General features: G+C 69.4%; 45 protein-coding genes and 4 pseudogenes (1 of these 49 running past the window's edge). 24 read left to right on the forward strand and 25 right to left on the reverse strand.

Going from position 1 to position 57,671, the window contains the following annotated elements:
- Positions 1-255 precede the first annotated feature (255 nt).
- A complete protein-coding gene (locus ACWIGU_RS04340) occupies positions 256-459 on the reverse strand; it encodes a hypothetical protein (protein WP_454397307.1) in 204 nt (67 codons plus the stop codon).
- A gap of 2 nt (positions 460-461) precedes the next feature.
- A complete protein-coding gene (locus ACWIGU_RS04345; protein WP_454397309.1) occupies positions 462-689 on the reverse strand; it encodes an SRPBCC family protein in 228 nt (75 codons plus the stop codon).
- Between the two features lie 188 nt (positions 690-877).
- On the opposite strand from ACWIGU_RS04345, the gene ACWIGU_RS04350 reads away from it, so the two are divergent.
- Positions 878-1,540 (forward strand): response regulator transcription factor, encoded by a 663-nt coding sequence (locus ACWIGU_RS04350; RefSeq protein WP_454397311.1) that lies wholly within the window; start codon positions 878-880, stop codon positions 1,538-1,540.
- On the forward strand, positions 1,537-2,910 hold the full coding sequence (locus tag ACWIGU_RS04355) for a sensor histidine kinase (RefSeq protein ID WP_454397313.1): 1,374 nt from the start codon (positions 1,537-1,539) through the stop codon (positions 2,908-2,910). Before ACWIGU_RS04350 ends, ACWIGU_RS04355 begins: the two co-directional genes overlap by 4 nt.
- 6 nt (positions 2,911-2,916) lie before the next feature.
- Here ACWIGU_RS04355 and ACWIGU_RS04360 read toward each other — a convergent pair whose 3' ends face one another.
- Together ACWIGU_RS04360 and ACWIGU_RS04365 are read right to left on the reverse strand one after the other, a co-directional pair.
- Entirely contained in the window at positions 2,917-3,750 is an 834-nt protein-coding gene (locus ACWIGU_RS04360) for a COG4705 family protein (protein WP_454397315.1), read from the reverse strand.
- Positions 3,751-3,959: 209 nt separating this feature from the next.
- Positions 3,960-4,799 carry a COG4705 family protein gene (locus tag ACWIGU_RS04365; protein ID WP_454397317.1) on the reverse strand — a complete coding sequence of 280 codons (840 nt, stop codon included), beginning with the start codon at positions 4,797-4,799 and terminating at the stop codon, positions 3,960-3,962.
- Between the two features lie 406 nt (positions 4,800-5,205).
- On the opposite strand from ACWIGU_RS04365, the gene ACWIGU_RS04370 reads away from it, so the two are divergent.
- On the forward strand, positions 5,206-5,997 hold the full coding sequence (locus ACWIGU_RS04370; protein WP_454397318.1) for a COG4705 family protein: 792 nt from the start codon (positions 5,206-5,208) through the stop codon (positions 5,995-5,997).
- Between the two features lie 44 nt (positions 5,998-6,041).
- On the opposite strand, the gene ACWIGU_RS04375 is transcribed toward ACWIGU_RS04370, so the two are convergent.
- Positions 6,042-7,277: a PP2C family protein-serine/threonine phosphatase gene (locus ACWIGU_RS04375; protein ID WP_454397320.1), complete on the reverse strand. Its 1,236-nt coding sequence runs from the start codon at positions 7,275-7,277 to the stop codon at positions 6,042-6,044.
- Between the two features lie 58 nt (positions 7,278-7,335).
- Entirely contained in the window at positions 7,336-8,343 is a 1,008-nt protein-coding gene (locus tag ACWIGU_RS04380) for an Acg family FMN-binding oxidoreductase (RefSeq protein WP_454397322.1), read from the reverse strand.
- Positions 8,344-8,841: 498 nt separating this feature from the next.
- Here ACWIGU_RS04380 and ACWIGU_RS04385 point away from each other — a divergent pair, with 498 nt between their 5' ends.
- The 4 genes from ACWIGU_RS04385 to ACWIGU_RS04400 all read left to right on the forward strand — a co-directional run bounded on the left by ACWIGU_RS04385 (position 8,842) and on the right by ACWIGU_RS04400 (position 11,408).
- Positions 8,842-9,273: a DUF7144 family membrane protein gene (locus ACWIGU_RS04385; RefSeq protein ID WP_454397324.1), complete on the forward strand. Its 432-nt coding sequence runs from the start codon at positions 8,842-8,844 to the stop codon at positions 9,271-9,273.
- A gap of 250 nt (positions 9,274-9,523) precedes the next feature.
- Positions 9,524-10,462, forward strand: a complete 939-nt coding sequence (locus ACWIGU_RS04390) for a sigma-70 family RNA polymerase sigma factor (RefSeq protein WP_454397326.1) — start codon at positions 9,524-9,526, stop codon at positions 10,460-10,462.
- A gap of 56 nt (positions 10,463-10,518) precedes the next feature.
- A complete protein-coding gene (locus ACWIGU_RS04395; RefSeq protein WP_454397328.1) occupies positions 10,519-11,076 on the forward strand; it encodes a dihydrofolate reductase family protein in 558 nt (185 codons plus the stop codon).
- Complete coding sequence (locus ACWIGU_RS04400; protein WP_454397330.1) at positions 11,073-11,408, forward strand: EthD family reductase; 336 nt, start codon at positions 11,073-11,075, stop codon at positions 11,406-11,408. Before ACWIGU_RS04395 ends, ACWIGU_RS04400 begins: the two co-directional genes overlap by 4 nt.
- A 233-nt stretch (positions 11,409-11,641) precedes the next feature.
- On the opposite strand, the gene ACWIGU_RS04405 is transcribed toward ACWIGU_RS04400, so the two are convergent.
- Positions 11,642-12,157 carry a YceI family protein gene (locus ACWIGU_RS04405; RefSeq protein WP_454397332.1) on the reverse strand — a complete coding sequence of 172 codons (516 nt, stop codon included), beginning with the start codon at positions 12,155-12,157 and terminating at the stop codon, positions 11,642-11,644.
- Positions 12,158-12,285: 128 nt separating this feature from the next.
- Here ACWIGU_RS04405 and ACWIGU_RS04410 point away from each other — a divergent pair, with 128 nt between their 5' ends.
- A complete protein-coding gene (locus tag ACWIGU_RS04410; RefSeq protein ID WP_454397334.1) occupies positions 12,286-12,789 on the forward strand; it encodes a MarR family winged helix-turn-helix transcriptional regulator in 504 nt (167 codons plus the stop codon).
- 566 nt (positions 12,790-13,355) lie between these two features.
- On the opposite strand, the gene rox is transcribed toward ACWIGU_RS04410, so the two are convergent.
- Complete coding sequence (gene rox, locus ACWIGU_RS04415) at positions 13,356-14,900, reverse strand: rifampin monooxygenase (protein ID WP_454397336.1); 1,545 nt, start codon at positions 14,898-14,900, stop codon at positions 13,356-13,358.
- A gap of 306 nt (positions 14,901-15,206) precedes the next feature.
- On the opposite strand from rox, the gene ACWIGU_RS04420 reads away from it, so the two are divergent.
- Both ACWIGU_RS04420 and ACWIGU_RS04425 read left to right on the forward strand, forming a co-directional pair.
- Entirely contained in the window at positions 15,207-15,962 is a 756-nt protein-coding gene (locus ACWIGU_RS04420; protein WP_454397338.1) for an SDR family oxidoreductase, read from the forward strand.
- 29 nt (positions 15,963-15,991) lie between these two features.
- Complete coding sequence (locus tag ACWIGU_RS04425; protein ID WP_454397339.1) at positions 15,992-16,324, forward strand: hypothetical protein; 333 nt, start codon at positions 15,992-15,994, stop codon at positions 16,322-16,324.
- A gap of 88 nt (positions 16,325-16,412) precedes the next feature.
- Here ACWIGU_RS04425 and ACWIGU_RS04430 read toward each other — a convergent pair whose 3' ends face one another.
- Positions 16,413-17,144 carry a TetR/AcrR family transcriptional regulator gene (locus ACWIGU_RS04430; RefSeq protein ID WP_454397341.1) on the reverse strand — a complete coding sequence of 244 codons (732 nt, stop codon included), beginning with the start codon at positions 17,142-17,144 and terminating at the stop codon, positions 16,413-16,415.
- 407 nt (positions 17,145-17,551) lie between these two features.
- Between ACWIGU_RS04430 and ACWIGU_RS04435 the strand changes: the two genes are divergently transcribed.
- Entirely contained in the window at positions 17,552-17,962 is a 411-nt protein-coding gene (locus tag ACWIGU_RS04435) for an ATP-binding protein (RefSeq protein ID WP_454397343.1), read from the forward strand.
- A 75-nt stretch (positions 17,963-18,037) separates the two neighbouring features.
- Positions 18,038-18,694, forward strand: coding sequence for a response regulator (locus ACWIGU_RS04440; protein WP_454397345.1), 657 nt, complete (start codon positions 18,038-18,040; stop codon positions 18,692-18,694).
- A 37-nt stretch (positions 18,695-18,731) separates the two neighbouring features.
- Here ACWIGU_RS04440 and ACWIGU_RS04445 read toward each other — a convergent pair whose 3' ends face one another.
- On the reverse strand, positions 18,732-19,931 hold the full coding sequence (locus ACWIGU_RS04445) for a sensor histidine kinase (RefSeq protein WP_454397347.1): 1,200 nt from the start codon (positions 19,929-19,931) through the stop codon (positions 18,732-18,734).
- A gap of 177 nt (positions 19,932-20,108) precedes the next feature.
- On the opposite strand from ACWIGU_RS04445, the pseudogene ACWIGU_RS04450 reads away from it, so the two are divergent.
- Positions 20,109-21,062 (forward strand): annotated as a pseudogene (locus ACWIGU_RS04450) (alpha-L-fucosidase); the annotation flags it as partial.
- A 64-nt stretch (positions 21,063-21,126) separates the two neighbouring features.
- Here the strand turns inward: ACWIGU_RS04450 and ACWIGU_RS04455 are convergent.
- The gene (locus tag ACWIGU_RS04455) at positions 21,127-21,915 is read right to left on the reverse strand and encodes a helix-turn-helix domain-containing protein (protein ID WP_454397349.1); all 789 of its coding nucleotides are present in this window, start codon (positions 21,913-21,915) and stop codon (positions 21,127-21,129) included.
- 123 nt (positions 21,916-22,038) lie between these two features.
- On the opposite strand from ACWIGU_RS04455, the gene ACWIGU_RS04460 reads away from it, so the two are divergent.
- Together ACWIGU_RS04460 and ACWIGU_RS04465 are read left to right on the forward strand one after the other, a co-directional pair.
- Positions 22,039-22,695, forward strand: a complete 657-nt coding sequence (locus tag ACWIGU_RS04460; RefSeq protein ID WP_454397351.1) for an HD domain-containing protein — start codon at positions 22,039-22,041, stop codon at positions 22,693-22,695.
- An 88-nt stretch (positions 22,696-22,783) separates the two neighbouring features.
- Positions 22,784-23,116, forward strand: a pseudogene (locus ACWIGU_RS04465) (transposase); the annotation flags it as partial.
- Between the two features lie 92 nt (positions 23,117-23,208).
- On the opposite strand, the pseudogene ACWIGU_RS04470 reads toward ACWIGU_RS04465, so the two are convergent.
- The 3 genes and pseudogenes from ACWIGU_RS04470 to ACWIGU_RS04480 all read right to left on the reverse strand — a co-directional run bounded on the left by ACWIGU_RS04470 (position 23,209) and on the right by ACWIGU_RS04480 (position 26,564).
- Positions 23,209-23,792: pseudogene (locus ACWIGU_RS04470) on the reverse strand (dihydrofolate reductase family protein).
- 246 nt (positions 23,793-24,038) lie between these two features.
- On the reverse strand, positions 24,039-24,731 hold the full coding sequence (locus ACWIGU_RS04475; RefSeq protein WP_454397353.1) for an alpha/beta fold hydrolase: 693 nt from the start codon (positions 24,729-24,731) through the stop codon (positions 24,039-24,041).
- Positions 24,732-25,211: 480 nt separating this feature from the next.
- Complete coding sequence (locus ACWIGU_RS04480) at positions 25,212-26,564, reverse strand: Gfo/Idh/MocA family protein (RefSeq protein ID WP_454397355.1); 1,353 nt, start codon at positions 26,562-26,564, stop codon at positions 25,212-25,214.
- Between ACWIGU_RS04480 and ACWIGU_RS04485 the strand changes: the two genes are divergently transcribed.
- Positions 26,533-27,150 (forward strand): amidohydrolase family protein, encoded by a 618-nt coding sequence (locus tag ACWIGU_RS04485; RefSeq protein ID WP_454397357.1) that lies wholly within the window; start codon positions 26,533-26,535, stop codon positions 27,148-27,150. The genes ACWIGU_RS04480 and ACWIGU_RS04485 overlap by 32 nt on opposite strands.
- A 126-nt stretch (positions 27,151-27,276) precedes the next feature.
- On the opposite strand, the gene ACWIGU_RS04490 is transcribed toward ACWIGU_RS04485, so the two are convergent.
- From ACWIGU_RS04490 to ACWIGU_RS04500, 3 genes are all read right to left on the reverse strand, one after another.
- A complete protein-coding gene (locus ACWIGU_RS04490) occupies positions 27,277-30,531 on the reverse strand; it encodes a family 78 glycoside hydrolase catalytic domain (protein WP_454397359.1) in 3,255 nt (1,084 codons plus the stop codon).
- Positions 30,532-30,573: 42 nt separating this feature from the next.
- A complete protein-coding gene (locus ACWIGU_RS04495) occupies positions 30,574-33,936 on the reverse strand; it encodes a glycosylhydrolase-like jelly roll fold domain-containing protein (protein WP_454397361.1) in 3,363 nt (1,120 codons plus the stop codon).
- 117 nt (positions 33,937-34,053) lie between these two features.
- Positions 34,054-36,618, reverse strand: coding sequence for a beta-L-arabinofuranosidase domain-containing protein (locus ACWIGU_RS04500; RefSeq protein ID WP_454397363.1), 2,565 nt, complete (start codon positions 36,616-36,618; stop codon positions 34,054-34,056).
- A 228-nt stretch (positions 36,619-36,846) separates the two neighbouring features.
- Here ACWIGU_RS04500 and ACWIGU_RS04505 point away from each other — a divergent pair, with 228 nt between their 5' ends.
- Positions 36,847-39,843 carry a glycosyl hydrolase gene (locus tag ACWIGU_RS04505; protein ID WP_454397365.1) on the forward strand — a complete coding sequence of 999 codons (2,997 nt, stop codon included), beginning with the start codon at positions 36,847-36,849 and terminating at the stop codon, positions 39,841-39,843.
- Positions 39,844-39,887: 44 nt separating this feature from the next.
- On the opposite strand, the gene ACWIGU_RS04510 is transcribed toward ACWIGU_RS04505, so the two are convergent.
- Complete coding sequence (locus tag ACWIGU_RS04510; RefSeq protein ID WP_454397367.1) at positions 39,888-41,588, reverse strand: ATP-binding SpoIIE family protein phosphatase; 1,701 nt, start codon at positions 41,586-41,588, stop codon at positions 39,888-39,890.
- A gap of 85 nt (positions 41,589-41,673) precedes the next feature.
- Positions 41,674-42,351: pseudogene (locus ACWIGU_RS04515) on the reverse strand (PAS domain-containing protein); the annotation flags it as partial.
- Positions 42,352-42,474: 123 nt separating this feature from the next.
- Between ACWIGU_RS04515 and ACWIGU_RS04520 the strand changes: the two are divergent.
- Positions 42,475-43,470 (forward strand): aldo/keto reductase, encoded by a 996-nt coding sequence (locus ACWIGU_RS04520; protein WP_454397369.1) that lies wholly within the window; start codon positions 42,475-42,477, stop codon positions 43,468-43,470.
- A 231-nt stretch (positions 43,471-43,701) separates the two neighbouring features.
- Here the strand turns inward: ACWIGU_RS04520 and ACWIGU_RS04525 are convergent, their stop codons facing one another.
- The 6 genes from ACWIGU_RS04525 to ACWIGU_RS04550 form a co-directional block, all read right to left on the reverse strand.
- Positions 43,702-44,709 carry a LacI family DNA-binding transcriptional regulator gene (locus tag ACWIGU_RS04525; protein WP_454397371.1) on the reverse strand — a complete coding sequence of 336 codons (1,008 nt, stop codon included), beginning with the start codon at positions 44,707-44,709 and terminating at the stop codon, positions 43,702-43,704.
- A 61-nt stretch (positions 44,710-44,770) separates the two neighbouring features.
- Positions 44,771-45,091 carry an L-rhamnose mutarotase gene (locus ACWIGU_RS04530; RefSeq protein WP_454397372.1) on the reverse strand — a complete coding sequence of 107 codons (321 nt, stop codon included), beginning with the start codon at positions 45,089-45,091 and terminating at the stop codon, positions 44,771-44,773.
- 94 nt (positions 45,092-45,185) lie between these two features.
- Positions 45,186-46,277, reverse strand: a complete 1,092-nt coding sequence (gene rhaS / locus ACWIGU_RS04535; protein WP_454397374.1) for a rhamnose ABC transporter substrate-binding protein — start codon at positions 46,275-46,277, stop codon at positions 45,186-45,188.
- A 62-nt stretch (positions 46,278-46,339) separates the two neighbouring features.
- Complete coding sequence (locus ACWIGU_RS04540; protein ID WP_454397376.1) at positions 46,340-47,380, reverse strand: ABC transporter permease; 1,041 nt, start codon at positions 47,378-47,380, stop codon at positions 46,340-46,342.
- Positions 47,373-48,422, reverse strand: coding sequence for an ABC transporter permease (locus ACWIGU_RS04545; protein WP_454398577.1), 1,050 nt, complete (start codon positions 48,420-48,422; stop codon positions 47,373-47,375). Before ACWIGU_RS04545 ends, ACWIGU_RS04540 begins: the two co-directional genes overlap by 8 nt.
- 2 nt (positions 48,423-48,424) lie before the next feature.
- Positions 48,425-49,954 (reverse strand): sugar ABC transporter ATP-binding protein, encoded by a 1,530-nt coding sequence (locus ACWIGU_RS04550; RefSeq protein ID WP_356288825.1) that lies wholly within the window; start codon positions 49,952-49,954, stop codon positions 48,425-48,427.
- A gap of 457 nt (positions 49,955-50,411) precedes the next feature.
- On the opposite strand from ACWIGU_RS04550, the gene rhaI reads away from it, so the two are divergent.
- The 6 genes from rhaI to ACWIGU_RS04580 form a co-directional block, all read left to right on the forward strand.
- Complete coding sequence (rhaI, locus tag ACWIGU_RS04555) at positions 50,412-51,578, forward strand: L-rhamnose isomerase (protein ID WP_454397378.1); 1,167 nt, start codon at positions 50,412-50,414, stop codon at positions 51,576-51,578.
- 56 nt (positions 51,579-51,634) lie between these two features.
- Positions 51,635-53,680, forward strand: a complete 2,046-nt coding sequence (locus ACWIGU_RS04560; RefSeq protein ID WP_454397380.1) for a bifunctional aldolase/short-chain dehydrogenase — start codon at positions 51,635-51,637, stop codon at positions 53,678-53,680.
- Between the two features lie 144 nt (positions 53,681-53,824).
- Positions 53,825-55,291: a rhamnulokinase gene (locus tag ACWIGU_RS04565; protein WP_454397382.1), complete on the forward strand. Its 1,467-nt coding sequence runs from the start codon at positions 53,825-53,827 to the stop codon at positions 55,289-55,291.
- Positions 55,291-56,034 carry a (Fe-S)-binding protein gene (locus ACWIGU_RS04570; RefSeq protein WP_454397383.1) on the forward strand — a complete coding sequence of 248 codons (744 nt, stop codon included), beginning with the start codon at positions 55,291-55,293 and terminating at the stop codon, positions 56,032-56,034. Before ACWIGU_RS04565 ends, ACWIGU_RS04570 begins: the two co-directional genes overlap by 1 nt.
- Positions 56,031-57,446 carry a lactate utilization protein B gene (locus ACWIGU_RS04575; protein ID WP_454397385.1) on the forward strand — a complete coding sequence of 472 codons (1,416 nt, stop codon included), beginning with the start codon at positions 56,031-56,033 and terminating at the stop codon, positions 57,444-57,446. The genes ACWIGU_RS04570 and ACWIGU_RS04575 overlap by 4 nt, the downstream gene beginning before the upstream one ends.
- A protein-coding gene (locus ACWIGU_RS04580; protein WP_454397387.1) for a LutC/YkgG family protein crosses the window boundary here: on the forward strand, positions 57,443-57,671 show its start. It continues 434 nt past the right edge of the window; only the first 229 of its 663 coding nucleotides appear in the window; it begins with the start codon at positions 57,443-57,445; its stop codon lies off the right edge, out of view. Before ACWIGU_RS04575 ends, ACWIGU_RS04580 begins: the two co-directional genes overlap by 4 nt.

A 57,671-nucleotide genomic window follows, 5' to 3' on the forward strand; every position in this document is an offset into this window, starting at 1 on the left:
TCCTGATCCGCCCGGACGGCTACCTCTCCGGACGCTTCCACCCGGCCGTACCGGAACACCTGACGGCGCATCTGCGCCGAACCTTCGCCTGACTCCCGCTGCCGCGGTCGGAACGCCGCCCTCCACCCCCACATGATCATCGGTGGGTGGTGCGTGTCCCGGCTGCTTTGATCACTTGAGGCTGCCGTCGTTTCTCGACACCATCCCCCTCCGCTGCCGGTCGGTTGTGAGCGCGGGCAGCGGAAGGGGCGGGGGTCATCGGGTTTCGAGGATGTTCTTCAGGACGTCGAGGTTCTTCGCGACTGCGTGTTTGACCCGGGGGCCCGCGATCGCGGCGACGACCTTGAGGGCTCCGCCGGCGGTGAGGTGGACGGTGTTGACCAGTTGGGTGGTGTGCTGGTCGAGTGCGGTCAGCCGGTAGCTCCCGGTTCCGGTGAACGGGCCGAAGTCGCCGTCCATGGTCAGCAGCTTCGGGGCGGGGCGTACTCGGTGACGCGGAAGTGCTCCTCGGCCGGGCGCGGGAGCGTGCGGGTCTGGAGGTAGGCCGTTCCGACCCCGACCGGTCCCGGGGAGGTCTGCTCGGTGCGGTCGAGCGCATAGTTCCAGCGCGGGGGGTTCTCGGGGGGTGCGAGGTAGGCGAAGACCTCGCCGGCGGGCGCGTTGATGGTCAGGGTGTTCTCGAATTGCATGGGGACCTGCCGGCCGCGCGCCGCAGTGGCCAGGCGTTCAAACTCGCGGGTGAGGCGGCCTCATCGGAACGGACCTCACCCCACTATCGTCTACAGTTCAGCAGACCGTCTACAGAATTGTAGTCACTGGGCGGGTGCTGCTCCGGCGCGGGAGCACGACCCATCGCCGGAACATCCGACGGAGGACCATGCACCACAAAATCCTGGTCGTCGAGGACGATCACGCCCTGCGTGATGTGCTGCGCCGCGGCCTGTTGGACGAGGATTTCGCGCCCGTGCTCGCCGCTGACGGCGCCACCGCCCTGCGGCTGGCCACCGACAACATCGCCGCGGTCGTGCTGGACGTGGGGCTGCCCGACGCGGACGGGAGGGACGTGTGCCAGGCGCTGCGCGCCAACGGCTTCGCCGCCCCGGTCATCTTCCTGACAGCCCGCCACCACCTCACCGACCGGCTGTCCGGGTTCTCCGCCGGGGCCGACGACTATCTGCCCAAGCCGTTCCACTTCGCCGAACTCGTCGCCCGGCTGAGGGCCGCGCTCAAACGCGCCGGGCCACCGGCCGTGGCCACGGCCGGAGATGTGGTTCTGGACGCGACCCGGCACAGTGCGAGGGTCGGTGATGTCCACGTCGACCTCTCGCCGACGGAGTTCCGGCTGCTGGCCACGCTCGTGGCCGCATACGGCAGCATCGTGAGCCGGCGCGACCTGGTGAGGGCCGCCTGGCCGGACGGCGCACAGGTCAGCGACAACACCCTCGATCAGTACCTGAGCCGGCTGCGTCGCAAGCTGCGTGAAGTCGGCAGCGACCTGAGCCTTACGACGGCGCGCGGGATCGGACACCGGCTGTCATGAACCGTTTCCTGCGCCGGCTGGCTCCCCGCACCCTGCGCGGCCGCCTCTCCCTCGTGGCGCTGACCACCGCCGCGCTCCTGATGACCGTGCTGACCGTTGCGTTCAACACCGTGATGGACCGGCACCTGCAGCGCCAGGCGGACGACGAACTGCGCAACCGCGCGGCTGCCGTCGCCACGACCATCGACACCAGCGGCCCTCGGGTGCGGGTCCTGGAGACCGTCAACGACCACCTCCTCGACGCCAACGCGTGGATCTACGCTGGGACACGGGTGCTGGAGCAGCCGCCTGCCACCACGGCAGACAGCCCGCTGGCCGGGGCCGCCGGCCGGCTCGCCGCACAACGGAAGCGAGCCTGCTCGACCGTCGACCCCGAAAGCCCACACGCCGTGCGCCTGTGCTCGGATCTCGTGGACAGCCGTCACGGCGCCACTGTGGTCACGGCGCTGGACCTGGGGCCGTACCGGAGTTCGGCCGACACGCTGCTGCTGGGTTCCCTGATCCTGGATGCCTTCATGCTCGCGTGCACCTACGCGCTGACGCGCCTGGCCGTCGGGCGAGCGCTGCGCCCCGTACGGACCATGACCGACCAGGCCACCCAGTGGAGCGCCGTCGGCTCCGACGAACGCTTCGGGGTCGAGGGCCATCCGGCCGAACTCGCCCGTCTGGGTGGCTCGTTGGACACTCTGCTGGACCGCATACGCACGGTGCTGCGGCACGAGCAGCAGCTGACCGGCGAGTTGTCCCACGAACTGCGCACCCCGCTCACCCGGATCATCATCGAGCTCGACTGGTGGAAGGCGCGCCCCCGCACCGCCGCAGAAACCCGCGCCACCCATGGGGTGATCGCCGACGCCGCCCAGTCCATGCGCACCATCTGCGACACGCTTCTCAGTGACGCCCGAGACGGAGCTCAGAACTCCTCGGCGGCCCCCGGCACCACGACCGTCGTCCCCGTGCTGCACCGGCTGGTCGAGAGCTTCGACGCACGGGAGCAGGTGAAGACCTTCGTCGACGTGGCGGATCCAGAGCTGCAGGCAGGAGTCGCGCCCGCTCTCCTCGAACGCATCGTCAGCCCGCTGCTGACCAACGCGGTCCGGTTCGCCCTCTCCGCGGTGACCGTGTCCGCGCGGCAGTTGCCCGGCAGGGTACGTATCGACGTCACCGACGACGGACCCGGCGTGCCGGCGATGTTCGTCGGTGACCTCTTCCAGCCCGGCCGCCGCGCCGACTTGGACGACGGGCACGACGGCGCGGGCCTCGGACTGCCGCTCGCGCGGCGCCTGGCCCGCGCCGTCGGCGGCGAGGTGTCCCACGATCCCGGTTACACCTCCGGAGCGCGCTTCCGGGTCGACCTGCCTGTCGGGTGACTGGACTCAGTCGGCCTGCGGAGTGACCGGCTCCCGTTCCGTGGGCCGCGCGGCGGTGGCCCGGCGTTCCTGGATCTGCGCGTAGGCCACGAGACCGAGCAGGACGGCCAGGAGTACGGCCGATGAACCCGCCGTGCCGAGGTTCAGGCCGCCCTTGGCGACCGGCTTGGTCAGGAAGTCACCCGCGGTGGCGCCCAACGGGCGGGTGAGGACGAAGGCGATCCAGAAGAGCAGCACGTTCGGCACCACCGGCACCTTCATCAGGGCGACGAGAACGGCGAGTGCCCCGCTCACGAGCAGCGCGCCTCCGGCGTAACCAAGCCCGGAGCTGTCGGACAGGAAGTCGCCCATGGACGTGCCGAGGGTGTTGGAGACGAGGATCGCCGACCAGAACAGCGCCTCGCCGCGGAAGGTGACGATGTCACGGATCTGGAAGGTCATTCCGGTGGCCTTCCAGACCGCGAAGATGACCAGCAGGATCGAGATGAGGATCGCCGCCCCGGTGGGGTAGCCGAGGCCCAGGCCCTGCGGGCCCCAGCCGAGTGAGGTGGCGTCGCCGGACAGGTACTTGGCTCCCGCGTCACGGTTCATGAAGTCGGACATCGTGGTGCCGGCCATGCTCGTCGACAGGATCACGGTCCAGTAGAAGAACGGGTTGTAGCGGCGGGACCTCAGCTGCAGGACCAAGGTCACCACGAAGATCAGGAACAGCCCGATCGTGGTGAGGAAGTAGCCGAGTGCGAGGGTCTGTGCGAAGAGGTCGCCGGCCGTCTCGCCGAGAGTGGTCGCGGCGATCTTCATGATCCAGAACGCCAGAGTGACCTCGGGAAGTTTCTTCATCACCGATCTGGTCGTGCTCGTGACGTCCAGATCAGTGAACATCTCGGGGGGCTGCAAAGTGGGGGGCTCCGATTCGTTCGTACGGCAGAAAGCCCGCTCCGCGACGGGGCGAGCATCCTGTGTCACCAGGCGACCCCGAAGAGTGATCGCCCGAACCGACGTTGCCAGTATCAGCCTGAACGCATCCTGAACACTTCCGGCACGCCTTCTCAGCACGCGTGCCGGGCGGCGCGCTGCGGCTGCGTCACGTCCTTCCGGGTGACGGACAGATACACGACCAGCCCGAGGATGACCGCGAGGAACAGGACACTGGTGACAACCGTGCCCAGGCCCAGGCCGCCGTCGCCGGTGGGCTGGGAGAGGTAGTCACCGATGGACGCGCCGAGCGGACGGGTGAGGATGTAGGCGATCCAGAAGCTCCAGACCGCGTCCAGCCCGAGCTTGAAGTGCGCAAGGGCGACCGCGGCGATGGCCAGGCCGAACAGAGCCGCGGCGAGCCAGTAGCCGAGGTCCATGCGCTCGGAGACCAGGTCGCCGGCCGCGGTGCCGAGGGCGAAGGTGAACAGGACGGCGAGCCAGTAGAAGGATTCCCGGCCGGTGCTGTCGATGCTGTGGATCGACAGCGTCCGCTCACGCCGGTACCAGACCACGAAGACGATCGCGAGGATGATCGCGAAGACGGTGGTACTGGTCTCCAGTGGCACGCCCATGTTGTCCGTGAGGTTGTCGCTGATCAGCGTGCCGACCACACTGATCAAGGCGACCGCGAGCCAGTACACGCCCGCGCGGTACGCGCTGGTGCGGAACTGTACGACCAGGACGACGGCCAGCAGCGCGCTCATCAGCACCGACACACCCGTCAGGCCGAGGCCGGCCTTCTCGTTGAGCAGGTCGGCGGCTGTCTCCCCCACGGTGGTGCACAGCACCTTGATGATCCAGAAGTAGGCGGTGACTTCGGGCACCTTGTTCCAGCGCGGCCGGGGGCCGGAGGACACCGTCTGGGTGCCGGCCGCCGACGATGCGGAGGTGCTTGACGTCTCGTATGTCATGAGGCCCGACCGTGCCACTCGATACCTCAACGCGTCCTGACTGCCGTGCGGCATCGCCTGCCGCATCCGCCTCACCGAGCACCACGCGTGCCATGACGACCCATGATCAGGGCTGTGCGGGCGCAACCGGTGCCTGCGGGCGGAGATCACCGCCTGACCCCGGTCCGGAGAGGCAGCATCGCCAGAATGCGGACGATGCGGGCTTGACGGTGGCCCACCTCGGTGGCCTTTCCCATGCGGCTCTGTGGTTCCCCGGGTCGGCAAACCGACCTCCCCGGATCAGGTCGAACCCACACCACTCGCCTGGACGCAACCCGGTCAGGTCGTACCGCGGTCCTACGTCACACCGCTGCCGCACGCACGCCGTTCAGGATGCGTTCAGGCTCACAGTGCCATCGTGCCGATCATGACCGCACAACACGTCCTCGACGACCGGCCCCTCGACCCCGTACGCCACTTGGCGAACAAGGTGCCGGAGGTGACCGTCTACTTCTGGATCATCAAGGTGCTGACCACGGGCATGGGCGAGACAGCCTCGGACCTCCTGGCCCGAACGCTCGGCCCGATACCGGCCGTCGCGCTCGGCGGCCTCGCCCTGGCGGCCTCCCTGGCCGTTCAGTTCACCCGTCGCCGGTACGTCGCCTGGGCCTACTGGACCGCCGTCGTCATGGTCAGCGTCTTCGGCACCATGGCCGCCGACGTCCTGCACGTCGGCCTGGGCGTGCCGTACGTGGTGTCGGCCCCGGCCTTCCTGGCCGTACTGACCGCGGTCTTCGTCCTCTGGTACGTGAGCGAGCGGACCCTGTCGATCCACACCGTCCGAACGCGCCGCCGCGAAGCGTTCTACTGGGCGGCCGTACTTGCCACCTTCGCCCTCGGCACCGCCGCAGGCGACCTCACCGCCGCTGACGGCTTCGGCTACCTGGGCTCGGTCGTTCTCTTCGCGGCCGGCATCTGCTTGCCTGCCCTGGCCCACCGTTTCGGCGCCAAGGGCGCGGTGACCGCGTTCTGGACCGCGTACGTCATCACCCGCCCCCTTGGCGCCTCCCTCGCCGACTGGATGGCACTCGGCCGCACCCGCGGCGCCCTGGGCCTCGGACTGGCGCCGGTCACGCTGGCGTGGACGGCCGCGATCATCGGATTCGTCGGCTACCTAGCCGTGTCACAGCGCGACCGGCGCACCCCCACCGCAGCCTGAAAGTTCAGGAGGCGCCAAGTGACCTGGCGGCCTCCCGCGGGCTGTCACAGGCGTACGACGATCAGGGCGATGTCGTCCTGGGCGCCGCCGGCCACGCCCAGGTGGGCCAGCAATGCGTCGGCGAGGCGGTCGGGGCTCAAGTGGGCGTAGCGGGCGAGGCCGTCGGTGAGACGCCGCATGCTGGCGTCGATGTCCTCGCCGCGGCGTTCGATGAGCCCGTCCGTGTACAGGACGAGGAGGTCATCCGGGCGGTAGGACACGGTCGCCTGGGGACGGCGGACGTGTTCGGGGCGGGCACCCAGCGGAGGGTCGGTGGCCTGGTCCAGCAGTTCGCAGGTGCTTGCGGAGTGCACGAGGACGGGTGGGTGATGACCGGCGCTGCTGTAGGCGATCTGCTGATTGCGCGTGTCGATCACGGCCTGGACGGCGGTGGTGGCCAGCGCGCCGTCGACCGACCGGGAGTAGAGGCCGAGGACCTCCAGTGACTTGGCCGGCTCGTGGAGGGCACGGACGGCGGCGCTCAGCGCACTGCGGAGCATGCCCATGACGGCGGCGGCTGCCAGGCCGTGGCCGACGACGTCGCCGACCGCAACGCCGAAGGAGCCACCGGGCAGATCCACGACGTCGTACCAGTCGCCGCACACGTTCAGCGACCCGACCGCCGGCAGATAGCGCACGGCGATATTGGGGTGCCGTTCCAGGTCGGGTGAGTGCAGCATGGCTTCTTGCAGGGTGACGGCGACCTGTCGTTCCCGGGCGTGCGCCTGCCGCAGTTCCTCGTTCAGCCGCTGCAGCTCCCGCGCCCGCGCGTACAGCTCGGCCTCCATCGCCACCCGCTTACCCGACGGTCCGGCTGTCGGGCGGGACGCGCGGGAACGCACGAACTCGGTCACGTCCTCCACACGGTGGATGATCCACGCCACCTGGCCGCCCGGCCCGAGCACGGGGGTGTTGATCGGCGACCACCATCGCTCCTCGAACGTTCCGGGCCGGGCAGCAACAGGGATGTCGTATTTCTGTACCGCCATTGTGTCCGGCTGCTTCGTCTGCAGGGCCCGGTGGAGCGAGGCACCCAGGTTCCGAACCCCGTCCGCGGTCGGATCCGCGGGGTTGTCCGGGAAGGCGTCGAACAGGTGCTGGCCGATCAGGTCCCGCCTGCTGCGACCGGTGGCGCGCAGGTAAGCGTCGTTGACGTCCACGATCACGAGATCGGGGCGCAGCACCAGATAGGGGCTGGGCGTGGCCGCGAACAACGCCTCGTAGTCAATGCTCGCTTCCACAGGCTTCACACCGGCCCTTTCCACTGGTCATGGGGCTCTTGCCGGGGGGCGGTCGCCGTCACTCGAAGCTGAGGACTTCGGTCACGGGCCTGCGAGGAGTCGCCGCGCCCTGGGGGCCGTAGCCGAGACGGAACACCATGTGGACGAAGCCGATCGCGGAACTCGGATCGCGTACCGAGGACCGGAGCTCTGGCCATTCGAGCGGCTGCGACATCAGCGAGGTCGCGAGCCCGTCGAGGGTGGCCTGCAGGAGTACTCGTTGCATTGCTTGCCCTGCCCGCAGCCAGTCGGCCCGAGTGTCCTGCAGCGTGCCGAGCAACGCGATCTGCGGATGCTCCTCGAACACGGCCACGGCACGGTCCGGCACCCGGCGCGAGGAGTCGAAGTCTCTGATAGGCGAGCTCACGCCGTACTGCCGTGGACCGAGGGCATCGGCGGGGATGCCGTCGGCAGCGGGTCCCTCGTCGCCCTTGCCCGTGCGCGTCCAGGTGGCGATCTCCGCACGCACGGCCCCGTTCGCAGCCTCGAGCAGCTCGGCATCGTGCACGAGGTCCATCACCGCGTCGGCGTGCCAGGCGCTGGGAGTGATCAGCCGGCAGCCTTCCAGGAGAGCGGCGGAGCAAAGCCCATCGAGTACGGGCCCGGGAATCTGCTCGTCGGAGAAGGGGAAGCGGCTGCTGTGCCGCCGCCGTACCGCACGGTAGAGGTCCGCGAGATCACGGTTCGCATCCGCATCTTCGGCCTCGGCCTCCGCCTCGTCGAACGCTACGTCAGCCAGGTGCCAGGGGGTCCCGGGGTCGGGAAGCAGCGTGACGGTGGCGGTCCAACCGGCGTGCGCTGCGGCCACGACCAGGTTGAACAGGGCGGCGCCGCATCCGAGGTGCAGTGCGCGGTGCTCGATGTCGCCGTAGGGCAGCGTGCGGTCGGGATCGCCGTACAGCGCGACGGAACGGCTGCCGGTCCGGTGGATGAACCTCCAGGGCTGTGCGTTGTGCATGGAGGGTGCCGTCCCAGCGTCCTCCACCAGCGACGTCACGACCGCCCTGTCAAGATCTGTTGGGGACACGGCTCATCCCGTCTGTGAGGGATCGCCGCCGGCGCGCGAACGAGCAGGCAACGATCGTGGCTGTGCGGAAACCACGCCATCGCAAGAACGGCACCCAGCCGCCACACGGTCCCGCAGGCCCCGGCAGACCACGTCGTCGCCCACCGAGCAGTAGACACGGATCGGCACTTCAAAGGGGGCCACGGGCAGTACGCCAGACATGTGCACCCGCACGGGTTCGCCGGCTCTTCGCAGCCCTCCTCGCATTATCGCAGTGGCGACCGACCCACACCTTGCGAGACGACCACAGGACCAGGATCGCCACCCCCTCTGTTATGAGCACGACACGGCACTACCGGCTTGGGGCCGGACGGATTCCCGTACGCCCGGTCAGAACCCCGGGTCCGTGCATGGCGGATTGCAGCAGTCGCGACGCCGCACGACTGGGGTGAAGATGGCACGGGAGCGCGGCCGGCCTCGCACAGGTGGTGTGGCCGCGCCGGACAGGAAGGCCACGGCATGGCAGCAACGCCCAACAAGGTGCCGCAAGGACCACAGGGCACCGACAGCAGCGAAATGATCACCGGAGCGACCCTGTTCGCGGTGGTCACCCTGTTGGTGAGCGGGCCGCTGAGCATTCTGCTGGGCGTATCCGGCATCGCAAGCGACACCGTGTTCGCGCGGTCTCGGTACGCCTACCGGTTTGATCTGACCGCGTGGGGCTGGATTCATCTTGTGATCGGCGTGGCCCTCGTCGTCGCGGGACTAGGGGTTGCGGCCGGCAAGTCCTGGGGGCGCGGGGCAGGCATCGCCGTGGCGGCGATCAGCCTGATCACCCAATTCATGTTCATTCCGTACTACCCCGCTTGGGCCATCACCGTCATGGCCCTCGATCTCCTCATCGTGTGGTCGCTGGCCAGGTTCTCTCCCACAACCAGCGGCGGTCGGTGAACCCGTCGTCCGAGGCCTTGCGCACCCTCGCCGGCCGGATCGGGGTCATGGACGCCGACGTGGATCGGAAGTCGCCTCCGGCTCCGGCGCCCTGAGGGCCGGCAGTGCTTTTCGAAGGCAACAGCAGTGTCTGTAGGCGCATAACGACGGAGCGGCTCCTCCCAGGCGAGCCCGGAACGGCTATCGGGAGACGGACACGGAGACCCCTGACGGGGCAATGTGACCAGCCCGGGTGCGCCATGATGAGTCCGTGGACTTCGAGCCGTACCGGGGTGAGTTGGTGGCCTACTGCTATCGGATGCTGGGCTCGTTCCACGAGGCCGAGGATCTGGTGCAGGAGACGATGCTGCGCGCCTGGAAGGCCCGCGACCGCTACGACCGCACGCGCGCGTCCGTGCGAACGTGGCTGTACCGGATCGCGACCAACGCATGCCTGACTGCGTTGGAAGGGCGAGCACGGCGGCCGTTGCCGTCCGGGCTTGGCGCGCCGAGCGCGGATCCTGGGGCGCCGCTCACTGCGGCCTTCGACATCCCCTGGCTGCAGCCGTTCCCCGACGCGCGGTTCGATGCGGGGGTGCGGACCGACATGCGGCTCGCTCTCGTGGCCGCGATGCAGGTGCTGCCGCCGCGGCAGCGAGCCGTGCTCGTGCTCCGCGAGGTACTGGAGTTCACCGCTGCCGAGGTCGCCGAGCAGCTGGGGACCACGACCGCTGCCGTCAACAGCACGCTGCAGCGAGCCCGTGCCGCCCTCGCGGACGTGGGTGGCGTGGAGGAGGTCACGGAGCCGGACGATCCCGAGGCCCGCGCGGTGATTCAGCGGTATGTACGGGCGTTCGAGGCGGCCGACGTACCCGCGCTCGTGCAGCTGCTCACGGACGAGGCGGTCCTGGAGATGCCGCCGGTGCCGCTGTGGTATCGGGGCAGCCGCGACTACGGCCTGTTCATGGACCGCGTGTTCCAGATGCGCGGGACGGGCTGGGGCATGAGGCATCTCACCGCCAACGGGCAGCCCGCGCTCGCCGCGTACACACCGGAGCCCGGCGGCAGTCATCGGCTGCACACGCTCCAGGTCTTCACGGTCACCGGCGGCCGGGTCGTGCACAACGTCGTGTTCGCCGATCCCCGCGTGTTCGAGGCTTTCGACCTGCCCCGGCAGATTTCTTCGGACGAATTTCGCCACCCGCGATGAGTGAAGCCGGTGCCGCCGGTACGTACGGGTGAGCATCGATCGAAGGGACACCCATCATGAGCGTCATCGTCATTCAGTTCATCACCCTGGACGGGATCGCGTCCGACCCGGACGGCTCCGGTGGAACACCGACCGGCGGCTGGGCGTTCCGGCACGGCCCCGAGACGGTCGCCGGGGACAAGTTCCGGCTCGGAAGCACGCTGGACGACGGGGTCATGCTTCTGGGGCGTACGACCTGGCAGTTGTTCTCGCGGCTGTGGCCGGGACGCGATGACCCGTTTGCCGAGCGGATGAACGCCGCGCCGAAGCTGGTCGCCTCCCGTACGCTCACCGACACCTCGGCGTGGGCGAACTCGCGGGTCGTCGACGGCAGCCTCGTCGAGGCCGTCAAACGCGAGAAGCGCGATGTCATCATCACCGGCAGCTTGAGCGTCGTCCACACGCTGATGGCCGGGGAACTGATCGATGAATACCGGCTGTTGACCTTCCCCACCGTCCTCGGCACCGGCCGACGGCTCTTCCCCGATGACGGCCCGCGCACTGACCTTGAGTGCCTGACGGCCGAGCGGGCCGGCGCCGCCGTCTTCGTGCAGCATCGGAGGGCGGCACGATGACGGTCCGCTTCCTCGCCCTCTACGAGACGCCGGCCGACCCCGAGCCGTTCGATCGGCACTACCGCGAGGTCCACATTCCACTCGGGCGCCGGCTGCCGGGGCTGCGCCGGTACGCGGTCAGCCGTGACGTCGCGGCCGTCCGCGGCGGCGCGCCGTACTACCTTGTCGCCGAACTGGATTGGGACACGATGGACGACCTGCGGGCCGCGTTCGCCTCACCCGAGGGCCGCGCCACCGCCACCGACGCGGCCCGCCTCCAAGAGTTCGCCCCAGTACGCAGCATGATCTTCACCGTGGACGACAGCGCGATGCAGGCACACACTCCCACGTGACCGCGCCGCCCGTTGCCGCTCTCGCGGCTCCGCAATGGGGCCTCCGGCCTTCGGACCCGGCATGGCTTCCCCCCTCCTGTTGTCGCTGATCCGGGGTGGGTGGTGTCACCGGGATCGGAGGCATCGACAGACCGCTGATGAGGGGCTGGAGCACCGGCTTCACCTGCGCCGGAAGAGCTCTCCATAACGTGGATGTGGCAGCTCGGTGCCCCGACAGGCCGGATGACGGTGCGTCAGCCCGCTGTGCGGACGAAGCGGAGCGTGGCGGAGACCGTCGCCAGGCCGCGCATCATGCCCATCTGGTTCCAGTTGAGGCCGAACTCGCCGCGGTCCACAGTGAACTCCGTCTCCAGGGTGACCGCCTCACCGTCCACCGCGGCCAGGCGCGCGGTGAGGGTCTGCGCGCGGCTGATGCCGCGCACGGTCAACTGACCGGACACCTCGGCGGAGTCAGCGGTAGTGACCTTCGCGCTGTGCACAGCGAAGGTGATCTCGGGGTGGTTGGCGGCGTCGAAGAAGTCCGCAGAGCGCAGGTGCTCGTCACGCTTGTTGTTCTTGGTGTCGAGGGAGGCGGCATCGAGGGTGATCGTGCCGATGGCGGAGCCGTCGGAACTCACCTCCCCGCGGCCGCCGACGACACCGAAGGTGCCCTTCACGGTGACCAGGTTCCACATCGTCTTGTGACGCAGGGCGACGGTGGAGGCTGCGGCGTCGAGCTGCCACACACCGGTTTCGACGGCGACTGTCATGATCTTCTCCAGTGAGCGGGGGTCCATTGAGGACGAGTAATTCAAAATTGGATGACTGCACGCTAGCCCATCATCCAATTTTGAACAACAACCTCGTCCAAAAATGAACAACAGGTACACTCAAATCCATGGCCGACCCCGAGGAGCACCGCATCGACCTGCCCGAATGCCCGTCCGCGCAGGGTGGCGGACTGCTTCCCAAGGAGCTGCGCGCCTGGATGGTGATGCTGGCGGCGATGGGGTCGGTGGAGCAGGAACTGCGCACGGTGGTGAAGGAGCGGCTGGACGCCTCGCACGACGAGTTCCTGATCTTGTGCCTGCTCGCCGAACAGCCCGGGGCGGGCCTGCGCATGACGCGCATCGCGGAGCTCCTCGGACGCCCCAAGACCCGGCTCACGTACCAGATCGCCTGCCTCCAGCACGCCGGTCTCGTCACCCGCAGGTCGGTCTGCGGCGACAAACGCGGCATCGAAGTTGCCCTCACCGACAAGGCCCGCAGCCTCCTGGAGGAGGCTTCTGACACCCTCGCCACGACGGTCACCCGGGCCCTGTCCCACGTCATGGGGCCGGACCAGCACGAGGCGATGTCCGGTCTGCTGCCCGACCTCGCCGGGCGGCCAGAAGAACCGTAGGACCGGTCGCCGGGTCGAGCCTGGGCTCGCCGGTCGGTTAAGTGGTGCCACCATGCCGGTCTCGTGCCGAGAAACCGCAGCGGGCTCGAGGACGTTGAACGGGACAGCGGCGGGAAGCCAACTGCCCTATGCATCGGCCAGATCCCTGCCAACGCGGCGGTACGTCATCGGCGCACGGAAGCACACTGAACACATGCTTGCCAGTCCGTGCCACACGCCGCAGACGTCGGACTCACGCTGACCGCCCGGGCTCCCGTGACAAGGACCACTCGTCCGACCAGTGGTCATCGGGTGCCGGGTTGACCACTCCTCGTACGGCCAGATCCACAGAATCCGGCTGACGCGGTCGGGACCGTGCAAGACGCACGGCCGCCTGCCCTGCGCCCATCCACTCCGCGGTGCTCTGCCCCCGTCTGCCGGTCGTCACTCGGAGGCTGACCCTCCTCGCAGGCCGACCCAGGCGCCAGAGCACCGCGGCGGATGCTTCCTCCCGTCTTCCGATGGTCAGTCCCTACTGGCGGCCGTTCCGATCCTCCGTGCGGGCCTTTTCGGTTGCTCGGGCGAAATCAGCCGGCGGGCTTGCCGAACCAGCGGGAGAGGTGGTCGTCCAGATCCTGCTGATCGTCGCCGATCCAAGCGACGTGGCCGTCGGGGCGTAGCAGGACGCAGGGAGCATCCAGTGCCGCCGTGGGGTCCGCGAGGTAATCGACCCGGTCTGACCAGCTGCCGACGGTCAGGCGTTCGGTGCGGTCCAGCAGCAGGCCGCGGCCGCGATGCAGCAGACCGTAGAGGTGGCCCTGCTTCACGTCGATGTCGCGCAGGCGGCGGCCGAGCAGGTCAGGGCCTTCGCCGAAGTCGTAGCGGATGCCGATCGCGGTGATCTTCTCGATGAGATGGCGGTTCACCTCGTCGAAGTCCATCAGTTCGGTGAGCAGCCTGCGTACGGCCTGCGGGCCCGGTTCGGTGGAGTGCAGTTCCATCTGGGCGCGGGTGTTGTCCAGCACGTCCTCGGCGACCGGACGGCGTTCGGCCTGGTAAGTGTCCAGCAGCGTTTCCGGCGCCCAGCCGCGGATCTGTGCGGCCAGTTTCCAGCCGAGGTTGAATGCGTCCTGAACGCCCAGGTTGAGGCCCTGTCCGCCGGTGGGTGGGTGGATGTGTGCCGCATCGCCGGCCAGCAGTACCCGCCCGACCCGATAGCGTTCGGCCAGCCGCGTGGCATCCCCGAAGCGGGACAACCAGCGCGGAGAGTGCACGCCGAAGTCGGTTCCGGCGACGGTGCGCAGCTCTTGCTTGAAATCCTCGAGGGTGGGTGGTTCCGCGCGGTCGCTGACTGCCGCGGCGGGGACTACGACGCTGTACACCCCTTCGCCGAAGGGCCTGAGCCAGAATCGCTGATGGGTCTCGCGGATTTCGGTCACCTTGGTGGCGATCTCCTCCCGCGACACGCCCACTTCCATCTCGCCCATCAGTGTCTCGGTCCGTGAGGGCTCACCGGGGAAGCCGATGCCGAGCAGTTTGCGCACCGTACTGCGCCCGCCGTCACAGCCGACGAGATAGCGCGAACGCAGCTGTTCGCCGTCGGCCAGCTCGACGGTCACACCCTCGTCGTCCTGCTCGAAACCGGCCACTGCGCAACCGCGCCGGACCTGCGCACCCAGCGCGATCGCATGTTCCCCGAGTAGACGCTCGATGACCGGCTGCGGGATGCCCAGGAGATAGGCGTGCGCGGAATCCAGGCCCTGGGGCGCCGGTTTGTCGATGCCGGCGAAGAATCCGCCGGCCGGACGCTGCCTTCCGTGCTGGAGAATCCGATCCAGCAGTCCGCGCATTGCCATCAGCTCGAGACTGCGCATGTGCAGACCGACGATGCGGACGAACGACTTGGGCTCGGTTTCCTTCTCCAGGACGAGTACCCGCACACCGTGCAGCCGTAGTTCGGCGCCCAGCATCGCGCCGGTCGGCCCGCACCCGGCAATGATCACGTCGAACATGAGGGGCGCGCGGTCGGCGCCGGAGGCCGACGAGCGGAGTCCGGGGACGTCGCCCACGGTGAGGTCGCGCTCGACCGGGTCGTTCGACGACGGCTCGGTGGTGAACTGCGGAGAGTTCATAGGTGTTGCCTTTCGGGAGTGCCTCTTGTCGAGGCGCTCCCGGCGACACCTATGTCAATCGCCGGCCGTGACGGCAAGGGGGAGCACCCTCATCGATACAGCGTTCATGGGTCTCACCTCCTCGGGCGGTGTCACGGTCCGGTGCAAGCTACAAGCCCGAGCATCACCCCGTCCAATCATTTCCCAGCCACGTGATCACGACTCCAATGGGCCCGTGCGGTTGTAGGGCGGATCCGGCGGGGCGGCCCGGCTGGTCCCGGTCACGGTCACGGTCGGCGCGGTGAAGGCTCGGACGCCGGTCAGCCGTTGACGATCACTCCCCCGTCCGGGAAAGTCGCCGTGGTCGGGGCCGGGGCGAAGAACTTGGGTGGTCTGATCAGTCGCACACTGGCCGAGGCAGGCGCGAAGGTCGTGGTCAATTACCACTCGGACGGCAGCAGGAACGACGCAGAGGCCACGGTGAAGGCGATCGAGGCCGCGGGCGGCGAGGCGGTGGCCGTGCAGGGCGATCTGGCCAGCCTCCCAGATGTCGAGCGAGTGTTCGCCACCGCGAAGGAACAGTTCGGTGGTGCCGACATCGCGGTGAACACCGCGGGCATGGTACTCCGCAAGCCGATCATCGAGACCACCGTGGCCGAGTACGACAAGATGTTCGAAGTGAATTCGAAGACCGCGTTCTTGTTCATTCGCGAGGCCGGGAAGACGCTGAACGAAGGCGGGAAGGTCATCAACGTCGTCACGTCGCTGCTTGCGGCGTTCACCGACGGATACGCGACCTACTCGGGCGGCAAAGCCCCCGTGGAACAGTTCACGCGTGCCGCGGCCAAGGAGTTCGCGCCGCGCATGATCTCGGTGAACTGCGTGGCGCCGGGCCCGATGGACACGCCGTTCTTCTACGGGCAGGAGACGCCCGAGCGGGTCACCTTCCACAAGTCCCAGGCGGTGGGTAACGACCTGACGAAGATCGAGGAGATCGCGCCGATCGTGAAGTTCCTGGTCACGGACGGGTCGTGGATCACCGGTCAGACCATCTTCGCCAACGGCGGCTACACCGTCCGCTAGCGCGTCGGCCGGACTGAGGAGCCGTCACCATGGCTGCCATCAGCGATCCCGTCGTCCGTGTCGTGGTGGCCGCCATCAATGCGGGCGCTCACTCAGGCTTTCTCGCTCTGCCGGCGCCTGACGCGGCCATGCCCGACGATGGAACTGACCGCGACCTGCACCACTGGTTCGCGCGCGCCCGAGGCCACCACGAGGAGACTGCACGCCGCGAACTGCACGGCATGGGAGGCTGGTTCGCCACCACGCCGGCGGGCGCCACCGCCAAAGGAGCCGCGCCGCAACGCTGGAAGATGGCCGTCACTTCGGCCTTCGCCATCGCACCCCTGACCGTCGCCTCGACCCTGCTCATCTCCCCCACCTGACCCAGTACGCCCCACCGCCAGACCCTCGCCGGCGATCCGGCCGCCGAGGTGGGTGACGAAGCCCGCCTTTGCGGCCGGATCGTCGTTTTCAGGTCCTGTGGGTGGCCAGCCGTTCCAGCCACTCGCGCAGCAGGGCCGTCTCCGTGCGACTGAGGGCGGTGGGCCGCTCGTCGAGTGCGGCGTTCAGGGCGAGGGCGTGCACGGCCACCGTGGCGTCTCCCGAGTCGGGTCCCGTCGACTGGGGGCCGGCGAGCCGAAGGTCGGTGGTCAGTGCGGCCAGGACGGTGTCGCGCACGAGGCCGGACAGGCCGGGGTCGCGAGCATCGGCGGGCGCGGAGATCAGGGCGAGAGTGACGCCCGAACTGGTGGACTGGATCATCTGGGCGGCGTCGTCGACAGGGATGCGCAGGCGCCCCGCACGAGCGGTGCGCTCGACCATGGCACGGAGCATCGCATACGCGTCACCGGCGGCTGACGGGCGGTGGCCTGGACGGACAGTGCCGTACATCAGGACGTAGAAGGCCGGGTGAGTCAAGCCGAAGTCGACGTGCATGTCCCAGCCGCGCCGCAGGTCGTCCACGGGGTCGCCGGTCGTGGCCATGGTGTGCTTGTCGGCCAGATAGCGCTCGAAGCCGTAACCGGCCACGGCGTCGAGCAGCCCGTCCTTGTCGCCGAAGACCCGATAGAGGGTGGGGGCCTGCACGCCGGCCGCGGCACCGACCGCCCTGGTCGACAGTGCCTCGCTGCCGCCCTCCGCCAGCAGGCGTGCGGCCGCTCGGAGGATGCGCTCGCGGGTCTCGGAAGATTTTTCGGCACTCATGGAATCAACGCTACCGGAGACACGTTAACGTCGACTAATCACCGCTAACGAAACTCGGTTAGCGACTAGGCCTTTCGACGCTATCACTCTCTGTGAACATGCCGTTCTCGGCACCTCCAGCCCCCGCGCCTCTCCCTCCAGGGCGCAGCTCAAGGACGCTACCCAACATCAGGCAGGGTGTTCGCCAGGTGCCGATGCCACCGTGTGCGACGCGTTTTGTGGCCCGCCGACGCCTCTCATGTCTCGTACTTTCGGTCGGCCGGACCCGCCCGTATGCCCGATACGCCTACGCCCGCCGCTCCCTACGGTTGAGTGCAGGGGCGGGTTGCGGCGGATGTTCGCCGCCATGGCAGAGGGGGCCTGGATATACCAACGCGCACCGTCGCACTCTCCCGAGGAGCCTCACCTTGTCCGCTCACCTGATCGCCGACATCGTCATTCCCAGCCGCCCCAAGGCCGTCAGCCAGGCCCGGCGGGCACTCGCCGCCCTCGTACCCGACTGCGAGACAGCCGACGACGGACGCCTGCTCATGTCCGAGGCCGTCGCCAACGCCGTCGAACACACAGAGAGCACGGACGTACGCGTCGTCATCCGGCACGAAGAAGCCGCCGGCCGGCTGGTCTGCGCCGTACACGACAACAACCCTCAGCTGCCACCCTCCGCTGCCGACCAGACCTCACGGTACGGGTGGGAGGAGGAGGCCGAGTCCGGGCGCGGCCTGGGCCTCATCAAGGCACTCAGCCAGTCGTGGGGCTTCAGCACAGACGGCTTCGGCAAGTGGCTCTGGTTCACCCTGGACTCCCGGCCCGCCGTGTGAATGACAGCGCAGCAGTCGGCGGACGGCTGGGTGTAGCTTTTGGGCATCTACGCACGGATTGCTCCGGGAGCCGAAGTGACCATCCGCGTTCTGATTGCCGACGACCAGGCGATGGTCCGCACCGGTTTCCGGCTGCTGCTGCAGCAAGAGCCTGACATCGAGGTGGTCGCCGAGGCGGCGGACGGGCCCGAAGCACTCGAGGCGGCCCTGCGTCTGTCACCGGACGTGTGCCTGCTGGACGTACGCATGCCGGGGATGGACGGTCTCGAGGTGACCCGGCGACTCAACGGACCTGAGGCGATCGACCCACCGCGGGTCGTCATCGTGACCACGTTCAACCAGGACGAGTACGTGTACCGGGCACTGCAGAACGGCGCCTGTGGATTCCTCCTCAAGGACGCGGGGCCCGCGCTGCTGATCGCGGCCGTGCGGTCTGCCGCGGCGGGCGACGCATTGATCTCGCCCTCGGTGACGGTCCGCCTGCTGGAGCGGATGGCGTCAACCGGCACAAGCGGCGCCCCGGCACCCGACGAACCTCTCACCGACCGGGAGACCGAGGTCGTACGGCTGATGGCGGACGGTGCGACGAACCAGGAGATCGCCGAGACACTCTTCGTCTCCCTGTCGACCGTCAAGTCACACCTTTCCAACGTGCAGGCGAAGCTGGGAGCCCGTAATCGGGTGGAGATCGCGGCCTGGGCCTGGCGCAGTGGCCTGGCCGGCGATTCCTGAATCGCACCATCAGCCACTGCACGACGCGACAGTCCCCTCACATTCCGCCGGTCTCCCCCGCCGGCTCGGCGGGCAGAACCGCCTCGACCTGCCAGCCGCCCTCCAGCTGGGGGCCGGCGACGAGGTGGCCACCGAGCAGTTCGGCGCGTTCGGTCATCCCGAGGACTCCGAAACCTCGGCCTGCGCCGCCCGGGGATGAAGTGGCGGACTTCGGCTGACCATCGTCGCGAACGACCACCCTCACAGCGGCCGTGCCCTCGGGGCGGATGTCGACCGTGACGGCGGTGACCCCGCGGCCGTGCTTACGAATGTTGGTGAGGGCTTCGCGCACGATGCGGTGAACGGTGGCCGCGAGTGTCTCATCGAGACGCTCGGACAAACCGGGAGCCAGGCGCAGGGTGGCCGGCGGGCCGGTGCGGGCGAAGGCGTCCACGAGCTCACGCACCTGCTCCATGCCGGCGACCGGCTCGTCGGGAGCCTGTGCGCGCAGCAGGCCGACGAGCCGCCGCATCGCCGCCAGGGCCTCTCCACCCTCCGTCTCGATGGCCTTGAACGCCTCGACCGCGGCCCGGTCGTCACGGGCGGTCACGCGGCCTGCCTGCGACAGGACCACGATCCCGGCGACATGGTGGGCGACCAGGTCGTGCAGTTCCCGCGCCAGATCGCGCCTCTCGTCCGCCCGCACCGCCTCCGATTCGACGACCCGGCGCCGGTCGGCGGCGCGGAGCGACAGCGCGTTGGTGGTGACGAGGGCCGTCAGGGTCGCCGCGATCAGCGTGAACGGGCCGGGGTGTGCGTCCCGGACGGGCGCGGTGATCGCCGCGACTGCCAGGGCGGGCCCCAGCCTGGCAGCGGTCCTCGGCGCGCTGCGGCGGAGGACGGGTGCCAGGAGCAGGAGGAGCGCTACGCATTCCCCAAGACCCCAGTCACGCAAGCTGTGATCGAAAAGCAGCAGCCCGACGGTGGCCGAGAGGGACAGGACGGCGGCGACCGTACCGCGAACTTCCAACGGAACGCGGGGCAGTGGAATCGCGCAGATACACACGGCGACTCCGGTCCCCAGGGCGATGGCTCGCTGGGCCGTGGGCTGGTTGGTCAGCACCACGGCTTCCGCGGCGATCAGCCCGAGGAGGAGAACGGCCACCAGGCCGATGGCGACCCGCACCCATGCGGGACTGTACGAGATACCGCGGCGGGCAACGGGAGCCGAGTCGGGCGCGGCGGTGCGGGGGAACATGCGGCTCCAGGGCGGGCCTCCCATGACACGCTGCCCGATCCACGCGCGCAAGGAGCCGCCCCGGACAGGCCAGAACCAGGTGCGGAAAGGTCGGGCAGCAGGTGCACGGCGGAGAGCGGAAGAACGAGCTACGCCATTGCTGCCGCTGGGATCCCTGATGGTGCAGCGGGGCTCAGTTATGCGGATGCTCTGCGGGCGGAAGGGCTCAAGGTCGGTCTCTACTACTCTCATTCTGACTGGTACCACCCCGACTACGCGAGCGTGGTCCACCCGCAGCCGCCCAATGACGACGTAATCACCAACCGCTTCGTCGCACCCGAGGGCGGCGTCGAGAACCCCGAGACCTGGGCGCGCTATCTCACCTACCGTGACGGACAGGTCGGCGAACTCGTCGCACGCTTCCGCCCCGACCTGCTGTGGTTCGACGGCGAGTGGGAGCGCAGCGAGGACCAGTGGAAGATGCGGGAGCTGTCCGAGAAGATCCTTGCGGGCAACCCGGACACCGTCCTCAATGCACGCATGCTCAGCTATGGCGACTACGCGACGCCCGAGCAGGGCGTTCCGCTCGCCTCCCCGGACGGGCCATGGGAGCTGTGCCTGACCGTCAACGACTCATGGGGCTTCCAGCACCAGGACACGAACCACAAGTCGGTGCGCCGGCTGGTGCGCTACTTCGCCGAGACGATCGGCATGGGCGGCAATCTGCTGCTGGACGTGGGCCCTCGGGAAGACGGGACCATCCCGCAGGAGCAGATCGATCGCCTCGAAGGGCTTGGTAGCTGGATCGCCCGGCACTCCCAGGCCGTGTACGGCACAGTGGCCGGGCTGCCGGCCGGGCACCACTACGGGCCCAGCACCCTGTCCGCCGACCGGCGCACGCTTTACCTGTACTGCTTCGACGCACCGCGCGAGACCATCGGCATCCGTGGACTGCGCAATCCCGTCAAGCGCGTGAGCGTAGTGGGGCCTTGCACGGAGCTGGGCCATCAGGTCACCGGCGGGCTCGGCGAAGTGCCCGGCGTGCAGTGGATCGACGCACCCGCGGCCGGGGACCTGGATGCGTACGCCACCGTGCTGGCCGTCGAGCTGGAGGGCGAGATCGACCTGTATCGGGGCACGGGACGCGACTGACTCCACCGGCGCATACGTCTGCCCTGCCTTCCTGTAACGCGAGGCAGGCAGGGCAGCTTCGTCCTCACCCAGTACCTGCGCGGATCGCTCGTGGGGCAGCGCCCAGTTCACGACGGCAGGCCTTGTTGAATGCCTGAAGGTCGCCGATGCCGACGGCCGCCGCCACAGTCGGGATCGGCAGGGTCGACTCGTGCAGCAGATGGAGGGCGCGCGCCATGCGGCGCCCTCGGACGTACGCCACTACCGTGCCGCCGGTCTCTGCGCGGAACAGCCGGATCAGATGGTTGTGAGAGACCCCGGCGGCTGCGGCCACGTCCGGCACGCTGAGCGGCCCCGCCAGGTGCGACTCGATGTGCGCGACGGCCACCGCGACGGAGGCATGCGGCCGCCCCGCGCCGCTCTCCCCCGATCCCCGGCCCAGCTCGGCAACCCGCCACAGCACCGACCACACCTCGGCAGCCGCCTGCCGCGGATTGCGCGGGGCCGCAGCGACCGCCTGCAGCAGTTGCTCGGTCAGGGCAGGGGTCGTGGTACCGGCGTCCTGCACGGCTGGGATCATCAACGCATCGCCGGTGCGGGGCAGTTCGAGGTGGGCGAAGAGATGCTCGGACCGCCCGCGATAGCGGTACTGCACCACGGCCCCGGGCGGCACCAGGCTCACATACCCCGGCCGGATCGCGAACGCCTCCCTGTCGACCGTCAATTCGGCGGTGTACTGATAAAGGTGCAGCTGCCACAGGTCCGGCAGCCGGAAGACATCGCGCAGTTCGCCCTCACCGTGCACGTTCCGTCCGACGACAGCCACCCGTGGTGGCTCGTCCAAGCTGACCCGCACGTGTCTCCCTATGAGCATGGTGAATCCTAACCAGCTGTGCCGTCGAACGGCCGCCGCGCCCCGGCCAAGGGGGATGCGACGTGGTGTCGGCTCTGATCCAGCTTGTCTGTGAGCCGGGGCGGTGCGTGCCACGATGAACGCATGAGCGATGAACGCCGGAGCCTACTGGCAGACAAGACGCCCTTCCCCTACGATCTCGACGCCAGACTGCGCGCCCAACTCACCTTCCTCGTAGAGGTGGACCGCCTCAAAACCGTCCTCCGTCAGTCGCCTCTCGCCGCAGCGGACCGCCGCGAGAACGACGCAGAGCACTCATGGCACCTGGCGATGATGGTCGCGATCCTCGCCGAACACTCCGACCAGCCCATCGACGTAGGACACACCATTCAGCTCGTCCTGCTACACGATCTCGTGGAGATCTACGCGGGCGACACCCCGCTGTACGACAGTGCCGCGGGTGTCGACCAACAAGAGCGGGAAGTCGTCGCGGCCGACGAACTCTTCACCTTGCTTCCCACAGACCAAGCTCAGCGCATGCGGGCGCTCTGGGACGAATTCGAGCAACGCCACACTCCCGAAGCCAGGTTCGCCAAGGCCATGGACCGGCTACAGCCACTGCTTCTCAACTGGATGGCACGCGGTGGCACATGGCGCACCCCAGGCGTCACCGCCGACGATGTCCGAGCCCGCAAGGCGGTGATCGGAGACGCGTCCTCCTCGCTGTGGAGGGCCGGGCGCCGTCTCATCGACGAAGGCGAGACGCGCGGCTGGTCGAGGAGTGCGGAACCCAAGGTGTGACGGGTGACCGTGACAGCCAACACCCCCTTGAGCATCCGCCTGTGATCACTGCACCGACCCCCACGCTCACGGCCACGAGGCAGAAGCGTTCCCCAAGGCCGTCGCGAAGATCACCGCCGACTAAGAGGAACTGCCGGCGTTCTACGACGTCCCGGCCGAGCACTGGATCCACCTGCGGACCACGAACCCGATCGAGTCGACCTTCTGCACCGTCAAGCTCCGCACCAAGGTCACACGCGGCGCCGGCAGCCCGGCCGCAGCCCTCGCGATGGTGTTCAAGCTGGTCGAATCCGCCCAGGCAGGCTGGCGGGCGATCACCGGAGCCCACCTCGTCGTCCTGGTCCGCGCCGGTGCGAGGTTCGAGAACGGCCAGCTCGTCGAACGACCCGACGCATCAGAAGGCGATCAGCAAGTCGCGTGACCAGGGCGGCCGTGAGACCGGTCGGGCATGCCGGTCAGCGTGAACTGCCGGTCAGGTTCGGCTGCTTGACGGAACGGGGTGCATGGACGGACTCAGACATGCAGCGTGGGCCGGTAGATGAGCTCTTGGATGTGGCCGTCGAGCGTCCGGTGTTCGATCAGATCGAGGTCGAAGTCTGCCGCGCCCTGGAAGATCGGTGCGTCGCCGGTCTGACCGCTGATCACGGGGAAGATTGTGAGCTGGACGCGGTCGACCAGGCCGGCGGCCATCAGCGCCCGGTTCATCGACAGGCTGCCGTGCGAGCGCAACGGCACCTCGGACTCCTCCTTGAGCCGGGCGACGACGTCAACAGCGTCACCGCTCACGACGGTCGCGTCCGGCCAGTCGAGGGGCCTTCCAGAGTGGTCGAGATCACCGTTGTCGGCAGGTGCTTCATCCGGGTGTTCACGGGGTCGCTCGCTTCAGACTTCTCGGTGATCGAGCCAAGGTACTGCAGGAACAGCCGGAAGGTGTTCGCTCCGAGGACCAGCCGCAGATCCTCGCTGTACTGGACGAGGCGACGGTCCAGGAACTCAGGTCCTTGCTTTCCCCAGTAGCCGCCCCAGTCACCGTCATCGTTGTAGGAGCCGAAGCCGTCGAGGGTCGAGAAAACGTCGAAGGTGTAGGTGGCGGTCATGATGCGCTCCTCGACGGCGGTTGATCGGGTGTGTGGATACAGACTGGACACCACGGCAGAACTCATCGACTCCTGAAGTCCGGCCGCCCCGGATCCGGCCTCAGGACTCGACCATGGCCATAGCGGTGGCGAGGACCAGCGTGGTCAGCGACACAGCAGGCGGGAAGAAGAGCCTGGCACGCCGATCCACAGTCTTGAACATTCCTCCATTCGTCAGATCTCCAGCGCCGTCAAGCCATCTGCCCCTCAGATCCACCCCTGCAGCGACCTCATGAAGCCGTCGAAGTCGTCACGATGGATGCTGTGTCCGGCCCCGCTGACGGTTCTGACTTCGAAGCCCCTCTCAGCCAGGCGACCCGAGCCTGCCGGAGAGATCAGGGAGCTCTGTTCAGGCACCAGAACCAATGAGGGAACCACCGGCCGTGCCGGCGTCCGGTCGACCGCATGCACACCGAAGACCGCATGCGCGGTTGCCGGATCCCAGGCCGCGAGCGTGGCCAGCTCGACATCAACGTCGGCTTCGTCCCAACGTGGATTGAGAGTGGAGATCATTTCGCGGGTCGCACACTTGAAGTCCGTGAAGACGGAAGGACCTACACCCTCTTGCTGCTTCAGCGCCCATGCGGGGTCGCAGTAGACGGCGCGTAGGGGAGCGATCCGTTCGACTGCCAGCGCCAGCGCCGTACCGCCCAGCGAGTGCCCTATCGCCAGGTCCAGGCCCTTTGGAAAGGTTTCGGTGAGGTCCTCGGCCCAGCTCTCGGCGCTGTAGTCTCCACGCCCGCTCGCGCCGTGTCCCCGAAGGTCGACCCCGATAACTCGGTAACCCCGATCCGCGAGTGCTGGTCCGACTCGGCGCCAGGTCCTGTGGTCCGACATGATTCCGTGGACCAGGCCTGCAATCCGGTCGCCGGTCCCCCACTCCTGCGTGTGCAGCTTCATCGAGACACTCCTCCAGGCTTGCGTCCGGGCGTCCTCATCATCGAACCAGCTCGCCGATCACCCGTATTCCCTTTGGCGCTGTTGCGGCTGCTGCTCAGTTTTGCCGTCCTGGCACCGATTTCGCTGTACAGGGCGCCTTCCGCGGGCTGCGGCAACGGCTCGGCTCGCTAGTGATCTTGGGGCTCGCCATGGCCGTGCTGCCCCTTTCTCTCATCGCCGCCGGAGAGCAGCACATCGACTCTGGAACGGCGGCACTTCTCGGTGCGGGAATGGTTCTGCTCGGTTCTCTCTCGTAGGCGGTCGGCGTGAACCTCATCCGTTACAGGTTCGCCGGCTACTCACCACTGGGCACCACGGCCGCCGCCCACGGCATGGCCGCAGTCGTCCTGGCCCCATTCGCTCTCATGGACGGCGGCGTGGTCGTCGAGTCGGGCCACCCGAGAGACAACCTGACACAACGGGAGATCGCTGCTGCCGACCTCAGCGGTCCGTGTCCCCCGCCCCGAACAAGCCCGCCACATCCACGGGATGCCCCGTGACCAGCGACTCGTTGCCGGCGATACCCACCGCCAGGGCAAGCGCACCGTCGCGCGCCGTGGCGCCCTTGCCCGCTGCCGGAGCCGCGCCCTCGTCGGAGCCGTCGCCGAGCGGGCCGAAGAGTTGCTTGAGCATGCGCAGATCGCCGCCGCCGTGCGAACCCGGCGCCACCTCGAAGCCGACCTCGCGCGGCTCCTGCCACAGCGGGCGAAGCAGGATACGGGTGCGGCCAGGATTGGCCATCACCACGCCGCCGTGCGAGGCCTTGCCCGTGGCTGCCGCGGTGCGCGGGGCCTGCCAGGTGTTCTCCTCGACCTCCAACTCCAGTCGGCCTCCAGTGCCGTTGAACATGACGCGATAGCCCTCCCACGGTGCGTAGGCGGTCAGGTGGTACGTCATGGTGGCGCCCGTGTCGTAGCGGACCAGGACCGCGAGGTCGTCCTCGATGTCGATGCCGTCGCCGAACACATTGCGGTCTCGTACGTAAGAGTCGCCCGCGGCCTCCGCGTCCAGGTACAGGGTGGCGAGAGCGGGGTCCTGCGCCAAGTGGATGGCGAACGGGTCGGCGGTGGCCGCCGCCGCGCCGTGTGCCCGTTCGTAGTCCCGGCGCAGTCCGGTCGTCTCGCCGTTGCCGCGGCCGTAGAAGACGAGCCCGCCCTCGGCCATGACGCGCGAAGGGGCCGCGTTCAGCCACCAGTTGACCAGGTCGAAGTGGTGGCCCGACTTGTGCACGAGGAGCCCGCCGCTGTGTCGCTTCTCGCGGTGCCAGCGGCGGAAGTAGTCAGCGCCGTGGCGCACGTCGAGGAGCCACTCGAAGTGCACGGAGCGCACCTCGCCGATCGCACCGCCGGCCAGCAGCTGCCACACCTTTTCGTGGGCCGGGTTGTAGCGGTAGTTGAAGGTGACGGACAGGTCGCCGCCGGTGCACTCGACAGCGCCGAGAATGGCGCGGCACTTGGCGGCATCGGTCGTCAGGGGTTTTTCCGTGACGACACGGCAGCCCGCTTCCAGCGCGGTGACGATGTAGCAGTGGTGGGTGGCGTCGACAGTGGTGACGACCACGTCATCGATCCGCTCGCGGTGGAGCAGGTCCGCGAAGTCGTCGGGCGCTGTGGCCGTCGCTTGCGGGCGGCCGAGGCCGGTGAGCAGTCGGTTGTGGTGGGCGATACGCGTCGGGCTGGGGTCGGCGAGCGCCACCACGTCGTAGTGGGGGCGGGCACCGAGGGCTCGGGTGTACATCTGGGCACGGTGTCCGGTGCCGACGATGGCTGTGCGCCGAGTCGTGAGGGCGGGCAATTCGGTGTTCCTTCCGTGGGACGGGCCGGTGAGGCGGCGGACGATCAACTCTCCGTCGAGAGGGCACGCGCACGCGGCGTCCGCCGCACTCGACACGGTGCGTGTCTGCCCGGCTGTCACCTTCGTGCTCGATCATCTGAGGCAACCTCCCCTGGGGCAGGGTGACTTCGCATCCTGGGCTCGTCCCGTGCGGGAGCTGGCCGCCGAACCGCGGATGGTGTGCAAACTATCGGGTCTCGTCACCCTGGGCGGCTGTGAACCCAGCCTCGAAAGGCTGCGCCCGTACGTCGAGTTCGCAGCGGCGGGCCTGGTCCTGGCCACTGCGGCGGCGGCGATCGACCAGGCCCTGCGGGACATCAAGGAGCCACGGCCTGCATTACCACACCGGTTATGCCGGGCTGCCCCGGGGCGAGATGGCCGACTGCGTACGGGACCCCGCCCCGCTCACCCCGACGGAAGGCGCGCTCCCGCTCCCTACCGGACCCGGCCTCGGCATCACCGTCGACGAAGCTGCCGTGGTCGCCCAGAACGTCGGCTGGAGCCATCCGGACGCGGTTTGGCGGCATGCGGAGGGGCGGGTCGCTGAGTGGTGAGGGCTCGCACTTTCCCCGGCGGTACTTGGCCTTCGGCAGCTCGACGCTGGTCGGTGAGGGCCCCGCGCCATCGCATGCGAGTCCGGACACACCACTTCAGCAGGCCGCTGATCCGCACCTCATTTCCCACTCGGCGTGAACGTCGAGTCGAAGCTCCACTCCCCCGACCCCACCTCGTACACCGCGACCCCGTCCTCCGTACGCACCAGCCGCGCGCCCGGGTCCGCCTCGACCTGCCCCGCCTTGGCCGGGACATGGACCTCGGCCGTCGTTCCGGCCGGGACGGTGGCCGTCAGGCGGTAGTGCGAGCCGTTGAGGTGCCAGCTCGTGCGGACCGTTCCGTACGGTGTGGTGTACGAACCTGCGGCCGAGGTCAGGTCGCCCAACACCGCTGGCGCGATGCGCAGTTCGCGGTAGCCGATGCTGCCGGGCCGCTGCTCGATCCCGGCGAGACGGGCGGTGAACCAGGCGTCGATCGCGCCGAGCATGAAGTGGTTCTGCGACTGGCCGGGGCCACCGTCCCAGGTCTCGCCGAGGGCGGTGTTGCCCGCCTCGACCTGATAGCCGTAGCTGGGGCTCGTCGTCTGCGTGGCGATCTCGTACACGATGTCGTCACGGCCCGCCTCGGACAGGACGCGCAAGGCGGCGGGCAGGGAGATCTCGCCGAGGACCAGGTGATGTCCGGCGGACTGCACGCTGTCGATGAAGTGCTTGAGGACACGGTCGCGTGCGGACTGCGGTATCGCGCCCATGTCCAGGGCCAAGGCCTCCGCGCCCTGGCCCCCTCCGCCGAACGTGCCGGTGGCCGGGTCGTAGAACTTGTCGGAGAGGGCCTTCGCCACGGCGTCCGCCTTCTCCCGGTAGCGATCCGCTTCGTCCCGCTTGCCGAGGACTTCGGCGATTCGGCTCATCGCGTCCACCACCCGCCAGTAGCCGTAGGTGCCGGCGACCGCGCGGGGGAAAGTGCGGTCAGGGGTGATCCAGTCGCCGAGACCGTAGTCGAGGATGCCGTCGGAGACCTTCTGCTCCAGGAACGTCACGTACTGCTTCATCTGCGGGTAGTAGGTGCGGAGCGTCTCCTCGTCTCCGTACGTCGTGTAGAGCTGCCAGGGGACGAGGACGAACGCACCGCCCCAGTTGGCGTCGTTGCGGTAGGCGCCGGAGAGTTCGACGTAGTCCGGGACCGTGCTGGGGATCAGTCCTTCCGTCGTCTGGGCATCCGCCATGTCCCGCACGATCTTGCGCAGATAGGAGCCCATGTCGTAGTTGGCGGCGAGGGAGGGGAAGACGAGCTGGTTCTGCTCGAGCCAGCCGAGCTTCTCGCGGCTGGGGCAGTCCGTGAGGACGCTCATCATGTTGCCCTCGATCGAGCGGCGGATCAGCCCGTGGATGCCGTTGAGCAGGTCGTCGGAGCTGGTGAACGTGCCGGCGGAGGCGTTGTCGGTGTGCAGGACCTTGCCGCGCACGGAGACGGTGGCGCCTTCCGGCAGGCCCTTGAGTTCCAGGTAACGGAAGCCGTGATAGCTGAACTTGGGGTGCCAGGTCTCCGGACGGCCGCCGCCCTTGGTGGTGTAGCTGTCCCACAGGGGAGCGCCGACGTTGCTGATGGACTGGAAGGCGTGACCGTCCTTCAGGCTTTCGGCGGGGTAGATGCGGACGGGGGTGCCTGCGGGGGCGGTGACGGTGATCTCCGGCCAGCCGGCGATGTTGCGGCCCAGGTCGAAGACGCGGCTGCCGTCCGCGCCGTCGACCTCCTTGCCCTGCAACGTCTCCATGACGCGCACCGGCTCGGTCTCGCGCGCGCTCAGCGCCGCCGGTTCCTCAGCGCTGCCGGGCTCGCCCACGGTGGTGGCGGGCGACCAGGACGAGCGGTCGCGGCCGGGCTCGTCCCAGCCGGGCAGCTCGCGGCGCGCGTCGTAGTCCTCACCGCCGTACCAGTTGGACGAGGTCGTCGGGCCGAGCGTGGTGCGCCAGTCGGAGCCGGTGTTCACGCGGCGTACGGTGCCGTCGTCCAGGGTGACCTCCAGCTGGGCGACCAGTTTGGGGTCGCTGAAGTTGCCGTACCACTTGCGGTAGCGATCAGCCGTGCTCACCACGTTCGAGGCGCCGTTGCCGAGCTCGACGGCGAGGGTGTTCCCTCCCTTGCGCAGCCGCTTCGTGACGTCGTACGTGGCGTACTGCACGCGGTCGGCGAAGTCGGTGTTGGCGGGCTCCAGAACGGCGTCCCCGACCGGCTCGCCGTTGAGGCGCGTGTCGTGGATGCCCAGGCCGGCGACGTAGAGCCGGGCGCTGCGGATACCTCTGGGGAGGGTGAAGTCCTTGGCGAACAGGGGCAGTCCGGAGGGCAGGTAGGGCTCGGGCGGCTTCTGTCCGGTCACGGCGGCCGCCTTCGCCCAGGGGCCGTCGGCGGCGTCGGCGGTCGAAACGGCGTAGTCCACGGGGAAGTTGGGGACCTTGCCGGTGTCCGTGAGGACGTCGGCGCGCGGGTAGAGCACCACCTGATCGAAGGACTTGGACTCCTTCAGGTCGAGCGTGAGGGGGATCGGCGAGCCGGACACGTCGGGGTCGGTGTGCGGCTTGCTCGCGTAGCCGGCCTCGCGCACGAGTGCGCTGTTGGTCTCTCCGTCGACGGCGAGGCGCGGCTCCCACACCTTGCGCACCTCGCCGCTCTCGGACGCGGTGACGCTTGCGCCCTTGGCGTGGTCGGTGTCCGGTGCGTCCGAGTCGCGGACCTCGATCTCGCCCAGCTGGAGGCGCCAGATTCGACTGTCGGGTGTGTCTTCGGCGAGCGGCAGGCCCAGTTCGGTGACATCGAGCCGGACGTAACGGGCCGTGGTCTTCGGCAGGGCGACGACGACGGGTTCTATCCTGCGCTTGCTCAGCCGCCAGTCGTCATGGGTGATCCACTGTGCGGACCAGTCGTCGGCACGGGTGAGCCCGGTCTCGAAGGCCGAGGTGTCGCTCCAGGCGGAGGGCGTCCCCGAAGCACCGGTCCACAGCTGGACCCGCCAGTACACCCGGTCGCGGGACCCGAGGGCCTTGCCCGCGTACACCGAGCGCGGGGCGGCGGAACGGACCTTGCCCGAGTCCCACAGGTCGGGCCGGCCGTCCTTCAGCTTCCCGGGGCTGGTAGCGGCCTGGATCCGGTAGGCGCTCTGGTCGACGTTGCGGCCGTGCCCCTTCAGCTGCCAGCTCAGGTCCGGGGTCGTGTCGTCGATGCCGAGCGCGGTACGCAGGTGCTGGGTCTGCAGGGCGATCGCCTCGGCGCGTCCGCGCGAGGGCGCGGCGCCGGCGGGCACGGCGGACGGCACCACGGTGGCCAGGGCGGTCAGTGCGGTGGCGAGGGCGAGGGCGTGTCTGGTGCGTGCTCGCATGGATGATGTGGAGTGGACGGACATACGGGTCTCCAGACGGGGTCAGCCGCGGGGCAGGTCGACGGTGAGGGGCCGGTGCGGGCGCAGTGTCACCGGTCCGAGAAGCCCCGAGGGCAGGGGCTTTTTGCGCTCGTTGGACAGCGTGTTGGAGACGCGTACCGCGATGTGGTTGGTCCCTGCGCGCAGCGCGTCGGTGACATCGACGCGGTAAGGGGTCCAGAGCAGCGGCGGCAGGACCGTGCCGTTGACCGTCACCCGGGCGACCTCGCGGACCGTGCCGAGGTCGAGGTAGAGGCGGCGTCCGCGGACGGCCGCGCGGTCGAGGTCGAAGTCCTTGGTGTAGGTCGCGCTGCCGGAGAACAGCGGGGCGATGTCGCTCCAGCTGGCGAGCGGCCGCACGACGGGCTGAGCGTCCGGTTGGTCGAGGGTCAGCGTCCAGTCGCCGTCGAGCGCGATGGCCTCGAGCGGGTCGGTGACGCGGGCGGTGGCGCGGTAGGTGTGGTGGCCGTGGCTGCCGGTCAGGCGCCAGGTGCCGGGGGTGTCGGCGAGGGCGGCCACCCGCAGGACGCCGTCGTGGGCGGTGACGGAGGTGATGGGCAGGGAGCCGGCGTCGGTGAGGTGCGGCAGCTGCGTCTGGCCCGCGCGGAAGACCACGGCGAGCGTCTCGTACGGGCCGAGGCGCAGTGGCACCTGTACCCCGTCGCCGGGCCGCTCGGGTGTGCGGAACTCGGGCGCGGGCCGGGCCGTTCCGGTCGCCGGGTCCCACCACTGCGGTGTGCCGCGGGCGGGCAGGGTGGCCCAGGTGTCGACGGGGGTGGCGCTCTCGTTGTTGAAGAGGAAGGCGATGTCGTCGTCGCGTGAGGTACGCAGGACGCGGACGGCGGGCGCGGCGGGTTCGAGGACGGCGGCGCGGACGCCGGCCTTGCGGGTGGCGGCGTCGAGTCCGTCCACCGTTTCGATCCGTACGGCCCGCTGGTTGTCGAACAGCTCGCCCAGTGCGCGCCGCAGTGTGTCGTCGTGTCCGTCGGCTTCCCGGCCGGGCTCAGTCCCGACGGCCACGACGGTCCCTCCGGCGCGGGCGAAGCGGGCCAGCGCACGGGCGGTTTCCACGTCGAGGACGGGGGTCTCGGGCACCACCACCAGGTCGTAGCGGGCCTTGCCCACGGCGAGCCGCCCGTCCTTGACGACGGCCGGGCACAGCAGGTCCGGGTCGCCCGCCAGGGCGCCTTCGTGGAGGAGGTCGAAGTCGACCTGGGCGCGCTCCAGGGCGTAGGCGGTCTGCGCGAACGCGCCGTCCACCGCACTCTGTTCCTCGGTGCCGGTCATGCCGGCCAACTGCTCTGCGGCGTACTGCGGTTGCAGCAGGGCGGTACGGGCCAGAGAGGTGCCACGGGCCAGTTCCATGACCCGGCCGATCCAGTCGGCGACCGGGTGCATCGCCCACCACCACGGGGCGCGGGGACCGAACGGCGGCGGAAAGTAGACGTGGGTCTCGTCGGTCCACAGCGCGTGCAGCACGGTCAGGTTGATGCCGCGGGTGGCGAAGGCGCCGAGCAGCGCGTGCACGAACTCGGGCGCCACCTGCCAGCCCATGTTGCCGAACGCCTCCATCAGGGCGCGCTCGCGGCCCGTCTGGTGGGCCACCGAGGCGGGATTGCGCGGGTCCATGCTGGGCTCGCCGAGCACGTACTCCGCGGTGATGCAGTCCCCGCCGGGCACCTGCGCCCACTGGTTGACCTTGTGCAGGTCACCGGTGGAGACGATGCGCTTGGACGGGGACGCCTCGTCGTACAGCGGATTGGTGATCAGGCGGACGCCCCGGTCCGCGTACCAGTGGGCCTGCTTCTCGAAGTACTTGGCGAAGCGGTTGGAGACGGCCCGCCAGTAGCGGCCGCGCAGGATCCGGCCTGCGGCGCCGAGGTCGTCGTGGACGCAGGCGTAGGCCTTGCCGGGTTCGGCGCCCACCTCGTGCAGGGCGTCGGCGAGCGTGGGCGACCAGGGCAGGCGTTTGAAGGGGTGCGGTCCTGCGGAGGCGATGAACGGCTCGTCGTCCCAGAAGCCGGGCATGACGGTGCCGAAGTAGCGGGCGAAGCGACGGTGGTACTCGCCGGGGACGGCGTCGAGGAACAGCTCGACCGGCTCGTCGTCCAGGAGGTCGAGATAGCCGCGGGTGTAGCCGGAGCTGTCGTCGGAGAGCACAGCGCCGCCGAACAGGTCGATCTGCCAGCGGCCCGCCGGCACCTGCCAGCCCCTGCCGTCCCGCAAGTCGCCGGTGAGCTCGACGAGTTCGCCCGCGTCACCCGAGCCTGCCGGGCGGGCGGCCGCGGCGGCGGGGCGGGGCGCACCGTCGGGGATCGGCCGGGTGTGGAACTGTCCGGCGGCGCCCGGGTCGTCGTAGGCGGAGCTGTACAGGGCGGTGCCGTCGGCCGCGGTGACGGTCAGGTCCTCCCACAGGCCCCGCTGCTCCGCGACGGCGCGCACGCCCACGCTGCCGCGCGGGTGTGCCTCGTCGGTGACGGTGCCCTTGTCCTTGCCGTCGAGGGTGACCGACAGGGTGGTGCCTCGCACGGAGACGGCCAGGGCGTGGAACTTGGTGCGGTTGAAGCCGTCGGTCCGGGTGCTCTTGGCCAGCTCCTGCGCACTGCCGCCGGTCAGGCGGGAGATGGTGACGACGCCGCTCTGGTCGAAGGCGACCGCATAACCGTCGGCGCCGCTCTGTGAGGCGCGCACGACGAGCCCGGCGGCCGCCCACTCGGCCTTGGCGTGGCCGTTCACGTCGTAGTCCGCCCAGTCGTCGCCGCCGTGCAGCACGGCGGCCCCGGCGAGTACGGCGGCGTCGGCGACGAGCCGGCCGGAGTCGACCGCGACTCCGGTGGTCTCGAGCAGGTCGGCGCGCGCGGGCCCCTCGACGACCGTGGTGGATCGCCACAGCCCCTTCAGGCGCAGCTCGGGGCGGGGTTCGTAGGTGCGGGAGCCGACCTTGCCGCCCTGGGCGACCAGGTAGCCCGCCCGACCGCTGGGGAAGTGGTTGTCGTTGAACAGCCACACCCGCATGCCGGTGCGCTCGGCCTCCTCCAGGACGTGTCCGACGACGTCGAACCACTCCTCGGTGAAGAAGGCGGGCTGCATCTCCTCGTTGTCGTAGGGGAAGACGACGACCTCGTACATGCCTTTGTCGCGCAGGTCCGCGAGCTGGGTGTCGACCAGTTCGTTCGTGACGGGGCCGTTCCAGTACCAGTACACGGCGGGGCGGCTGTCGCGGCGGGGGTCGGCGAAGGCGGCGGGGCTGAAGCCCCGGGAGGGGGCTGCGACGGCGGTGCCGCCGAGGGCTCCGCCCCCGATCGCGGCCGCCGTCATCGCGGCGCCGGCGACGAACTTGCGTCTGGACAGGGGGAATTGAGGCATGGGAGAGCTCATTTCGGACGGTCGGGTGCGGGTGTCGACGCGTGTGCTGATGTCGACGCGTGTGCTGGTGCGGGTGCGGACGCACGTGGCAGCGCCGCGACAGGGCGATGGGGAGGGTCAGGTGTGGGCGAGGCCGGCGACGTCGTCGGCGGACAGTGCCCGGTTGTGCAGGCGGAAGTCGCCGATGGCGCCGTGCAGGAAGGGGTGCGTGGAGTTCTGCGACCGCCCCAGGTAGTTCCGGCTGGTGGCGCCGAGCAGCAAAGGGCTCATGACCAGGGCGTCGTTGCGGCCGGCCTCGGCGCCGTCGACGTAGAGCACACCCGTGCCGCCACCGGTGCGGCCGTCGGCGCCGCCCTGGAGGGTGACCGCCACGTGGGTCCAGCGCCCTTCGGGCAGGGGTCCGGGGGCGTCGATGACGTCCTCGCCGTCCATGCCCGCGATCTTCAGTGCGGCGCGGGCGCGTCCTGAGCCGGTGCGCGGGGCGAGGTAGAAGTACGTGCTCTTGTGGAAGCCCAGATCGAAGATCCGGGCGGAGTTCGCGAGGGAGTCGAGACGGAACCAGGCGCTGACGGTCAGTTCCACGAGTCCGGTGATCAGACCGGGCGGCAGCCCGATATGGCCGTCCACACCGTCGAGTTCGACAGCGGTGCGCCCGTCGGCGGTCCAGTGAGCCCCGCCGGTGAGGGTGGCCGTCCCGAAGGTGCCGGTGCTGTCCGCCGTGGTGGTGCCGTGGCCCTCGGCGAGGGCGTAGCGGGCGATCTCCCGGGCCGGGCGGGGACGGGGCGGCACGGTGAAGTAGACGTTGTAGTGCTGGTGGTGCACGCGGTGGAACGGCAGCAGCGGCACCTCGGCGCCCTCAACGATTGCTCTGAACTCGGTCTTGCGTCCGGCGACTTGACGCCCGGATGCCGGGTCGATGCTCGGTATGGTCGGCGAGTCGGTGGCGCCGAACGCCCCGGCCAGCACGACGGGACCGTAGGAGAGAGCCTTGACGTGCGGATTGTCCGGCGCCGGCCGCCAAGTCGGCTCCATGGCAAGGGTGAGTTCGACGGTGTCGCCGGTGCGCCACAGCCGGTCCAGAGTCAGGTAGCTGCCGGGGCGTGCGTCGACGTCGGCGCTTCGGCCGTTCACCCGCACCCCGGCTCGACGACCGCGACCACCCTCACCCAGCCAGCCGGGGACGCGGATCTTCACCTCGAAGCGGCCGCCGCCGGCCACGACGGTGAGGCGGATGCGCTCCGAGTCCGGCAGGTCGGCCTCCTGCCGCAGGGTCACGCCCCGGTCCTGCCAGGTGACTTGGGACGGGATGAAGAGGTTGACGTACAGGGCGTCATGGGTGTGGGCGTAGATCGTGTCGGCGAACTTCGTCTGGGTCTCCAGAGCGGTGCCGTGGTCGCAGGAGAAGTTGTCGTAGTCGCTGCTGTAGCTGCCGGGAGCGGCGCCGAGGCCGGACTTGGGCCGGCGCTGCGAACCGGCCCACAGCCCCGTGTAGTACGTCACGTAGCCGTGCTCGGAGTCGGGGTCCTGCTCGCCGAGCATCTGGTTGAGCAGGGTCCACTCGTAGTGGTCCATGTATGCCGCAGTGTCCGGTGCGTGCAGGAACAGTTGCCTGCCGAGCTTGAGCATGTTGTAGCTGTTGCAGTTCTCGCAGGTGTCCTCCGACAGTCGGCTGACGATCTCGCCGGGCGGGCCGAAGAACTCCAGATTGGAGTTGCCGCCGATGACGTACGAGTGGTCGCTCACCACGGTGCGCCAGAAGTACGAGGCGATGCGCAGATAGCGGGCATCGCCCGTGGCCTCGTACTCGTGGACCGCCCCGACGATCTTCGCGAGCTCCGTGTTGGCGTGCCGTCCCGCGAGTTCGTCGCGGCCCTCGGCCAGGGGCCCGTACAGGTCCTCGTGGTCGAAGCGGCGTGCGGTGCGCAGCGGTTCGGGGTCTCCGGTGGCCAGATGCAGCCGGGCGAGGACGTCGTTCATACCGCCGAACTCGACCTTCAGCGCCGCCTGCATCGTCTCGTACGAAAGGGCGGCGGTCCGCCGCTCCACCCAGCCGGCCATGCCCCGCAGCACATCCAACGCCTGTGTGTTGCCGCTGAGTTCGTACTGATCGAGGAGCCCGGCCATGATCTTGTGGAGGGTGTAGTACGGCGCCCAGGGCTTGCCGCCGGCCTCCAGGTCGTCGAAGACGTCCTCGGGGAAGGCGGACAGGTAGCCGGGCGCGAAGCCGGCGGCGGGGGCAGCGGCCTGGCACTCGGCGAGGGCGGCGACGATCCGGCCGGCTTTGGTCGCATACGCCGTATCGCTGGTGTTCGCGTGGGCGAGCGCCAGGCCGGAGAGCAGGTGTCCGGTGGTGTGGCCGCGCAGCAGCACGTCCGGTGACTCCCAGCCGCCGCAGGGCTCGGCGCCGGAGGGCAGCGAGACGTTGGTACGGAAGGTGTGCAGCAACCGGTCCGCGTCGACGGCCAGCAAGTAGGCACAGGTGCGCCGCATGTTGGCACGGAACGGGCTGTTGAGGAGCGTGACCGCGCGCAGGGGGAACGGCGAGAGCGGCGCACGTGCAGGACCTCCGACGGCGGCTGAGGGCTCGGCGGTGGCGCTGCCTCCGGTTGCGAGCGTCGCCGCGGCGGCGCCCACCCCCGCGGCGACCATGAAGTTCCGCCGGGTCAGCTGGTGTCCAGGCATAACGATGCGGCTCCTTAGAACCTGCCGGATGGGTAGTTGAACGAGTGGTTAAAACGATTCAGTACCTCGATGAGATCCTTGAGCTTGCTCACCTCTCCGTCAAGAGACGTGCAGCAGGTGATTTCTGGCACCACTCTTGCCTTCCCCTGCGCGCGCCCCGTAAGGTCCCGCCAGATTTATTGAATCGTTCAAACATCGAGTGCACCCATGCACGACAAGGGGATGGTCATGAGCCTGCGACGAAGAGCGCTGCTGAAGATGGGTGCCGCGGCCGGTGCGGTCGCGGCTGTGCCCTGGAGCGCGACAGCGGCGGCAGGCGCAACATCGACCACCCAGAACACGACTCGGCGGGGCACCACCCCGGGGAGTTTCGCCGCGCCCCCGTCCACGGTCCGCCCCAAGTTCCGCTGGTGGTGGCCCGACGCCCTGGTGGACACCGCCGAGATCGAGCGCGAGGTCGACCAGATCGCCGCCGCCGGCTTCGGCGGCGTGGAGATCGCCGCCGTCACACACAGCCTCAGCGAACACATCGACCCCGCCAGTCACGGCTGGGGCACCCCCGCCTGGACGAAGGCGGTCGAGACGGCACTGCGCCGCTCCGCCGAACGCGACATCGGCGTCGACCTGACCATCGGCCCCGCATGGCCGGCCGCCGTACCCTCCATCACCCCCGATCACCGGGCCGCCACCAAGGAACTGGCGCACGGCACCGCCGTCGTACCCGCAGGCCAGAGCCACTCCGGGCCCGTCCCGCCCCCCGGCACGGAGCCCGGCGACGAAGCGGTCACCCGCCAGGACCTGCTCTACGTCCAGGCCATCCGCGTCACCGACGGATCCTCCCCCACCGACTCCCCCGTCCTCCTGGACCACGACACCGTCACCGACCTCACCGATGCCGTGACGGACGGCGCCCTCAGCTGGACTGCGCCCGGCGACAGCGGCACCTGGATCGTCATCGCCTACTGGGAACGCGGCTCCGGCCAGCGCCCGGAAGGCCCCGACCACACCACCCCCCGCGCCTACGTCGTGGACCACTTCAGCGACGCGGGCACCCGGGCGGTCATCGACTACTGGGAACGCAACATCCTCACCTCCGCCTTGCGCAGGCTGCTGCACACGACCGGTGGCGCGCTCTTCGAGGACTCCATCGAGCTGGAGACCGACGAGACGCTGTGGACGCCCGACCTGCCCGCCCGATTCGAGAAGAGCCGGGGCTACGCGCTCCTGCCGCATCTCGCGACGGTGCTCGAGCGGGACGAAGACCCCGTCTTCTCCTTCGGGGGCGCCATCGACAAGCCGGTACGCCGCGACGTCATCCAGGTGCTCAGCGACCTCTACGTCGACCACCACATCCGCCCGCTGCAGGACTGGGCGCACGGGCTCGGGCTGCAACTGCGCGTCCAGCCGTACGGCGTGGGCAACGACTCGGTCCACGCGTCCGCCGTGCTCGACATCACCGAGGGCGAGTCCCTGGGCTTCAAGAACCCGGACGACTTCCGCTGCCTGGCCGGCGGACGTGACATGGGCGGCAAACTCATCGTCTCCGACGAAGCCGGCGCCACCTGGGGCGGCGCCTACTCCACCACGTGGGACGCGACACTCAAGAAGCTGGTCCCGCAGTACGCGGCCGGGGTCAACCAGGCGGTCCTGCACGGCTTCGCCTATGCCGAGGCGCCCGGCGCTGCCTGGCCCGGCTTCGCCGCCTTCTCCCCGTACAACGGAGGCGCCGGATTCGGCGAGGCATGGGGACCGCGCCAGCCCACCTGGCGCCATGTGCCCGAGATCGCCGGCTACTTGAGCCGTACGCAGCAGATCCTGCAGACCGGCGTCAACCGGGCCGACATAGGCATCCTGCGCCAGCAGGGGCCCGCCGGCACCGGCCTCGGCGCCCCGTGGTTCACCGCCGAGGGCGTTCCCGTCGGCTGGACCCATCTCTTCCTCAGCCCCCGAGTCCTCGACCTGCCCTCCGCCAAGGTCCGCGGCGGCCGTCTCGCCCCGGACGGCCCCGCGTTCAAGGCGCTGGTGATCGAAGGCGACATCCTGTCCGGGAAGGAGCACACCCTCGAGCCGGAAGTCGCCAAGAAGCTGATCGGCTACGCGAAGGCAGGACTTCCCGTGATCGTCATCGGGGACTGGTCCGACGGCCATGTGCCGGGACTGCCGGGGCCGGGCGACAACAGCGAACTCAAGTCCCTGCTCGACGAGTTGTTCGCCCTGCCCACCGTCCGCTCCGTCGCCGACCGGCCCGATGTGCCGCAGGCCATCGCGGCACTGGGGCTGCGGCGCGACGCGGAATACGCGCAGTCCTCGATGCTCGTGCACGCGCACCGGGCCGACGAGGATGCCGACTACTACTTCTTCGCCAACGACGCGGTGAACAAGAAGGGTTCGACCGGCACGCCCATCAGCCACGACGTCTCCCTCACGGGCCCCCGCCGGGACGCCGTCCCCTACGTCCTGGACGCCTGGACCGGATCGGTCACGGCGCTGCCGCTGTACTCCCGTACCGAGGACGGCCGGATCCGCCTGCGGATCTCCCTCGACCCAGGCGCGACAACGATCATCGCGCTCACCCGGCCGGGGCGGTGGACCGAGGGGCCGCACCCGTACGCGACGCACAGCGAGGCTGCCGAGATACGCCGCGGCCACAGCGGCCGCCTGGAGATCCGAGATGTCCGGGCCGGCACGTACGGTACGACCCTCGACAACGGCCGCACCGTCAAGACGTCCCTCACCGAGGTGCCCGAGCCACTGCCGCTCACCCGCTGGGAGCTGTCGGTCGAGGACTGGCAGCCGGGCGCGCGGCCGTCGCAAACGATCAAGAAGGACCACGAGATCACTCTGGACAGCTTGCAGGCCTGGCCACAGATCCCGGAACTCCAGAACGTGTCGGGCATCGGCCGCTACCGCACCACCGTGCAGCTCGACGCCGCCTGGACGGGTGGCTACGGCGCGTACCTCGAACTCGGCGAGGTCCTCGACACCTTCCGCGTCACCGTGAACGGCCACAGCCTGGAGGGCGCCGACCAGCTGACGCCCAAGGTCGACCTCGGCCCGCACTTGAGACGCGGCACCAACACCATCGAGATCGAGGTGGCGACCACGCTGCTGAACCGCCTGCGCGTCACCAACGCCCCGGCCTTCGGCACGTCCAAGCCACAGAACTACGGGTTGATCGGTCCGGTGCACCTGATCCCGTACGGACGGGCCACCTTGGACCGCTGACGGCGCCAACCCTGGGAAGCCAAGAAGAGGGTCCCACGACAGGCCTATGGGCTGATCGACTGCTCGGCCCAGATGATCTTGCCGTGGTCCTGGTAGCGCACGCCCCACCGTTCGGCGAGCTGGGCGACCAGCAGGAGTCCGCGGCCGCCCTCGTCGGTGGTCCGGGCGTGCCTCAGGAGGGGGGCGGCGCTGCTGGCGTCGGATACCTCGCAGGTCAGCGCACGGTCGCGAATCAGGCGGAGTTGGATGGGTGGTGCGGCGTAGCGGATCGCATTGGTGACGAGCTCACTGACGATCAGCTCTGTGGCGAACGCCTCGTCCTCCAAGGCCCAGGCCGTCAACTGACTGGTGGTGAGAGTGCGGGCTGTGGCGACGGCGGCGGGGTCGGGGGGCAGGTCCCAGGTGACAACACAGTCCGCGTTCAGTGACCGTGTGCGGGCTACGAGAACGGCGGCGTCGTCCTGAGGGTCTGCGGGCACCAGCGCCTCGGTGAGGGTAAGGCTCAGATCTTGCAGGGAGGTGACGGGGGCGGCGAGGACTCTCTCCAGCTCGGCACGTCCGGCCTCCGCATCGAACGTCTGGAAGAGTCCGCGAGTGCGCAGTACGAGCAGGCTGCCTTCGGGCAGATGAAGGGTTGCCCGTTCGAATGACGGCCCCGAGCTGCCGAGAGGTTCTCCGACAAGAGGGCTGAACTCGGTGACGGTGCCGTCGGGGCGGGTGATGACCGGCACGGGGTGGCCTGCCGATGCCATGGTGGCCTGTTGGGTCACCGGGTCGTAGACCATGTAGAGGCATGTCGCGCCTGTGGGAGTGGCGTCAGGTGATTCGGTGCCTTCCCCGACAAGGTCGCGGACCAGGGCGTCGACATGGCCCAGGACTTCGTCCGGAGGCTGGTCCAGGTTGGCCAGAGTGTGCACCGCAGCCCGGATCCGGCCGACGGTGGCGGCCGTGCGGAGACCCCGGCCCGGGACACTGCCGCTCACCAGCGCAACGCGGGCTCCGGGAAGGGGGATGACGTCCGTCCAGTCGCCCCCGGAGCCGGAGTGGACCAGATGCTGGGCCCAGTCCACAGCGCTGGGGGCGAGATGCCGTTCGGGCAGCATGCCCTGCTGCAGGGTGAGTACGGCGTTGCGCTCGCTTGCGTAGCAACGGGCGTTGTCCAAAGCCACCGCAGCACGGCCGGCCAGGTCCGCCGCAAGAGCGAGGTCGTCGTCTTCGAAGGGGCCCCGCGCCGTGTCCCACCGGTGGAAGGAAACCAGCCCCAGGACGCAGTCGCGAACGACCAGGGGAACCAGCATCAGTGAGTGGACGCCCTCCTCCAGCATCCTGCGGCCTCTCACGGGCTCGCCGCGCACCCATGCGCTGTCGTCGGCGACGGTGCGGATCAGGCGCGGCTTGTGGTCGGCCAGCGCCTGGGAGGCGGGCGCAACCCCGGGATAGCTGCTGACCTCACCGACCTCATACACCCCTGGCGCCGTTCCGGTACGGCGGGAGCAGGAGGCGGCCCGCCTCAGGACAGGGGTATCCGCGACCGGGCCAGGCAGGATCTCTCCCCCGTTCAGCATGGGTTCCAGCACGTCCACGCCGACGCTGTCGGCCAGCCGGGGCACGGCCACGTCGGCCAGTTCCTGGGCGGTGTGGAGCACGTCCAGGGTCGTACCGATCCGCGCGCCGGCCTCGGCCATCAGTGCAAGGCGCTGCTGTGCGAGGTGCCGTTCGGTGACATCGACCACGGCGTCGGCCACCCCGAGGATCCGCCCGCCACCGGACTCGAGGCGGAAAGGCCGACGCTGAATAGACGTGTTCCCGCTCGGGGTCCCCGGGCGGCCGTCCGCGCTTCTCGAAGGCGATCACCGGCTCGCCGGTCCTGAGGACCCCGCCCATCACCTGTTCGGCGACCTCACCGCCGAAGTCGGGCCACGCCTGGGTCGGCCGCTTCCCGAGGGCTTCGTACATCCGCGTGCCCTGCATCCCTTCCGCCGCCGCGTTGAAACGGGTCAGCCGCAGTTGAGGGTCCAGGACGAACAGGCCGATGGGGGACCGGGTGAACAGTGCCTCGAGGAGGGCCCGGTCCACGTCCGAGGGCGGCGCCTGCCCCTCCGGCAAGAGATCCACGGCCAAGCGCGGCTCCGTGCCCTCCTCCCCTGCGAACCGCAGCCGCAATCGGCATCCCACCGCATGGCCGTCGCGGTGCTTGAGCATCGCCTCGCCGTAGGTGCAATCGGCATCGCCGAGAGGTGTGAGCAGGTCCGCGGCCGACTGTCCCAGGGCCTCAGCGGCCGGGTAGCCCAGGAGAAGCTCCGCGGTCGGACTCCATTCGGCCACCCTGCCGTGGGCGTCGAGCACCAGCAGGGCGAGATCCGCTGAGGGGTGCGCCGCATTCACGGCGGGGTTCGACCACCGCGAACTGGTCATGACCATCCCCTCCGGGTCGGGCCTCGTTTCCCAGTGTTTCGCACCTCTCGCCGACAGGCCTGTCGAGGAGTGCCTCACCTGTCTCCGGACCATCTCCGGACCGTCTCCGGACCATCGGGAATCAACGCTAGGCGAGCTCTGTTAGCATCGATACATCGCCGCTAACATCCTCCTCATAGCGTCGTTAGCAGCGCTCTCGCGATTGGAAAACCCCCTGTGAACATCGGAACCCTTGGCACCACCGGCCCCGCCGTCTCCGCGCTCGGTCTCGGCCTGATGGGCATGTCCGACCTGTACGGCCCCGCCGACGACACCGAGTCGGTCGCGACGATCCACGCCGCCCTCGACGCGGGCGTCACCCTGCTGGACACCGGCGACTTCTACGGCATGGGCCACAACGAGCTGCTGCTCCGCGACGCCCTGCGCGGCCGCAACCGCGACAACGCCGTCATCAGCGTCAAGTTCGGCGCCCTGCGCGACGCCTCCGGCGGCTGGAACGGCTACGACGGCCGGCCCGAAGCAGTCAAGAACTTCGCCGCTTACTCCCTGCGCCGCCTCGGCACCGACCACATCGACATCTACCGCCCCGCCCGACTCGACCCCGACGTGCCGATCGAGGAGACCGTCGGCGCCATCGCCGAGCTGGTCCAGGCCGGCCACGTCCGCCACATCGGACTCTCCGAGGTCGGCGCCGACACCCTGCGCCGCGCCCAGAGCGTCCACCCCATCGCCGACCTGCAGATCGAATACTCGCTGCTCTCCCGCGGCATCGAGGAGTCGATCCTGCCTACTGCCCGCGAGCTCGGCATCGGCGTCACCGCCTACGGCGTCCTCTCCCGCGGCCTGCTCTCCGGCCACTGGAACAAGGACCGGCAACTCGCCGGACAGGACTTCCGCAGCTTCAGCCCCCGCTTCCAGGGCGACAACCTCGACCGCAACCTGACCCTGGTCGAAGCGCTGGGGAAGATCGCCGACAACAAGAACGCCAGCGCGGCCCAGATCGCCATCGCCTGGGTCGCCGCCCAGGGCACCGACATCGTCCCGCTCGTCGGCGCCCGCCGCCGCGAGCGCCTGACCGAGGCCCTCAGCGCCGAGAACATCACGCTCACGGCGGACGACCTCGCCGCCATCGAACAGGTCATCCCGGCCGGCGCCGCGGCCGGCGCCCGCTACGCCGCACCGCTCATGCACCACCTCGACAGCGAGCGCTGAGCACCTCGGCCGGCGGCGCCGCCCCTTCCCCGTACGGGTCGGCGCCGCCGCTCCAGCGTTGATCGCTTCATCACCGGCGAGGACATCCTCATGAACGGCGGCTCCAGCAACTGACCACCGCTTCCCGTCTCCTGGCCCTATGCCGGGGCCGGGGGCCACGATGTCGTGGGATGGCGTGGTCCGCGAGGTTGGTGCGCCGTCCACGGCGCTCTGGCAGGCGCTCGCCCCGCGCTACTGGATGCTTGACTGGCGCACCACCAACTCCGGCTGCAGGACCACGTGTCGGTGCCGGTGTTCCTGCGCCGCCGGACCTGTCTCCTCCAGCAGCAGCCCGGCGGCGATGGTTCCCAGGGTGAAAGCCGGCTGGCGCACCGAGGTGAGCGGGACGGTCGCGGCCGCGGCGAACTCGATGTCGTCATAGCCGACGAGCGCCATGTCCTCGGGAACCTTGACCCCTGCCGCGTAGAGCGCCTGGAGGACACCGAGGGCGAGCAGATCGTTGGCGCAGAACACGGCGGTGGGGCGGTCGGCCAGGCCGAGGAGGCGGGCGCCGGCGTCGCGGCCCGCGGCGACGTCCATGCGCTCGGCGGGCAGTTCGCGCAGGACGTCGGACGACAGGCCGGCCTCGGCCAGGGCCTGCAGGGCGCCGGTGCGTCTGTCCTGGACCTGCCTCAGGTGCGGCGGGCCGCTGACGAAGGCGATGCGGCGATGGCCCTGCGCGACGAGGTGGCGCAGGGCGAGCGCACCTCCCGCCTCGTCGTCGACGGCCACCGAACACCCCTCCTCGTCTCCGGTGACCCGGTCCACCACGACATAGGGGATGCCGTGCCGCCGGAAGTTGCGCACGGTCTGCCCACTGGGGTCGGCCGGTGCGATGAGCGCGCCGCGCACCCGCTGCTCGGCGAAGTGAGCGAGGTAGTCGGCCTCCTCGGACGGGCTCTGGCCGCTGTTGCAGACCATCACGCCGAGCCCGGCATCGCGTGCTGCGCGCTCGGCGCCGCGCGCGATGTCGACGAAGAAGGGGTTGGCCATGTCGAGGACGAGCAGCGAGATGATGCGGCTGCGTCCGGCCCGCAGCTGGCGCGCGTACTCGCTGCGGACGTAGCCGAGCCGGGTGATGACTTCCTGAACGTGCCGGCGGGTGTGCGCCGAGACGCGATCCGGCTGGTTGAGGACGTTGGAGACCGTGCCTACGGAGACGCCTGCCTGCTGCGCCACGTCCTTGATGCCGACCGTCATGCGTTCCCCTCTACGTGCTCTGAACCCTGCTCATCCAAACAGCCCCGCGTGTGCCGGCCGCTCAGGCGAGGTGGAAGATCTCGGAGAGCGGACGCATCGCGGCGTCGGGAGCCTGCTCGTCCAGGTCCTCGAAGAACGATCCCATTTCGGCCTGCCAGCGCGCGTTGACGTCGGTGGCGTCCATGGCGGCGCGGGCCGCGTCGAAGTCCTCGGTCTCCAGGTAGCCGACGAGCAGGCCGTCCTCGCCCAGGAAGAGGGAGTAGTTGTGCCAGCCGGCGGCGGTCAGCGCGTCGCGCATCTCCTGCCACACGTCCGCGTGGCGCAGGCGGTACTCCTCGATCCGGTCGGTTTTGACCTTGAGCAGGAAGCAGACCCGCCGCATCCTCATCACCCTTGCATGTTCGTGGCATCGGGGCCGTCGCACCTTGGTGTGACGGCCCCGACCCCTGTTGTCCACGGCTCAGTTCGTGTACGGCTCAGAACTTGAAGTTGTCGATGTTCTTCTTGTCGAAGACGGTCGGCTTTCCGAGAGAGACCACACTGTCCTTGCCGATGGTGAACGATCCGAGGTCGCCGGCCTTGAACATCTCGCCCTCCTTGCCGGTGATCTGGCCCGACTCCAGGGCGACGGCGGTGTGTGCGGCGAGGGCGCCGAGCGCGGCCGGGTCCCACAGCTCGAAGGCCTCGACGGTGCCGTTCTTGACGTAGGCGCGCATGTCGTTGGGGGTGCCGAGCCCGGTCAGCTTGACCTTGCCCTTGTACTTGGAGCCGGACAGGTACTGGGCGGCGGCCTTGATGCCGACGGTGGTCGGGGAGATGATCCCCTTCAGCTTCGGGTGCTCCTGGAGCAGGCCCTGGGTCTGCTGGAACGACTTCTGGGCGTCGTCGTCCCCGTAGGCCGTCGTGACGAGCTTGATGTCCTTGTACTCGGGCTTCTTCAGCTCGTCCTTCATGTAGTCGATCCACGTGTTCTGGTTGGTGGCCGTCTGGGCCGCCGAGAGGATCGCGATCTCGCCCTTGCCACCGATCTGCTTGGCCATCTGCTGCACCTGGGTGCGACCGAGGTCCTCGGCGCTGGCCTGCGAGACGAACACGTTGCGGCAGTCGGCCTTGGTGTCGGAGTCGTACGTGACGACGCTGACGCCGTTCTTCATCGCCTGCTTGAGAGCTGTGCACAGGGCGCCCGGGTCCTGCGCGGACACGGCGATGGCGTCCGACTGCTGCTGGGTGAGGGTGTTGACGTAGGAGACCTGACCGGAGGTGTCGGTGCCGCTGCTGGTGCCGACCTCCTTGTACGTCGAGCCCAGCTGCTGCACCGCCTTCTTGCCGCCGTTGTCCGCCACGGTGAAGTAGGGGTTGTTGACCTGCTTGGGCAGGAAGGCGACCGTGAGGCCCTTCTTGGTGGCCGCGTTCGGGTCGGCCTTGCCCGCGGCGGCGGACTTGGCGGCCTCCTTGTTGGCGTCGTCCTTGGTGGTGCCGCCGCAGGCGGTGGCCCCGAGGACGAGGGTGGTGGTGACGGCGAGCGCCAGGCCGAGGCGACGGGTTCTGGCGGTGCTGCTGAGAGACATGAGGTCCTGCCTTTGCGGAGTACGACGGTGTACAGCGGTGGACGGAACGGGTGTTGGCTGCCCTACGAGGTGGCGGGCGCCGGTGAGGGAGGCGGCGGCGTCGCCGTCTTTTTCCTCGCTCTGGCCTGAGCGAGCTGCCGGCCGACACGCGGGGCGAGTACGGAGATCACCAGCAGGACGCCGGTGACGAGGATCTGGGACTGGGCGGAGACGTTGACGAGGCTCATCACGTTCTGCAGCGTGCCGAGCAGGAACACACCGGCGATGGCGCCGCCCAGGGTGCCCTTGCCGCCGTCGAAGTCGATTCCGCCGAGCAACACGGCGGCGATGACGGACAGTTCGAGGCCGCTCGCATTGTCGTAACGGGCGCTGGCGTAGTGCAGGGTCCAGAAGACGCCGGTGAGTGCGGACAGCAGGCCGGTCGTCACGAACATGGACAGCTTGAGCCGCTTGACGCGGATGCCGGCGAACCGTGCGGCCTCCTCGCTGGCGCCGATCGCGAAGAGCGAGCGGCCGACCGGCGTGCCGTGCAGGACGACCACGGCGATGGCGAGCAGCACCACGAACGGCAGGGCGGCGTACGGGATGAAGGTGTCGCCGAAGCGGCCGGCACCGAAGTCCAGGTACTGGGACGGGAAGTCGGTGACCGAGTCGGAGCCGAGGACGATCTGGGCGATGCCACGGTAGGCGGCCATGGTGCCGATGGTGACGGCGAGGGACGGCAGGCCCAGACGGGTCACGAGCAGGCCGTTGATCAGGCCGCAGACGAGGCCCAGTACGAGACAGATCGGGATGATCGTCTCGATGGCCATGCCCTGGTTCCACAGCGCGCCCATCACGGCGCTGGACAGGCCGACCGTCGAGCCCACGGAAAGATCGACCTCGCCGGAGACGACGAGCATCGTCATCGGGAGCGCGATGAGCGCGATCGGGAGCGTGTTGCCGATCAGGAACGACACGTTGAGTGCGTTGCCGAAGTTGTCGACGAACGAGAACGAGAACAGCAGCAGGAGAACGAGCAGGACGCCGACCGCGGTGTCCCAGCGGACCGCTCCGCCCAGACCGCGGCGGGCTGTGGGCTTGGGAGCCGTGATGTCAGTCATGGCGGGCACTCCTCATCTGTGCGGCCTGCTTGCGCAGCACTGCGGCGACGCGCAGCGCCAGGATCCGGTCCACGGCGATGGCCAGCAGCAGCAGGAGCCCGTTGATCGCGGTGACCCAGACGGAGCTGACGCCGAGGGCAGGCAGCACGCTGTTGATGGAGGTCAGCAGCAGCGCGCCGAGGGCCGCGCCGTATACGGTCCCCGCGCCGCCGGTGAAGGCGACGCCGCCGACGACGACGGCACTGACGACGGTGAGTTCGTATCCGTTGCCGGTCGCGGAGTCGACGTTGCCGAACCGCGCCAGGTACAGGGCGCCGGCCAGACCCGCGAGCGCGCCGCACAGGACGTACGCGGTCATGATGCGCTTGCGCACCGGAACACCCGCCAGATTCGCGGCCTCGGGGCTGGAGCCGAGCGCGTACATGTCGCGGCCGCTGCGGTAGCTGCGGAGGTAGTAGCCCACGCAGAGCAGCACGGCGACGGTCAGCAGCGCCAGGTAGGGCACGACCGAGATCCCGTTGGTGCCGAAGTCGACGAAGCTGCCTGGCAGGCCGTCCGCGGTGATCTGCCTGGAGCCGACCCAGATGGAGTCGATACCGCGCACCACGTACAGCGTGCCGAGGGTGACGACGAGGGCGGGCACCTTGCCGAGGCTGACGAGCACGCCGTTGAGCGCACCGAAGACGGCGCCGAGCGCGACGGCCAGGAGCACGGCGATCAGCGAGTTTCCACCGCTCTGCAAGTAGTTGCCCGCGGCGAAGGCGGAGATACCGAGCACCGAGCCGACGGACAGGTCGACGTTGCGGGTGATGACGACGACGGCCTGGCCGGTGGCGACGAGGACGAGGATCGTCGAGTTCAGCAGCAGGTCCTTGACGCCCTGCTCGGACAGGAACTCGCCATTGGAGATCTGAGTGGCGAGCAGCATCACGACGAGGACGACGGCGACGGCCAGTTCGCGGGCCTTGAACACCTTGTCGATGAACTGCCGCGACGCGGTGGGCCGGGGTGCGGATTCGCTCCGCACGGGCTGGGCGGTCATGGTCACGCGGCCGCACTCCCTTCCTTCGTACGGCCGGTGGCGGCAGCCATCACGGTCTCCTCAGTGGCCTCGGCCCGCGGAATCTCGGCGGTGAGCCGGCCCTCATGCATCACCAGCACCCGATCGGCCATGCCGAGGATCTCCGGCAGGTCGGAGGAAATCATGAGGACGGCGACGCCCTCGGCGGCGAGCGACGACAACAGGCGGTGCACCTCGGCCTTCGTCCCGACATCGATCCCCCGCGTCGGCTCGTCCACGATCAGCACCTGCGGCCCGGTGGCGAGCCACTTGGCCAGCACGACCTTCTGCTGGTTGCCACCGGAGAGCGTGCCGACGACATCGGCGAGACGCGCGTACTTGACCTGGAGCTTCACGGCCCAGTCGACGCTGCGGCTGCGCTCGGCCCTGCGGTTCATGAGGCCTGCGCGAGTGGTCTCGGCAAAGCCGGTCAGACCGATGTTCCGCTCGATGGACATGTCCATCACCAGCCCCTGGGCGCGCCGGTCCTCGGGTACGAGGGCCAGGCCGGCGGCCATGGCCACACTCGGCGCGCCCGGCTTGAGCCTGGTGCCGAGCACCTCGACCTCGCCGCCGTCGAAGCGGTCCACGCCGAACACGGCGCGGGCCACCTCGCTGCGACCGGCGCCCACGAGCCCCGCGAGGCCGACGATCTCACCGCGCCGCACCTCGAACGACACGTCGGTGAAGACTCCCTCGCGGGTCAGCCTGCGGACCTGAAGGGCGACTTCGCCGGTCTCGGTCTCCTGCTTGGGGTAGAGCTCGTCGAGGTCGCGGCCGACCATGCGGCGCACGAGGTCGTCCTCGGTCAGCCCTTCCAGCGGTTCGCTCCCGATCAAGGCGCCGTCGCGCAGGGTGGTGACACGCTGGCAGAGCGCGAAGATCTCCTCCAGGCGGTGCGAGATGAACAGCACGGCGGCGCCCTGCTCGCGCAGCGTCTTGACGACGCCGAACAGGCGGGCGACCTCGCTGCCGGTGAGCGCCGCGGTCGGCTCGTCCATGATCAGGACGCGGGCGTCGAAGGAAAGCGCCTTGGCGATCTCGACGAGCTGCTGGTCCGCGATGGACAGGCCGCGCGCCGGCTGGTCCGGGTCGAGGTCGACACCGAGCCGCGCGAACAGATCAGCGGCGGCCTGCTTGACGGCCCTGTGGTCCACACGGTTGAGAGATCGCCTGGGCTGGCGGCCCATGAAGATGTTCTCGGCGACGGACAGATCGGGGAAGAGCGTCGGCTCCTGATAGATGACCGCGACGCCGGCGTCCCGTGCGTCGGCGGGGCCCTGGAACTCGACCGGCGCGCCGTCGAGCAGGACCGTGCCGGCGTCGGGGCGGTGCACCCCGGCGAGGGCCTTGATCAGCGTCGACTTGCCCGCGCCGTTCTCGCCGGCCAGGGCGTGCGCCTCGCCGGCGTACAGACGCAGCGAAACACCGCGCAGGGCGCGCACGGCACCGAAGGATTTGCTCACCTCCTCCAGCGCGAGCACCGGAGTCGTCTCCGGTTCAGGATGCGTCATGCGTGTCTCCATGGGTGTGCCCAGACGTGTGCCGGGGATGTGCCGGGATGAGTGTGTCGGACCCGCGCCGACCGATGCCGCATGTGTCACCCGGCGTGAAATGTTTCAGTGGGGTTGCCCGGAAGCTAGTCCCACCCGCCGGACTGGTCAAGAGGTGAATCCGGTCCCCCACGCCTCCCAGCAGTCTCTGAGACGAACTCAGTGGGCACTGACCAGCCGTGATTTCGGCGCCAACAGCCGCCTGGACACGCGAACGACACGATTCAGTAACTCGGACCGGAGGGTCGCCCGACCACGTCCACACCTTGACGCCCCCTCGGGTGGGAGCTAATTTCTCTCCATCGAATGAATCGATTCACAGCTGTCGCCGCATGGCGTCACCGCATGGTCTCGATTCCTGCGCTCGTCGGCCCCGCTTCCGGGCCATGCACACTCCCCCAGTCATCCAGAGGTGGACATGCCTGACATCGCTGCCGTGAAGGCCGCACTCGCCAACCAGCGGATCGAGACGCCGTCCTGGGGCTACGGCAACTCCGGCACCCGGTTCAAGGTGTTCGCCCAGGCCGGTGTGCCCCGCACACCCCGCGAGAAGCTGGACGACGCGGCGAAGGTCCACGAGTTCACCGGCATCGCTCCCAAGGTCTCGCTGCACATCCCCTGGGACGCCGTCGACGACTACGCGGCACTCGCGGCGTACGCGAAGGAGCGGAACGTCGAGCTGGGCGCCATCAACTCCAACACCTTCCAGGACGACGACTACAAACTCGGCAGCGTCTGTCACCCGGACCCCAAGGTGCGCCGCAAGGCCGTCGAGCACCTGCTCGAATGCGTCGACATCATGGACGCGACGGGGTCGAAGGACCTCAAACTGTGGTTCGCCGACGGCACCAACTATCCCGGCCAGGACGACATCGTGGCCCGCCAGGACCGCCTCGCCGAATCCCTCGCCGCGGTCTACGAGCGGCTCGGCGACGACCAGCGGATGCTCCTCGAGTACAAGTTCTTCGAGCCGGCCTTCTACACGACGGACGTCCCGGACTGGGGCACCTCGTACATGCAGTGCATGAAGCTGGGCGAGAAGGCGCAGGTCGTGGTGGACACAGGCCACCACGCGCCGGGCACCAACATCGAGTACATCGTGGCGCTGCTGCTGCGTGAGGGGAAGCTCGGCGGCTTCGACTTCAACTCCCGCTTCTATGCCGACGACGACCTGATGGTCGGCTCCGCCGACCCCTTCCAGCTCTTCCGCATCCTGCACGAGGTCGCCAAGAACGGCGGCTTCCGACCGGAGACGAACGTCGCGTTCATGCTCGACCAGTGCCACAACATCGAGGCGAAGATCCCGGCGGTCATCCGGTCGGTGATGAACGTCCAGGAGGCCACGGCCAAGGCACTGCTCGTCGACCTCGACGCGCTGCGGGATGCGCAGTCGGCGGGCGACGTGCTCGCCTCCAACGCGGTGCTGATGGACGCGTACAACACCGACGTCCGGCCGTTGCTGGCCGAGTGGCGCGAGGAGCGGGGGATGCACCCCGACCCCGTCGCCGGGTACGCCGCGTCCGGATGGCAGGAGCGGATCGTGGCCGAGCGGGTGGGTGGCGATCAGGCCGGCTGGGGCGCCTGAGCACACCGTCCTCGGCCCCCGACACTGCACCCCCTCACTCGCAAAGGAACATCCTCATGGCCTCCGCCACGCATCCCGAAGTAGCCGCGCTGCTGGCGCGCTCGAACCGGCTCGGCGCCGATCCCCGCAACACCAACTACGCCGGCGGCAACACCTCCGCCAAGGGCACCGAGACCGACCCGGTCACCGGCGGGGACGTCGAGCTGATGTGGGTCAAGGGCTCGGGCGGCGACCTCGGCACCCTCAAGGAGGCCGGGCTCGCCGTGCTCCGCCTCGACCGGCTGCGCGCGCTCACCGAGGTGTACCCGGGGGTGGAGCGCGAGGACGAGATGGTCGCCGCGTTCGACTACTGCCTGCACGGCAAGGGCGGCGCCGCCCCCTCCATCGACACCGCCATGCACGGCCTCGTGGACGCGGCACACGTCGACCATCTGCACCCCGACTCCGGCATCGCCCTGGCCTGCGCCGCCGACGGCGAGAAGCTGACTGCCGAGTGCTTCGGCGAGAAGGTCGTCTGGGTGCCGTGGCGGCGCCCCGGCTTCCAGCTCGGACTGGACATCGCCGCGATCAAGGAAGCGAACCCGCAGGCGATCGGCTGCGTGCTGGGCGGCCACGGCGTCACCGCGTGGGGCGACACCGCAGAGGAGTGCGAGGCCAACTCCCTGTTCATCATCCGCACCGCCGAGACGTTCCTCGCCGAGCGTGGCAAGGCCGAGCCCTTCGGCCCGGTCCTCGACGGATACGCGGCCCTCGGCGCAGCCCAGCGCCGGGCACGGGCTGCCCACCTCGCCCCTCTCATCAGGGGGCTGGCATCCACCGACCGCCCCCAAGTCGGCCACTTCGACGACTCCGAGGCCGTGCTCGACTTCCTGGCGAGCGCCGAGCACCCGCGTCTGGCCGCGCTCGGCACCTCCTGCCCCGACCACTTCCTCCGTACGAAGGTGCGCCCCCTCGTCCTCGACCTGCCGCCCACGGCCGAGCTCGACACCGTCGAGGCCCGGCTGGGGGAACTGCACGCCGCCTACCGCGAGGAGTACGCCGCCTACTACCAGCGGCACGCCACCCCCGACTCCCCCGCCATGCGCGGCGCAGACCCGGCCGTCGTGCTGATCCCCGGTGTCGGCATGTTCAGCTTCGGCAAGGACAAGCAGACGGCTCGCGTGGCGGGTGAGTTCTACCTCAACGCGATCAACGTCATGCGCGGCGCCGAGGCGGTCTCCACGTACGCGCCGATCGAGGAGTCGGAGAAGTTCCGTATCGAGTACTGGTCCCTGGAGGAGGCCAAGCTCCAGCGGATGCCGAAGCCCAAGGCCCTGGCCACCCGGGTGGCCCTGGTCACCGGCGGCGGTTCCGGCATCGGCAAGGCGATCGCCCAGCGGCTCGCCGCCGAAGGCGCATGCGTCGTGATCGCCGACCTGAACGCCGACAACGCCGCCACCGTCGCGGAGGAATTGGGCGGCCCGGACAAGGCGGTCGCGGTGACGGTCGACGTCACCGCCGAGGACCAGATCGCTCAGGCCTTCGCTGAAGCGGCGCTCGCCTTCGGCGGCGTGGACCTCGTTGTCAACAACGCGGGCATCTCCATCTCCAAGCCGCTCCTGGAGACGACCGCCAAGGACTGGGACCTCCAGCACGCCATCATGGCGCGCGGCTCCTTCCTGGTCTCCCGGGAGGCGGCGCGGATGATGCGGGCGCAGGGCATGGGCGGCGACATCGTGTACATCGCCTCGAAGAACGCGGTGTTCGCGGGCCCGAACAACGTCGCGTACTCCGCGACCAAGGCCGATCAGGCCCACCAGGTCCGCCTGCTGGCCGCCGAGCTGGGCGAGCACGGCATCCGCGTCAACGGCGTCAACCCGGACGGTGTCGTACGCGGCTCCGGCATCTTCGCGGGCGGCTGGGGCGCGCAGCGCGCGGCGACGTACGGCATCGAGGAGGACAAGCTCGGCGAGTTCTACGCCCAGCGCACCCTCCTCAAGCGCGAGGTCCTCCCCGAGCACGTCGCGAACGCCGTCTTCACCCTCACGGGCGGCGACCTGACCCACACCACGGGCCTCCACATTCCGGTGGACGCGGGTGTCGCCGCCGCGTTCTTGCGGTGACACTCACGGGGCGCCGGGCAACCGGCGCCCCTCCAGGGGCGCGGGGAACTTGCCTGACCAGGGGCGCGGGGAACGGCCCGACCGGCCAGAGACAACCCTGACCCGCCCCCGAACACCCACTGACACGGCGCAAAGGCGAACCACATGCACAACACCCCCTACGCCGCGGTAGACCTGGGCGCCACCAGCGGCCGGGTCATCCTGGGCCGCGTAGGCCCGGACACCCTCGACCTCACCGAGGCACACCGGTTCCCCAACACGCCCGTCCAGCTGCCGGACGGACTGCGTTGGGATGTTCTCGCCCTCTACCAGAACATTCTCGACGGCCTGCGCGCCGGCGGGCAGGTCGCCTCGATCGGCATCGACACCTGGGCCGTCGACTACGGGCTCCTGGACGCGGACGGCGCCTTGCTGGGTCACCCGTTCCACTACCGCGACAGCCGCACCGAAGGCGTCGCCGCCCGCGCGGTGTGGCCCAAGATCGGGTCGACCGAGCTGTATCAGGTCACCGGGCTCCAGCACCTCCCGTTCACCACCGTGTACCAGCTGGCCGCCAGTGCGGACCGTGCGCAGATCGGCGCCGCCCGGACTCTCCTGATGATCCCCGACCTGCTGGTCCACTGGCTGACGGGCTCCATCGGCGCGGAGGAGACCAACGCCTCCACCACCGGCCTCTTCGACGCACGCACCGGCACGTGGGCGGCCCACTTCCTGGACCGGCTCTCGCTGGACCCCGGGCTGCTGCCGCCGCTGCGCGCGCCCGGCGACCTTGCCGGCACGCTCCTCCCGCACGTCGCCGCGTACACCGGGCTGTCCGCCGACACCCCCGTGGTCACCGTCGCCTCGCACGACACGGCCTCGGCCGTCGCCGCTGTCCCGGCCACGACCGACGACTTCGCGTACATCTCGTGCGGCACCTGGTCCCTGGCAGGGCTGGAGCTCGACAAGCCGGTCCTCACCGAGGCATCCCGCGCCGCCAACTTCACCAACGAACGCGGCATCGACGGCACCATCCGCTATCTGCGCAACATCATGGGCCTGTGGCTGCTGGAGGAGTGCCGCCGCACCTGGACGATGCAGGGCCTTCCCACCGATCTGCCCGCCCTGCTCGCCGAGGCCGCCCGCGCCGAGCCTTTCGCCGCCCTCGTCGACGCGCAGGCACCGGAGTTCCTGGCCCCCGGCGACATGCCTGAGCGCATCCGCGCCTACTGCCGCCGCACCGGCCAGCCGGTGCCCGACAGCCAGGGTGCGCTGGTCCGCTGCATCCTGGAATCGCTGGCCCTGGCCCACCGCACCGTCCTGCGCCAGGCCTCCGCACTCGCCGACCGCGACATCAGCCACGTCCATCTGGTGGGCGGCGGGTCCCGCAACGAGCTGCTCTGCCGGCTCACCGCCGACGCCACCGGCCTCCCCGTGATCGCCGGCCCCACCGAGGCGACGGCCCTCGGCAACATCCTCGTACAGGCCCGAGCTCATGGACGCGTCGGCGACCTGCCCGCGATGCGCCGTCTCATCGCCCACACCCAGGAGCTGCGCCACTACACACCGAGCGGCGACGACGCCTCCTGGGCGACGGCCGCCTCCCGCCTCCCCACCACGAAGGAGTCGTGATGCGTGTCGCCCTCTTTGCCACCTGCGTGAACGATGCCGTGTACCCGTCCACGGCCATCGCCACCGTCCGGCTCCTCGAACGCCTCGGCGTGCAGATCGACTTCCCCGCCGCCCAGACCTGTTGCGGCCAGCCTCATTTCAACACCGGCTACCGCCGCGACACCGAGCCCCTGGTGCGCCGCATGGGCCGCGCCTTCGACGGCTACGACTATGTGGTCACCCCGTCGGGATCCTGCGCGGCGATGGTCCGCGACAACTACCCGCGGATCGCCGCGAAGGGCACCGACCCCCGGCTGACCCAGGTCGCGGACTCCCTGGTCCCACGCATGTACGAGCTGACCGAGTTCCTGGTCGACGTACTCAAGGTGACCGACGTGGGCGCGTACTTCCCGCACACCGTGACGTACCACCCCTCCTGCCATGGCCTGCGCATGCTGGGTCTGGGCGACCGCCCTGCCCAACTCCTCACAAAAGTCAGGGGACTTGAGCTGATCGAGTTGCCCGGAGCCGAGGAGTGCTGCGGCTTCGGCGGCACCTTCGCCATCAAGAACGCCGACGTGTCCGCGGCGATGGGCGAGGACAAGGTCCGCAACGCCCGCTCCACCGGCGCCGACGTCCTGTGCGGCGCCGACAACTCGTGCCTGATGCACATCAACGGCATCCTGCGCCGCCAGGACGCCCCACAGCGGGCCCTGCACCTGGCGGAGATCCTGGCGAGCACGGAAGAGGAGCCCCTGTCATGAGCGGCACGTTCGTCGGCATGCCCGCCTTCCCGAAGGCCGCCCACGAGGCCGTCGGGAACACCACCCTGCGCGCCAACCTCCGGCACGCCACCCACACCATCCGCGACAAGCGGGCCAAAGCCGTCGCCGAACTCGACGACTGGGCCCTCCTGCGCGAGGCCGGCAAACAGATCAAGGACCACACCCTCCGCCACCTCGACACCTACCTCGTCCAGCTGGAGGAGTCGGTCACCGCGGCAGGCGGCATCGTCCACTGGGCCGCCGACGCCGACGAGGCCAACCGGATCGTGACCCGCCTGGTCAAGGAGACCGGCGAGTCCGAGGTCGTCAAGGTCAAGTCCATGGCCACCCAGGAGATCGCGCTCAACGAAGCACTCGAAGCATCCGGGATCGCCGCCTACGAAACCGACCTCGCCGAACTCATCGTGCAACTCGGCCACGACCGCCCCTCCCACATCCTCGTCCCCGCCATCCACCGCAACCGCGGCGAGATCCGCGACATCTTCACCAAGGAAATGGGCAACTGGGGGCGTCCGGCCCCCGAAGGACTCACCGACACCCCCGCCGAACTCGCCGAGGCCGCCCGCCTCCACCTGCGCGAGAAGTTCCTGCGCGCCAAAGTCGGCATCTCCGGCGCCAACTTCATGGTCGCCGAGACCGGCACCCTCGTCGTCGTCGAGTCCGAGGGCAACGGCCGCATGTGCCTCACCCTCCCCGAAACACTCATCTCCGTCGTCGGCATCGAGAAGATCGTCCCCACCTGGCGCGACCTCGAAGTCTTCCTCCAGACCCTCCCCCGCTCCTCCACGGCCGAGCGCATGAACCCCTACACGTCGACCTGGACCGGCACCACCGACACAGACGGCCCCCAGGCCTTCCACCTCGTTCTCCTCGACAACGGCCGCACCGACACCCTCGCCGACGACATCGGCCGCCAGGCCCTGCGCTGCATCCGCTGCTCCGCCTGCCTCAACGTATGCCCCGTCTACGAACGGGCCGGCGGCCACGCATACGGCTCCGTCTACCCCGGCCCCATCCTCAGCCCCCAACTCCGCGGCACAGCAAGCGACATCGACGCATCCCTCCCCTACGCTTCGTCGCTCTGCGGCGCCTGCTACGAAGTCTGCCCCGTCGCCATCGACATCCCCGAAGTCCTCGTCCACCTGCGCGAGAAGGTCGCCGACCAAGGAGGCCCCGGCCACCGCCTGGAGAAAGCCGCGATCAAGGCGGCGGGTTGGGTCCTCGACCACCCCGGCGCCCTCGCGGCAGGCGAACGCGTCGCGTCGAGGACCCGCAAACTGCACCCGAAGAAGCTCCCCGGCCCGGGCGCCGGACAGTGGACCAACAGCCGCGACCTGCCCCAGATGCCCGCCGAACCGTTCCGCGACTGGTGGAAGAAGAACCGCACATGACCTCCCCCACGCCGCCCTCGTCCCGCGAGCGGATACTGGCCCGCGTACGCCAGGCCCTCGCCGACGCACCCGAGACGCCCGAGCCCACGCGCGACTATCTCACCACGCACACCATCGACGACGCGGCTACGGTCCTCGACCTGCTGCACGAGAACCTGGCCGACTACCGGGCGATCGTGCACCGGGCCACAGACGACGAACTCCCCTCACTCATAGGGACGTTGC

The sequence above is a fragment of the Streptomyces sp. NPDC055400 genome (assembly GCF_053644375.1).

Excerpts from the sequence above, each read along its gene's own strand:
- ACWIGU_RS04340 (WP_454397307.1), bottom strand. The coding sequence starts at position 459 with ATGGACGGCGACTTCGGCCCGTTCACCGGAACCGGGAGCTACCGGCTG.
- ACWIGU_RS04345 (WP_454397309.1), bottom strand. The coding sequence starts at position 689 with ATGCAATTCGAGAACACCCTGACCATCAACGCGCCCGCCGGCGAGGTC.
- ACWIGU_RS04350 (WP_454397311.1), top strand. The coding sequence starts at position 878 with ATGCACCACAAAATCCTGGTCGTCGAGGACGATCACGCCCTGCGTGAT.
- ACWIGU_RS04355 (WP_454397313.1), top strand. The coding sequence starts at position 1,537 with ATGAACCGTTTCCTGCGCCGGCTGGCTCCCCGCACCCTGCGCGGCCGC.
- ACWIGU_RS04360 (WP_454397315.1), bottom strand. The coding sequence starts at position 3,750 with ATGAAGAAACTTCCCGAGGTCACTCTGGCGTTCTGGATCATGAAGATC.
- ACWIGU_RS04365 (WP_454397317.1), bottom strand. The coding sequence starts at position 4,799 with ATGACATACGAGACGTCAAGCACCTCCGCATCGTCGGCGGCCGGCACC.
- ACWIGU_RS04370 (WP_454397318.1), top strand. The coding sequence starts at position 5,206 with ATGACCGCACAACACGTCCTCGACGACCGGCCCCTCGACCCCGTACGC.
- ACWIGU_RS04385 (WP_454397324.1), top strand. The coding sequence starts at position 8,842 with ATGGCAGCAACGCCCAACAAGGTGCCGCAAGGACCACAGGGCACCGAC.
- ACWIGU_RS04395 (WP_454397328.1), top strand. The coding sequence starts at position 10,519 with ATGAGCGTCATCGTCATTCAGTTCATCACCCTGGACGGGATCGCGTCC.
- ACWIGU_RS04400 (WP_454397330.1), top strand. The coding sequence starts at position 11,073 with ATGACGGTCCGCTTCCTCGCCCTCTACGAGACGCCGGCCGACCCCGAG.
- ACWIGU_RS04405 (WP_454397332.1), bottom strand. The coding sequence starts at position 12,157 with ATGACAGTCGCCGTCGAAACCGGTGTGTGGCAGCTCGACGCCGCAGCC.
- ACWIGU_RS04410 (WP_454397334.1), top strand. The coding sequence starts at position 12,286 with ATGGCCGACCCCGAGGAGCACCGCATCGACCTGCCCGAATGCCCGTCC.
- rox (WP_454397336.1), bottom strand. The coding sequence starts at position 14,900 with ATGAACTCTCCGCAGTTCACCACCGAGCCGTCGTCGAACGACCCGGTC.
- ACWIGU_RS04425 (WP_454397339.1), top strand. The coding sequence starts at position 15,992 with ATGGCTGCCATCAGCGATCCCGTCGTCCGTGTCGTGGTGGCCGCCATC.
- ACWIGU_RS04430 (WP_454397341.1), bottom strand. The coding sequence starts at position 17,144 with ATGAGTGCCGAAAAATCTTCCGAGACCCGCGAGCGCATCCTCCGAGCG.
- ACWIGU_RS04445 (WP_454397347.1), bottom strand. The coding sequence starts at position 19,931 with ATGTTCCCCCGCACCGCCGCGCCCGACTCGGCTCCCGTTGCCCGCCGC.
- ACWIGU_RS04455 (WP_454397349.1), bottom strand. The coding sequence starts at position 21,915 with ATGCTCATAGGGAGACACGTGCGGGTCAGCTTGGACGAGCCACCACGG.
- ACWIGU_RS04460 (WP_454397351.1), top strand. The coding sequence starts at position 22,039 with ATGAGCGATGAACGCCGGAGCCTACTGGCAGACAAGACGCCCTTCCCC.
- ACWIGU_RS04475 (WP_454397353.1), bottom strand. The coding sequence starts at position 24,731 with ATGAAGCTGCACACGCAGGAGTGGGGGACCGGCGACCGGATTGCAGGC.
- ACWIGU_RS04485 (WP_454397357.1), top strand. The coding sequence starts at position 26,533 with ATGGCTGTGCGCCGAGTCGTGAGGGCGGGCAATTCGGTGTTCCTTCCG.
- ACWIGU_RS04490 (WP_454397359.1), bottom strand. The coding sequence starts at position 30,531 with ATGCGAGCACGCACCAGACACGCCCTCGCCCTCGCCACCGCACTGACC.
- ACWIGU_RS04495 (WP_454397361.1), bottom strand. The coding sequence starts at position 33,936 with ATGCCTCAATTCCCCCTGTCCAGACGCAAGTTCGTCGCCGGCGCCGCG.
- ACWIGU_RS04500 (WP_454397363.1), bottom strand. The coding sequence starts at position 36,618 with ATGCCTGGACACCAGCTGACCCGGCGGAACTTCATGGTCGCCGCGGGG.
- ACWIGU_RS04505 (WP_454397365.1), top strand. The coding sequence starts at position 36,847 with ATGAGCCTGCGACGAAGAGCGCTGCTGAAGATGGGTGCCGCGGCCGGT.
- ACWIGU_RS04525 (WP_454397371.1), bottom strand. The coding sequence starts at position 44,709 with ATGACGGTCGGCATCAAGGACGTGGCGCAGCAGGCAGGCGTCTCCGTA.
- ACWIGU_RS04530 (WP_454397372.1), bottom strand. The coding sequence starts at position 45,091 with ATGCGGCGGGTCTGCTTCCTGCTCAAGGTCAAAACCGACCGGATCGAG.
- rhaS (WP_454397374.1), bottom strand. The coding sequence starts at position 46,277 with ATGTCTCTCAGCAGCACCGCCAGAACCCGTCGCCTCGGCCTGGCGCTC.
- ACWIGU_RS04540 (WP_454397376.1), bottom strand. The coding sequence starts at position 47,380 with ATGACTGACATCACGGCTCCCAAGCCCACAGCCCGCCGCGGTCTGGGC.
- ACWIGU_RS04545 (WP_454398577.1), bottom strand. The coding sequence starts at position 48,422 with ATGACCGCCCAGCCCGTGCGGAGCGAATCCGCACCCCGGCCCACCGCG.
- ACWIGU_RS04550 (WP_356288825.1), bottom strand. The coding sequence starts at position 49,954 with ATGACGCATCCTGAACCGGAGACGACTCCGGTGCTCGCGCTGGAGGAG.
- rhaI (WP_454397378.1), top strand. The coding sequence starts at position 50,412 with ATGCCTGACATCGCTGCCGTGAAGGCCGCACTCGCCAACCAGCGGATC.
- ACWIGU_RS04560 (WP_454397380.1), top strand. The coding sequence starts at position 51,635 with ATGGCCTCCGCCACGCATCCCGAAGTAGCCGCGCTGCTGGCGCGCTCG.
- ACWIGU_RS04565 (WP_454397382.1), top strand. The coding sequence starts at position 53,825 with ATGCACAACACCCCCTACGCCGCGGTAGACCTGGGCGCCACCAGCGGC.
- ACWIGU_RS04570 (WP_454397383.1), top strand. The coding sequence starts at position 55,291 with ATGCGTGTCGCCCTCTTTGCCACCTGCGTGAACGATGCCGTGTACCCG.
- ACWIGU_RS04575 (WP_454397385.1), top strand. The coding sequence starts at position 56,031 with ATGAGCGGCACGTTCGTCGGCATGCCCGCCTTCCCGAAGGCCGCCCAC.